The sequence below is a fragment of the Petrotoga mobilis SJ95 genome (genome assembly GCF_000018605.1).
GTDB classification, from domain to species: domain Bacteria; phylum Thermotogota; class Thermotogae; order Petrotogales; family Petrotogaceae; genus Petrotoga; species Petrotoga mobilis.
In genome coordinates this window covers 1,452,915-1,510,585 of record NC_010003.1, presented here as the reverse complement: position 1 = coordinate 1,510,585, position 57,671 = coordinate 1,452,915, and the positions used below count along the sequence as shown (strand labels likewise).

The window sequence follows — 57,671 nt, the reverse complement described above, 5'->3', positions numbered from 1 at the left end:
ATATATTGAAAAATATCCTAACATAATTTTTATTTCTCCTTCCCCACCCATAAGGATAGATACTTATAACCTTAAATCCAAAAGTTTACCTCTGTACTCATCCACTACAAGCCTTTTTACACTATTTTTGTTTTCAGTACTCTGGGATCTCTGAGAAAAACCCCCGCTGGATGATTTGTTATCAACATTTTTCTTTTCAACTTGATCTTTACTCTTTATCCTTTTTTGTAGGTTTTGAGAATATTCACTCGCTTGTTTAACTAGCAACATATTTTTAGCTGCATCATAAGAATGAGATATCGCCTGGACATTGTTTGCTACATCTATAGATTTGGTCACTAATATTTGTAACTCATGAAGTGAAGCCATATTTATTCACTTCCTTGAATCATCTTTTTTAATTTCACCAATATTACTGAGTGTAACTGGGAAACCCGTGATTCACTTATTTCTAAAACACTTCCTATTTCTTTAAAGGTTAAGCCTTCGTTATAGTATAGAGAAAGTATCAATTTTTCTCTTTCTTCCAATTTCTCGATACTTTCTGTTAATTTATCATGTAACATATCTTTATAAGCCAGTATTTCAGGGTCGTTTTCTTCTTGTATATCTTCAAGCCAGGTATCTTCTTCATTGTTTAAAAAGTACTCATCCAATTGAAGAATCTGCCTTTTGCTCAAGGAGAACTTTATTTTATCTACATCATTTTTTTCAATATGAAGTTTTTCTGCCACTGAATTATCGTCTATGTACTCATTATCTTTACATTCGTAAATCAAATCTTCGTACTTTTTTACTAAACTTCGAACGTCCTTTGGAAGCCAATCTATTCTCCTCAGATAATCATACATTGAACCTTTTATCCTTTTTAGAGCGTAGGTGTAAAAGGAAGTACCTTTTTCCGGGTTGTATCTTTTATATGATTGAAGTAATCCAATAATCCCCTCCTGAATCAAATCCTCTAATTCTATATTTTTTGGTAAAGTGGTTTTCAGATTCAAAGCTATAATCTTTATTTTTGGCAAAAACTCCATTACCAGTTGTTCTTCATTAATTTTGTATTTCATATATTTGCCACCTTAAATTACTGCGATTTCAACTTTTTCTCCCCCGCCGACCTTCTTAACTTTTAATTCTCCATTAGCGATGTTAAATTCAACACTTCTAGCTCTATTTCCTCCTGTATCTTCAGAAATTATTTTTATGTCGTTTTCTTTCAAAATTTGTCTTACGGCTTCAACGTTTTTGGCTCCAACATTCAAAGAATTATTCGAATTTTGGAACATAGCTGCCCCCCCCTGCTATCTTAGCTTCCAGATATTTAACGTTTCCACCCAAATCTATAATTCCATCTATTATTGCTTTTATCCCTGTATCTGCGTATTTACCGATCTTTTGATCTTTTTTATTATCTCTACTTTCAGGAAGCATGACGTGGACTAACCCTCCAATGAGGTTTTTCTTATCTCGCAAACAAACGGCTACACACGAGCCTAACCCTAATGTTACCAAAATAGCTGGATTTTTATCTACGATGTATTCACCAATTCCTATTATTTTTTTCTTGCTCTCAGTCATTATTCGTCCCCATTCCTAAGGATTTTAATAATTTTAAAATATTTTGTTCGTCTGATAAATATATCAAGAAGCCTTTTACGTTCCCTTCATACTCTTCCATGTTTATTTCTGTTCTAATTAAAATTACAAAATCGCTCCCTTCAGTAACCATGAGGGAAGACTCAGAAACTATAGCTGTTAACATATCTACGGTAATTTTTGGAGGCAAGGAATGTATGTTCAAACCTGTGAAATTCGAAAGCGCAGATATATAAGAGCTACACATAATATTACCAATTTCACCTATGGCTGAAGAGGTCATTTCATCAATTTGGGTTAAGTCTTGTGGTCGGGGGAGCATTAACAACTCTAAAATATTTTTCATCTCTTCAGTTCCTAGCAGAAACAAAATCGCCCCATGAAGCTCTCCACCAATTTCTACCATTGACCCGGCTGTTATATCCTCAGGATCACTAAACTCCTCCCATAACTCTGAAATCGGCAAAATTTCAGCAGAGGGAACTGTGATATCTATTTTTTTGTTCAACATGGTTGAAATAGCTGTCGCCGCATTACCTGCACCTATGTTTCCTAATTCCTTCAATGCATCCAATTTCTGTTCGTTAATCTCATCATAGATTGACATTAAACTTCCCCCTTTTTGTTATGAAAAAGGTACTGTATCAAATCTTTTTAAATGACTCCCGCTCTAATTTGAAAACGAACCTCACCAGCTCTTCTTCTTTTTCTCTTGTTAAGTTTAAAAACTTAATTCCATAAATGTATTCACCACTTGTAGTTTTTCCAATAGACCTAACAACCTCGGATTCCATGTTTTCAAGTCTGATCTCATTTTTTAATGCTAAATTTATTATTATCTTTTGTCCGACTTTCATCTCTTTAGAGGTAACGATAGCCAATCCTCCTGCACTGAAATCTTTAGTCATAAACCGATATTTTGTTGGTTGAATGTTCTCCTCACTTTCACTATTTTCTAGGTCTTCTTTGAAACAAAAGGTACCTTCTTCAGAAACAGGGATCCTGGCATGTTGCCTTCTTTGCACTCTAACAATTGTTTCAGGAATGTTTATTATAAGGTATCTGATATTTCCTTCTTTTCCACTGCTGTAAACTTTGCTTTTGAATAAATAAACAGCCCTTGAAGAGTATGCTCTTACTTTTAGATTAGTACCTCGAAAAATTTGCAGATAGGCTCCCTTAAAAATCGGCATTCCAATTTTAGCTAGATTACTGCTGAGATCATGTTCGTATAGGATACTTTTATAAACTCCTTGAATTCCTTTTTCTTGAATCTCTAAATCCAAGGGCATATTAGTGTATAAAACATTCTTTGAGCTTACTTTTTCGACAAAATCAGACATCTTAAACCCCTTTTCTATCTATTTTATAGCGTTCATCCACCCCGAACATCAATGGTCTTTTCCAAACATCTCTTTCAATCTCTGGGTAAAATTAATATGGGAAGAGGTTTCTATATTCAATATATTGGAGGTAATCTTTTTTATATCTTTTGAAAATTTACTGTTTTCTTTCAATGAAACTAATGGTATCTGCCTCTTAACACTCATATGAACGTTTTCATCGTAAGAAATTTCATGAAAGTTATTTATTTCTCTGTTTAAAAACCTTTTTGCAGTTCTACTTAAGACGGATTTAACCATCTCCACTTCATTTTTATTTTTGATCATGTTAAGAATTATCTCTATTTCCCCATTTACATTCAAAACAGATAAAGCTTTCAGCAAGGTGTAAGCGTTAACTACCGCCGTCGGTTCGGGAACAGTTATTAGAAAGATAGTATCAGAATTTAAATAAAAATTATTGAGTTTTTCAGAATAACCTGCACCTACGTCTATTATAAAAAAATCGATATCTTTCAACAAATTTAAAAATTCATCCATGATCGAATCGGTAAAATTATTTTGAAAGATCTTCCAATCTGTGAAATCAAAACCGCTACTAATTATCTTAACACCGTACTCTGTATCTTGAACACACTCGTTGAAGGTTACATTTCCCCTCATATATTCACTCAACGTAACCTTCACAGTTTTTCCCATCAAAATAGAAGCGTTCGCGAAACCGGCATCCGAATCAAACAAAAGTATTCGTTTCCCATGTGTGGCTAACTCAGTAGCTATATTCACTGATAATACCGACTTGCCGACTCCTCCCTTTCCGCTTACGATTGTTATAATTTTTGTTTGTGTATTAGAAAACTCTTCTCTTAAACCAGTTGCTTGATCACGATATATCCGGTTCATTTAAATACCTCCTCCACTGCTGCATGAGTCAGCCATTCTTTAGAAGGAAACTTCAAATCTTCAGGAACTCTTTGACCATCTGTTATCCCCAACAAAGGTAATTTAGAATATTCCAGAAAAGAAAATAATTGCCCATATGATGACGTTTCATCCATCTTTGTAAAAATTAATGCGTTGGGTTTTAGATAAGAAAAATTATCGTAAATATGCATCATATCTTCACAATTTGTGTTGGAGGATACCAGCATTATATTGTAATCAGGCTCAACTACGTCTTTGAACACTTTTAGTTCCCCCATCTGTAAATTGTTCTTATGGCTTCTTCCAGCTGTGTCTATTAGAATCACATCAAAATTCAAAAGTGATTCCAAAGCAATTTTAAGGTCAGACGGGGTATAACAAATGTGAAGCGAAACACCTAGTATATCTGCATAAGTTTTTAACTGATCTGTTGCAGCTATTCTGTACGTGTCGATTGTAATTAGTGCAATTTTTTTATTCAATTTTTTTAAGTTAGCGGCTATTTTTGCCAACGTTGTCGTTTTTCCAACTCCTGTAGGACCTATAAACATAACTTTATTCTTTATATCACCAAAATTCAAAATTTCGAAGCTTTGATAAAGTTTTTTTTCAAATCTGGTTCTTATAATTTCTTGGTTTTGCCAATTTTCTTCAACTTTTAAATCGTTCAATTGGTTTAAAAAGGATTCGATAAAAATCCTTGAATACGATTTTTCGTACAATTTATCCTTTATATCTTGAAGATAGAGATCGTTCGCTTCCATTTTTTTGTTCAACTTTTCAACCATATTCATCAGATCTTGTAATTTCAAACTATCTTTGATGTCACTTTCAGTAGGTTCCTTTTGGATGTGTTGATGATAAAATGATTCTACACTTTTGTCTATCTTAGAGGATATTTCTCTACTCGTTTTTATAAACTCTGTTAAATCGTCGTTCGAATCCTTATAATTAGGTTCTTTATCACTTTTTAAATACGAAGGTGTTGATATTTTTTCTTCTCTTTCTTTTTTTCTATAAAATTCGGGTGTATTCCTTTTTATTAGATCGTTTAGCGTATAGGTATTTTCAGATTCTTGCGGGTATTTTTTTGTTTTTTGAGGCTTGTATTGAGAATTTTTATTTTCCTCACTCAAAACAGTTACTTCAAGGTATTTTTCTCCACCGATTCCAAAGAAGCCCCCCTTTTTTACTTTTTTTGTGTCTAAAATATATGCGTCTTCTCCAAATTCTCTTCTTATCTTTTCCATCGCTTCAGAAATTGTTTTTACTGTAAGTTTTTTAATTTGCATTGGATCCCACACCTTCTATTTTCACTATTTCATTTACGTTGAGAGAGGTATCTGAAGGTATCTCTTCGTATGCTACAATACTGATGTTTTGAACAAATTTTAGTGTAAATCTGGCAAACGGGTATCGTATGTTTTTAGAACAAATCAATATAGGGTTAAATCCTTTCATCATCATATTTTCCAGAGACTTTGATATTCTTTGTACTAAAATATTTGAATATTCTGGCTCGAGTATTATAACCCTTCCCGAATCGGAATCCCTTATCGATTCAGATAATTTTTTCTCTATAGTTGGATCCAAAGCCGAGACGTGTAATTCTCCATCATCAGATTTTAAATTTTCAACTATTTGCCTTCCCAGTGACCTTCTAACATACTCTACTAAATTCTCTATATTGTTCCCATATTTATCAGCTCCCTCTATCAAACTTTCAAAAATTAAAGGGAGATTTCTTATTGAAACTCTTTCATACAATAGTTCACTCAAAACTTTTTTTAGTTCATGCATTTTTAGCATGGTTGGAATTAATGTATCTACTAGATTAGCATAATTAACTCTCAATCCGTCTATCAATATTTCTATTTCTTTGGTTCCAATAATTTCATGAGCATATTTTTTGATGGTTTCAGAAAGGTGGGTGGCGAAAACACTGGGGGCATCAACAGTAGTGTAACCTTTTTCTATAGCCTCCTCTTTTAAACTTTCGTCTATCCAGAAGGCTACCAACCCGAAGGCAGGCTCTTTTGTCTTTATACCGGGCAATTCTTCAGTCGCCATGCCTGAGTTTATAGCAAGAAGTCTATCGGGGATCAATTCAAATCTACCAACTTCAACACCTCTTAATTTAATAACGTATTCGTTCGAACTTAATAGAACGCTGTCTCTTATTCGAATGGGAGAGATGACTATACCCAATTCATATGCCAATTGTTTTCGAACAACGGTTATCCTATCTAATAGGTCTCCACCTTGATCAGGATCAGCTAAAGGTATCAATCCATAGCCAATGTCTACCTCAATTGTGTCACCTTGTAAAACTTCTGAAACTTCTTCTGGAGTTGTAAGAGGTGGTGCAAATCCGCCAGAAACCCCTCTTTTTTCAGCTTTTGGTGCAGCCGAAGTTCCCATACCTACACCAGCAGAACCTGTTGTTTCGTAAGCTAGCTGGCCTTCGTTAGCTCTATTCGCGTATGCTACGAAGAGTAAACCTGCTCCTAAAATCAACGATGGAAAAACTGGGATTGGTGTTAATAGGCCTAAAACTATTATTATTCCGCCTGCTATATTTAAAACTCTCGTGTCAGAAGTAAGTTGTCTTATTAAATCTACCCCAAAATTATCTTTTGAAGCGGCTCTTGATACTATCATACCTGCAGAGGTTGAAATTAACAACGCAGGAATTTGAGCAACGAGTCCATCCCCTACCGTGAGTAAGGCAAATACTTCCGCTGCCTCTGCGATAGTCAGTCCCTGCTGTAGCATCCCAATTATTAATCCTCCAACTAAATTTATTAGAGTTATTATTAAACCGGCTATTGCGTCCCCCCTCACAAATTTACTAGCTCCATCCATAGCTCCATAAAAGTCGGCTTCTCTTCGTATGTCTTCTCTTCTTTGCCTAGCTTCTTCTTCATTAATCAACCCTGAAGACATGTCAGCATCTATACTCATCTGTTTGCCAGGCATGGCATCCAAAGTGAACCTTGCGGCTACTTCGGATATTCTTTCTGTTCCTTTAGTAATTACAAGAAATTGTATTATAACAAGGATCAAAAAGATAATGATTCCAACAATATAATTACCACCAACAACAAAGTCGCCGAAGGCCCTTATTACTTTTCCTTCAAAATTTTTACCGTTTAGGAGTATCAAACGAGTAGACGACACGTTCAATGCCAACCTAAAGATGGTCATGACCAGTAACAAAGACGGAAAAATAGAAATATCCAATGCCCTTTTCAAATATAAGGTTGCTAACAAGATTATTATTGAAATGATTATGTTTAAAAGTTGCAAAAAGTCTAGCAAAAAGGTAGGAATAGGTATTACCATCAACACAACTATTCCAACAATAAGTATGGAAATTATTACATCTAACCCTTTTATTCTAGTAAAATTCATCGCTAACCCCCCAATCAATTAAGAACTGAGTTTGTAGACGTAAGCTAGTACCTCTGCAACCAAGGTGTACAGATCTTCTGGTATTTCTTCGTTTAATTCAACTTTCTCATAAATTTCCCTTGCCAAAGCAGGTCTTTCTAAGATAGGAATTCCGTGTTTAAAGGCAATTTCTCTTATCTTAAAAGCTACTTCATCTTTTCCTTTTGCTACAACTATGGGCGCCTGCATTTCCTCAGCTTTGTACTCTATCGCAACGGCATAATGAGTAGGGTTGGTGATAACAACATCCGCCTCTGGGACTTTTTGCATCATCCTACTTCTTGCTAAATTTCTCATCAATTCTCTTTGTCTTTGTTTAATTTCAGGGTTCCCTTCAATTTCTTTTCGTTCTTGTTTGACCTCATACTTGCTCATTTTTAGCTCTTTTTTATATTCATACCTCTGATACCAAAAATCAAACAAACTGAGAAGAAGTAGGACTATTCCTAATTGAAACAGTATATTAATAACTAAATCAAAAATCACATTAAAGGAAAAACCGGTTTCTTCCCCTGCCAACGAGAGTATCTTAAACCAATTGGACTTTATTATATTGTAAGTTAACAATCCTAATATGGTTAATTTTAAAAGGGCCTTTATAAGCTCTACAACAGATCTTAAAGAAAATAACCTTTTGAATCCTTTAATGGGGTTTATCTTGCTCAGATCCAATTTTAAAGATTTAAAAGTAAACAAAAATTTGGTTTGGATCATTCCCAAAAGGGTAGAAACTACAACGGCAACGACAAAAAACAGTATCAATTTTATGTATAAGTTCATGTGTGCTGTAATCTCATATCCAAGCAAATCTGTTGGTGAATAGTCTAAATCTAAAGATAAATAATCATAAAATACCTTAAAAATATCGTTAAGGAGTGGCTCAAATATTATCCACAAAAAAAGCGAAATTGATAAAAAACTAACCGCCATGTTAAATTCATTCGATTGAGGAATGTTTCCCTCTTCTCGAGCTTTTTCTAAACGTCTAGGTGTTGGATCCTCAGTTTTATCTGGATCCGCAAAAAGTTGAAGGTTTATTGAAATAGAAGGATCATTGAATTTTTTATCCATTCCATTAGTTGAAAGAATAGAGTAGTAAACTGATCTTCCCAAATCAATATCACTCCTAAGAAAAGTAAAAATCCTACCAGTATTTCTAGTGGGATACCCACCATAAAAACATTAACCTGTGGGATCAATCTAGAAACTATTCCCAAAGCAACTTTCAAAAGGATCATAAATGCAATAAACGGCATCGAAAGTTGAAGTCCTATAGTGAATACATCAAATAATTTTTGGGAAAAAACCATAAATCCATCAGGCGCTAGAGTAAAAACCACGGGAACCTTGTTGAAAGAATCTATAATTATTGAGTATAAAATTAAAGGTCCTTTAAAGATAAAAAAAAGCAACATACTGAATAAAAATGAAAGCTCAGAAACCAAAGAAACTTCATCGCTAGTTACTGGATCAAAAACATTCGCCATCGCAAATCCCATTTGTATACCTATCGTCTCCCCTGCAAATTGAAAGGCATAAAACAAAATATTAGCTATTAATCCTACGCTACTTCCAAAAACAAAATTCATCAACAAATAAAATATTATTACTAAAGGCGATGAATTTATAGGGAAAGTACCGTTAACCTCAAATAGCACCAAATAAGAAATAAAGAGCGTTATAAAAACTTTTATATGAACGGGGACAAAAGTAGTGCTAAAAAAAGGAATGAAAAAGGTGATTCCAGCCACTCTAGCAAAAATGAAAAAATAAACCCATAGTTGGTATGTTAAATTTTCCAACTCCAACTAAATCATCCCTAAATAATAAGTGAATAACTCGAATGAAAAATCTGATAAATTTTGCATTATCCAAGAGAACATCAAAACCAACGCTAAAAAAGTTATTATAATTTTAGGAGCAAATGTCAACGTCTGCTCGTGAAGCTGTGTAACGGCTTGAAATATACTAATAATCAACCCTACCGCCACACTTATTATTAAAATTGGAGAGACCACTTTTAGAAAAAGCATTATACCGTTTTCAAAAATCTCTATTAGTACCTCTTCGCTCATGAGATCATCCTCCCACAAAACTCCTCACTAATCCACCAATTATGAGGTCCCATCCATTTACCATTACAAAAATCATTATTTTAAAAGGTAAAGAAATCAGAATCGGAGGTATCATGATCATCCCCATAGATAACAGAATACTCGCTACCACCATATCTACTATTATAAAAGGTAAATAGAGCAATATACTCATTTTAAAGGCAATTTCTAACTCACTTATTGCAAAGGCAGGTACCAGAATTTGAAAAGGAGTTTCTTCGATATTATCTATCTCTACATTCATTGAAGATGAAAGCATATAGATATCGTCTTCATTTTTATGGGCTACAATCTCTGAAATCATGAAATCTTTGAATTGTAGCCAACTAATTTGTATAGCTTCTTCGTAACTAATTTCATTTTGATTGTACGGAATAATCGCCTCTTGATACACCCCATTAAAAACTGGGAACATTATCATTATAGTCAAAAAAAGGGCCAAAGCCAACATTACTTGATTTGGAGGTGCTTGCCTAGTGCCCATTGCCTGTCTCAAAAAACTTAACACCACAACTATTCTTGTAAATGAAGTAAATAACATTAAAAACCCTGGGGCTAAGGACAAAACAGTTACTATTAAAAGTATTGTCAACGTCGGCGTTAAAGTATTAACTTCTTCATTTGGGTTTATTTGTATATCTACCCCTGGGAGTTGAACGGTATTTTGAGAAAAAACTAAGCTAAAAGCTAGGATAAAAAGAATAAGGGTTATTATCGTCTTTACTTTTCTAATTTTTTCTCTTCCCTTCCCCTTGGAATTTTATCTTTTTTCAATATATTTGAAAAGGTTTCAAGAAATTTAGGATGTTCATTCATAATTTCTTGAACCTCTTCTTCTTCTAATTTTCTTACTATTTCACTGGAATTGGAAGTAGCCAAAATAAGGTAATATTCTTTAAAAACTTTCAATACTCCAACGTATAAATTCCTATCTAGATAGTATTTTTTTACCATCTTAACTTCTTTGCTTTTAGGGCCCTTTTTTAATGTTTTAGCCAGTATATAATAAAATACCACAAGAAGTATGATGAGTAAAATTATGGCTACAAACCAAAATGATACATTAACCAAATTATTGGTCGGCGTTGCATAGTTAGTGGGCATTTAAGCTACTCCAATTTTTGTAAGGCTTCTATAACCCTATTAGCCTGGAATGGTTTTACAATAAAATCCTTGGCACCAGCCTGAATCGATTCTATAACCATAGCTTGCTGCCCCATAGCACTGCAAACTATAATCTTAGCGTTAGGGTCTATTTTCTTTATCTCTTTTATAGCTTGAATACCATCTTTAATGGGCATAGTTATATCCATTGTCACAAAATTTGGTTTCAGCTCTTGATACTTTTCAACCGCTTCTTGACCGTTGCTAGCTTCCCCTACTACTTCATAATTTGCTTTAGTTAATATGTCTTTTAACATCATTCTCATAAAAGCAGCATCATCCACTATTAAGACAGTTTTAGCCATTAAAACACCTCCGAAGACTTTAAAATTTTTACTTTTCTAACTCAGCCTCTAAGACACTTTCTAAATCTAAATATACTATCAACCTATTTTCTATCTTTATAACGCCTTTAACTTTATCCGAATAAACTGACTCTTTTGATTGAAATTTTTCCAACTTTTCAGGATCTATGGAAAGAACGTTTTCAACTTCATCTACATACATTCCTATTTCCTCTTCGTTTATTTTTAAAACAAGGATATTTTGATAGATGTGGTCTTCTGGAACTTCAATCCCTAAAATCTTAGTTAATTCGATAACAGGAACTATTCTTCCTCGTAAATTGATTAAACCAACTACGAAGTATTTTGAATTTGGAACGGGTGTTACATCAGTCTTATCAACAACACTTTCTATATTCTCTATTGGTAAAGCATATTCTTGATCCACAATTTTGAAAGAAAGAACGTCTTCCATCAAATTTTTCCCCCTCTTTTACAACTTTTTATAATACCTTTCGAAGTTTAAAAACTTGCTTTTGCACCCCTTTGCCCCGCAGCCCGCCTCACAATAATGTCTATTAAATTTGTTATATTAGAGAAGCTACATCTAATATTAGAGCAATTCTTCCATCTCCTAAAATTGCTCCACCGCTAAATTCTTTAACATCTTTCAGCAAAGATCCCAAGGATTTGATAACTATATCGTCTTGACCTAATAATCTATCTACAACAACACCATATTTTTTGTTCCCTAATTTGACAATAATAATATACTCACTTGAAGAATCTTTTTTCTTTTCATAACCAAATAACTTTCTTAAACGTACTACAGGCATTACTTCCCCTCGCAAAAGGAAAACTTCTTGACCTTGAACAATTTTTAGCTCGCCATCACTCAGTCTTTGAGTTGTATCAATGTTAGCAATAGGTATGGCATATACTTGCTCATTTACAGTTATTAGAAGGGCTTCGATAATTGCTAAGGTAAGAGGTAACCTTATACTTATCTTTGTACCTTTTCCTTTTTTTGTTTCCAAAGAAATATTACCCTTTAAACTTTCTATTGTACTTTTAACTACATCCATTCCAACCCCTCTACCTGATAATTCCGTAGAAACTGTTTTAGTAGAAAAACCTGGTAAAAAGACAAAATTGTATATCTCCTCTTCGCTTAATTTTGATGCTTCTGATGAACTAATCAATCCCTTATTTATAGCTGTTCGGAGTATTTCATTTACATCAAACCCTTTCCCATCATCTTCGACTTCTATGATAACTCCATTTCCTTCATGTCTGGCTGATAACTTCAAAGTCCCAGTTTCAGGTTTACCTTTGGCTAATCGTTCGTGAGGACCTTCAATACCATGATCCAAAGAGTTTCTTAATAAATGAACTAAGGGTTCTCCTATTTCATCAACAACTGTTCTATCTAATTCTGTCTCTTCTCCTTGAATTACAAAGTTCACTTTTTTACCCAATTCTTTTGCAAGATCCCGTACAAGCCTTGGAAACCGATTGAAGACGAATGCGACAGGAACCATTCTAATTTTCATGACAACATTTTGAAGATCTAAGGTTATTCTTGAAAGCTGAGTTAAACTTTCATCTACTTCTTTTACATCGTACTTACTTAAAGTTTCAATAATTCTACTTCGTGCTATAACGAGTTCTGCCATTAAATTCATCAAATCATCCAATTTATTTATATCTACTCTTATACTTCTTGAAAGCTTAACTTCTTTTTTGTTATTCTCTATGCCCTCTTCTTTTGACCCTTCTTCCTCATCTTTATTCTCTTCTTTTGATCCAAAAAGGTTATTCGCTGAAAATTCATCCACATAAACTGATTCTACTTCGGCAACTTTATTAACGAGTTCTGCTATTTCTCCAATACTTTTCGAGGTAACAATCCCAAAAATTAACTCTTTATCAAAATTTTCTTTTTCTATCTCTTCGACGCTGGGGTAAGTATAAACTATCTCACAGCCATTATCTTCTAATTTGTGGTGTATTGCGTAAGCTCTTGCCTGCTTTAACTGAACGCCATCTTCTAAAATAACCTTCAAAATTAAAAAGTTCAGATTATTTTCTTTGGCTTTTTTAAAAACATTCTCTAAAAGCTCTTTAGTTTCTTCGCCCATTTTAGAATATATTTCATTATTTTGTTTGACTAGATTTTCTTCTTTTCCGGTTGCTTTATACTTGGCCGATTTAGACGAACCTGTTGACTCCACATAAGAGTTAATTTTATCCAAAAGTTTTTCCAACTTTTCTATACCGCCATTTCCACCTTGTTCTATATCTGAAATACTTTCTTCTAATGCATCCGAAGCTTTAAATAAAAAATCCATCAGATCATCAGTTAAATCAATATTTTTATTTCTTAATGAATCTAACACATTTTCCAATTTGTGGGAAAATTTAGCCAACGTGTCAAACTCCATTGTCCCTGCCATACCCTTTAAGGTATGGATTACTCTGAAAATATTATTTATTATTTCTAAGTTACTTTTATCTTTTTCAAGTTCAAGTAGAAGGTCGTTAAGTTCTTGAATATTTTCTTTAGATTCCTCTAAAAAAACATTTAAATATACATCGTAATTCGACAATTCTATCCCCTCCTATTTCAAGCTATTCTACACTATTTTCTAAAGATATCGTTTTCGAACCAAATCTAAAATATTCCAAAAAGCAAAATACGTGGCTCTTTTTCGAATTTCATCCCTATCCCCTGTAAAAACATTTTTTAGGGCAAAAAAATCTTCGTTAATGAGAAAACCATACCAAACTGTCCCAACTGGTTTTTGTTCACTTCCTAAGCTTGGCCCTGCTATGCCACTAACAGACACACAGATATCACTTTCCATGATTTTCTTCAAACCATATGCCATTTCTTTGACGGTTTCTTCGCTAACAGCTCCAAATTTTTCTATGGTTTCTTTTTTGACGTCCAATAATCTTACTTTTGATTCATTAGAATACGTCACCAATGAACCTTTAAACACATTAGAAGCACCTGGAATGGATACCAATGTATCCGAAAGCATCCCTCCAGTACATGACTCCGCAAAAGAAAGTGTTTTTGAAGACTTCATTAATACATCAAATAAAGTAATTTCTAAACTTTTAAAACCAATAAAATACCTACTAAATTGAGACAATATCTTTTCTAATATGGGTTCAAAATCGTCATTTTTTTGCATTCTAATTCTTAAACTGGGACCTATGTATTCTTCTATTTTTGTAGAGTAATCAAAATTTTTCAAGATGACTGAAACTTCTTGCATTAACTCAGCTTCTGTTAAGCCATAAAAGTAAAGTGAATATTCTACATGATCGTTTTTCATATTACTTTTTAATTCATCATATATATGCGTATCAAAGATTGCTTTCATCTCATTATAAGGTCCTGGCAGTAAATAAATAGTGTGACCGTTAAAATGAACTTTTTGTCCTGGTGCACTTCCTACAGGATTTTGTAGTATCTCAGCATTTTTTAAAACGTAGCTTTGTTTTTTTAGGATACTTAAGTATTTCCCGGTTTTGTTGTAATAATACTTTTTTATTTTCTCAAATAATTCTTCGTTAAATACAATATCTATATTACAACTTTCAGAAACAGCTTGAACTGTCAAATCGTCCTGTGTTGGTCCCAAACCACCTGTTAGAAATATTATATCACACATCTCTAACGATTCTTCTATGGATAACTTTATCAAAGATAAATCATCTTTTACATTCGTTATTTTTAAAGTATCATATCCAACAGATTTGAGCCTTTCGGCTAGGTATTTTGAGTTTTTGTCCAATATTATACCTTCTGTTAATTCATTACCCGTCGCAATTATACAAGACTTCAATTTTGTCACTCCAATATGTTTTACCTAAACTAAATCAATATATTTTACCACAATTTTTTTCTTATTTTCACAATTTGCTAATTTTAATATTTTGGTGCTATCATTACACATTGGGGGCAAGCCCCCAAACCCCCGAACCCTTTTAAATGTAAAGAAGTAATTAAAAAGCATGGTTTGGGAGACCACCAAACCCAAACCCCCAAAACCAAAGTTCATTTTAATAAAGATTTTTTGCACAAATCAGCAAAAGGTAAACCCCTTAAGATCCCCGTGCATCATTTGCTTCGCAAATGAGAATTTGGAAATTATTTCAAAGGCATTATGAACAACGCGTTTTGCATAAGCCTGCAAAATGCTGGGTAAATGAGAATATGGAAATTGTTTCTAAGGCATTATATAGAACCATTTTGCACAAAGCTGCAAAAAAACATCGTTTGCACACTGCGGCAAACTTAAAAAAGATTTTTGCACAAATCAGCAAAAGGTAAACCCCTTAAGATCCCCGTACATCATTTGCTTCGCAAATGAGAATTTGGAAAGTTATTCAAAAACATTACAAAAGAGACCATTTTGCACAGACCAGCAAAAAGCTTTTTGCACAAGGCTGCAAAACGGGTGGGGAGCGGGGCGAAGGGGCGCTAAAACAAACAAGATCCAAGCTGTCAGGCTTTTTAAAAAGTTCCCAAAAACTTTATGATAAAAGGAGTAGACATGCAGAGAGATATAAAAAAAGAAGCAGAAAAGATCATAAATATGTTTCCACGTAGTAACTCTGAAACGGATCCTTTTAAGGTTTTAATTGAAACGGTGCTTTCTCAAAGAACAAAAGATGAAAATACTGAAAAAGCTTCTAAATCACTTTTTTCTTGCTACACAAATGTTTTTGAGATTTCTAAATTGAATCCGCAGGACCTATACGATCTAATCAAGCCAGCAGGTATGTACAAACAAAAATCAGAAAGAATTATTAATATTTCTAAAATTTTAATTGAAAAGTATAATGGGAAAGTACCTGATGAATTAGAAGAGTTGATTGAGCTTCCTGGAGTGGGAAGAAAAACCGCTAATATAGTTTTGTACGTGTCTTTTGGTAAAGAAGCACTTGCAGTTGACACGCACGTACATAGAATATCTAATAGACTCGGTTGGGTGAAAACAAAGACACCTGAAGAAACTGAAGAACAATTGAAAAAAATTATCCCGTCTGAATTGTGGGGACCTCTGAATGGTTCAATGGTGAATTTTGGTCAAAAGATTTGTAAGCCAATTTCTCCAAAGTGCGACGAATGTTTTTTGAATGAAGTCTGCCCTGCAAAACAAATATATAAAAACAAAAGCCGGTAAACTGATACCGGCTCTTATTTTTTAAAATCAAACCTTAGGGCATGATTATATTTCCTCTATTCTTACCTTTTTCTTTTTGATTCTTTGCAATGCCTGCTCTTTCTAGTTGGTTCAAAAGTTCTGGGGGTGCTATACTTATATTACCTTCAGCTTCCTCTTGCTCAAGTAGCTGTTTCATTTTTTCTTGGTAATCTGCCATTCTTTCCCTTAAACTATCTAAGTCATTATCGATCCATTGTACTATTCCTTTTGAGATCTCTTCAATTCTTTCATCGCTCAAATCCATCTTATCTTCACTTAGTTCATTTAAAGCACTTAATTCTTCTTTCACAGATTCTTTCACCTTGTCTTCATCCAACAGGTCATTTTTCTTAATTAACCTCAAAGCCACATTTGTTCTAAATTTTAAATCTTCTAAAGATATCTCTAAACTTTCCAAACGTATCATTAATGCTTGTAAAAGCTGATCCAAAGAAACTTGCATTCGAATGCCTCCTTAAACTTAAAATTTAACTTTCATATTTAATTATACCATAATATCTTTCAATTAAAAAATTCAGATTTCAAATCCCTCGTCATTAATTCGTAAATAGCCGTTTTAGGATCTACACCTTCATATAATACTTGATATATTTTCGAAGCTATGGGCATTTCAATTTCTTTTTCCTTTGCGTCGTTATACACAGCTTTAGCCGTGTAAACGCCTTCCGCTACCATAACCATCTGTTCCAATATTGTTTTTAGACTCATACCTTTTGAAAGCATTTCTCCAACGTACCGATTCCTGCTATGTGAGCTAGTGCATGTTACAACAAGATCTCCAATTCCCGCTAACCCCATGAACGTTTCTTTCTTTCCTCCATAATACGTTCCATACCTAATAATTTCAACCAAAGATCGGGTAATTAGGGCAGCTTTTGTGTTATCCCATTTCCCAAATCCATCTATTATACCCGCACCTATTGCATATATATTTTTTATAGCACCACTGATTTCTACTCCTATCAAATCATTGTTAGTATACACCCTAAAAGTTTCACTGCTAAAAATTTCCTGTATATATTTGTTGACCTGATCATCTATACCACCAATTACAACTGATGTAGGTACATTTTCTGCTACTTCTTCCGCATGACTTGGACCGCTAAGAGTACAATAATTAAATCCTGATAGGTATTCCTCAAAAATTTTACTTGGTATTTTTCGGTTGTTAATTTCTATACCTTTTGATAGATTGACAAAAATAACCTCTTTATTTGTAAGAGAGCTCTTGTGAATTTTGCTTAATACCTCTGATATATGTTGAACAGGGACGGCTAAAATAACAATTTGTGCATTAGTTAAGCTTTCATTTATATCCCCTTCAACATTAATATCATTTGATGGAAGTTTTAGGGTAGGCAAATATCGGGAATTGCGTCCTTCTTTTATTTCTTGTAGGAGTTTTTTGTTCCTATCCCAAATTGTTACTTTTTGATCATTATCGACTAAATGCTTCGATATAGCGGTTCCCCAACTACCCGCACCCAAAACCGTTATATGAGGCATTAATTTTCCAGCTCCTTGGCGATTGTATTCACAGCTTCTTTAACAGAAGGGGTTCTGTAAGCTTTTGCTATATCGTCTAGTTTTACTAACCATCCTTCTCTCATTCTGATGACATTCACAAAGTAACTTTGAATATACCCCTCGTCTTCAGAATAAACCTTCACTAAATATTCCAAACCATCTATTTTAGTGTATACATCTTTTATAACTATAACCATGTTACTAATGGATTTTTTTAGTCCAACCAGAGATTGTAATTTATCAAAATCTACTTTCTTAATTTTCTCATGAGGCAAATCTAATTCCCCTTCTAGCAATCTTTTTATGTTTTTTTTGAACCTTTTTCGTGCTATTAATAAATACTTTTTTCTACCTTCACTTTCCCATTTTTTTTCATATCTAGTTTTGAAAGGCAATTGCTGAACTTCGGCAATATTTTTTACTTCAAAGCATCCGTTGCTTGTGAATTTTTCTTCAACGTCAGAAGCATAGACAAAATCGTCGGTTGTTAAAGTTAATTCACCATCTACTTCTAATACCGACGATAATGTGTCTATGAATTTTTCGTCAAAAAGACGGTTTTTTGAATGTTTGCTTTTTGGCCATGGGCATGGGAAATTAACTATTACTTTATTAACAGAGTTATCACAAAAAAATTCCCTAAGAGCGAATTTTGCATCTTCAAGAATTATTTGTATGTTGTTTAAATTATTTTGAAAGATTTTGCTTTTTATTTTGCTACAAGAAGTTAGGGATGTTTCTATTCCTATATAATTATACTTGTTGTTCTCTTTAGCTAAATTTACTAAAAACTCTCCACCACCGAATCCAATTTCAACTATTAACTTATTACTGTTTCCAAAAACCTTATTCCATTCGATAGGATAACTTTTTACATCTTTTGTATTTATTTGAGACTTTTGTAAAAAAGAATACGAATTCAAAATTTCAATACCTCCCAAAAAAGGGGGTTATAATCTTTTTGATTATAAAATTTATGGATCACTCGTTTACTGGTGAACTTTCTGGTGCCATTTCGCCTAAATATTTTTTAACCTTTAAATGTAATTTCGATTTTTTCCTTGCTGCGTAGTTTTTATGTACAGCACCATGTGATTTCGCAGTGTCAATAATTTTAAAAGACTTGCTTAATAACTGCATCAATTCTTCTCTTTCGGCATTTTCATGTATTTTCTTGTCTATTTCCTTAGAAATTTCCTTGATCCTCTTTTGATATCCACGATTTTTTTGTCTTCTTTGTTCTGATTGTCTAACCCTTTTTTCTGCTGATTTTTTATTTGGCAATTTTTTAAATACCTCCTCAACTTTTATTTTTCGTCCTGTAACCCTTTTAAAATCAAAATCTTTTGCCTTTTAGTAAATTACAAACCTAATGCTGCTTTCAATTCCTTAACTTTATCCAATCTCTCCCAGGGAAATTCTACATCTTTTCTCCCGAAATGTCCGTAAGCAGCAGTCTTTTGGTAAATAGGTTGTAAAAGATTCAAGTTACTAATTATAGCGGCAGGCCTAAAATCAAAAATCTCTTTTACAACTTTATATATCTTTTCTTCGTCCACTTTTGCAGTACCTTTTGTGTCAATATTTATTGAAACAGGTTGAGCAACACCAATGGCGTAAGACAGTTGAATTAAAACTTCATCTGCAGCACCACTTGCAACCAAATTTTTGGCTACATATCTTGCCATATAAGTAGCGGATCTATCTACTTTGGTAGGATCTTTTCCTGAAAAGGCTCCTCCACCGTGTGGTGCCCAGCCACCATATGTATCAACGATTATCTTCCTTCCTGTGAGACCTGTATCAGCTTGAGGACCTCCAATCACAAATCTTCCTGTAGGATTGACAAGAATTTTTGTGTCTTTTGTAACAAGATTTTCGGGTATCACCGGGGTTATTACATGTTCTTTTATTGCCTCTTCTAGCTCTTGTCTACTTATATCAGGAGAATGCTGAGCAGAAATAAGTACAGTTTCAACGCCCACCGGGTTATTATTTTCATCGTATTCTACCGTTACTTGGGTTTTACCATCGGGCCTTAAAAAATCCAAGGTGTTCGATTTTCGAACATCAGCCAATCTTTTTGCAAGTCTGTGAGCTAAGAGAATGGGTAAAGGCATATAAGCATCCGTTTCGTTTGTGGCATATCCGAACATAATGCCCTGGTCTCCTGCTCCAATCTTCTCAAAAGGATCTTCCTTTTCTTTTGATTTAACTTCGAAGGATCTGTCAACCCCCAGGGCTATATCAGGTGATTGCTCTTCAATAGAAGTAATTACAGCGCATGTTTCGCCATCAAATCCAAATTTAGCTCTGTTATAACCTATATCTAAAATAGTATTCCTGACAAGCGTTGGAACATCTATATATGCTGAGGTTCTAACTTCACCTGTAACTACAACTAGCCCCCTTGTCACCAAAGTTTCCACAGCACATCGGGCATTCATCTTATTTTCTTCAGGTTCTTTTTCCAGTATAGCATCAAGTATAGTATCAGAAATTTGATCACAGATTTTATCTGGGTGACCTTCAGTTACACTTTCACTGGTAAAGAGCATTTTTTTCACTTTTTAGCCTCCTTAATTTCTTCGAGTTTTTCGACGAATTACAGATTATCTTTAGAATTCCACGAGCTATATTATATCAAAAAAATCAAATTTCTCAAGTGAATAAAATTCTTACATTGTTAAATTTTAGAAATAGAATTAACATTTCCTATGGCTTTATGAATTTCAATTTATAAACTTTTTCGTTACCCCATATGTCTTCTAAAACGATTTCTCCATTTAATGTCGTAGATGTTCCATATGAAAATGCAGAAAAGTCATTGATAACTATTGGAGATAAATATTCATCAGAGTACATTTTCAACCAATATATGGAAGATGTAGAACCATATCCAAATACAGCATCGGCTTTATATATTTCGGATTCTTTGATCTGACTAAAATCCAACTTATAAGTTAAAATCCCATTGATATACATCGATACTTTTTTAGGAAGAATAGTGGAGTTATTTCCTAATTTTTCTCTTACTCTAATGTCTATCCGGGGGTAGTTACCTGTGTACTCTACAACGGTTTCTCCATTTTCTGTAACCTCAAAATACTTATTATTGGATCTAATGTTCATTAATTCCAAAGATTTATCCCTTTGTTCATGATATTCTAAAAACTCAAGGGGATCGTAATTGACGAATTCATCTCCGGTTTGTTTTAAAACCTCAAAATGTAGGTGTGGAGCAATAGCTTCCCCTGTATCTCCTGAATAGGCTATAATCTCATTTAAGTTTATTGGAATTTCATCTTTAGGAAATATAATTTCTATCTTTTGATTTCCAAACTCGTTTTGAACTAATTGGGTATATTTAGATATTTTATCAGAGAAAACACTTAAGTGGGCATAACCACTAATTAAATCGGAGTCTTCATGGTATAAAAATATTGCATTACCGTAGAGAGGATCATTTAGCCATATCTTATATAGAGAACCTTCAGCTGCCGCATAAACAGTCTCTCCCTTTCTGTTAAAAGTAGAAAAATCTACTCCTAAATGAAAATGCGGATCCACGCCAGTATCTCTGTATTCACCAAAGGAAGCTGTTATGTATGAGTTTTTTATAGGTGGCTGAAATAGTTGAGAAATGGAAAAAACAGAAAATATTAGTATATACAAAAATATCAAAAAAGTTTTTTTCAAATTAATTCCCTCCAACATTTTCATTACATTATTTTGTAAAAATACTAGAAAACTACCCCTTCTTAAATGGGGGTAGTTTTTCTTTCTACTCATCTTTAGACGGTGGTTCTTGGAAAAGTTTAATATATTTCGAAGGTACCATCATTTTTACGGCATGTTTATAAACCAGTGATTGTTCACCGTTTTTTCCCAACAAAACAGTATAATCATCAAAAGATCTCACCACTCCACTTGTTTGAAATCCCCCTTCTAAATAGATTTTTACTTCTATCTTGTTAATCCTCAAAATATTCAAAAATCGGTCTTGTAAATTGAACTTTTCTGCCATGTTATCACCCCTCGCACAAGAAATTAAATAAATTCACTTAATATTTGATCTACTACCTCTTCTTGACTTGTTTTACTCAAATTGATCCACTTTGCACCTTCTATCTTACGAAAGTATATTATCTGTCTTCTGGCATAGTTACGAGTATTTACTTTTATTTGGTGAACCATTTCATTAAAATCAATTTTTCCATATAAATATTGTACCACTTCTTTATAACCTATGGTGTTTAAAGCGTTAAGAGTTGTAGAATACCCTAAAGACAAGAGATTTCGCACCTCTTCTATCAAACCTTCATCGATCATTTGATGAACTCTTTTGTTAATCCTTTCGTGCAATTCTTGCCTTTCTCTATCCAGTACTATTATATGGTAATCAAAAGAATTTTCGTCTTGCCTATTTTCTTTTACAATTTCACCCATTTTTATACCTGTTATAACATAAATCTCTATGGCCCTAATGATCCTTTTCAAGTCGTTTGGATGAATCTTTTGAGCTCTTTGTGGATCCAAATCTACCAAAATCTTTCTTAAAACACCAGGATTATTTGTTTCTAATTTTCTTAAATAAGTCCTTAAACCATAGTCGGATTTTACATTCAAAAAACCTTTCCTCAGAGCATCAAGGTATAGGCCTGTCCCGCCGACTAAAACTGGTGTATTTCCTCTATTTAGTACTTCACCGATTTTTTTTTCTGCCAATTTTTTATAATCAAAAGCTGTAAAATGGGTCCGTGGATCTACTGAACCATACAAGTGATGTGGGACCAATTTTTTTGTTTCTTCATCAGGCGTAGCGGTACCAATTATAAGATGGCTATAAATTTGTCTCGAATCCATACAAATTATTTCACCATTAATTCTTCTGGCTATCTCAATGGATATTTCTGTTTTTCCGACAGCCGTAGGACCTGCTATAACTAAAACTTTATTCACTTTTCAATCACTCCGAAAAATACTCCACTTTTTTTACTTCCGATTTTTTTATCGAAACTGTATAAATCCCATACACTGTCGTTAGAACGTGCTTTGATTACTACTTTTTTCTTAGCAATTTTAATCATCTTTTCTAAATCTTCTCGTGTTATTTTATCGTATCGGGCAAACTTCCTTAAAGGATTGATAGAGCTTGATTTGTATTGAGGATTCTCGAACATAGGATCACAATATACAACATCGTAACTTCCTTCTTTTTGCTCGTCTAAAAAAATTTTATAATCAGAATTGATCACTTCGATTTTTTTTGAAGCTTCTTTCATCCAATTTTCTTTGTAGTCATAGTTTGTTATATTCTCTGCAACAACCGCATATATAGGAAAAGAAGCCTCTAAGCCCACTACTTTTTCACAAAAATATGACAGTAGTAAGGCATCACTTCCAAGGCCAAGGGTTAAATCAAGTATAATATCGTTTTTCTTCGGAGATACTGCGTTTATTAAATGATCGATTCCATTTTTTAAATAATTGTTTAACCTTATTTTGGAAACAGAAGGATGGAAAAATAATTTTCCATCCTCCCATTGAAAGTTCAGCGATAGCTTCTTATCTATTACAAAATAAAAATCCCCTTCGTTCATTCGGAGCTTATTTCTTTCTAAGTAAACACCACCGTATTTGTTGGCTAATTGCAACGCTTTTTCTACTTGTTTTTTATTTGGCTTATGGGAAGTTGTAAAGATCCATTTGGTGGAATTCTTCACCATCAATTATAACTCCTTTATCAGCTAATCTATTTTTTAAGTCCAAAAGGATTTGGTTTCTCTTCAAAATTTCATCATTCAGTTCTTTTTTTCTTTTTTCGATTTCATTGTATTGATCTTTTAAGTTGTAATACAAATCTATTTGTCTATATATTTGGAAGGAAACGAACCCCAATATAAATATTAAAGCGCTTAATAATAACAGTCGCAAAATGTTAGAAATATTCGGTTTTTTACGATCGAGCACCTGCTTTTTCTTATTTTTACTACTATCTAACTCAATAAATGGAATTGCTCTCACTTCCCAACTGAACCTTATGTTATCCTTTCAAACCGGTTCTTGCGATACCTTCTATGAAATATCTTTGCAAGAATATAAACAATATCACTATAGGTATCATAGTAAAAGTGGATGCCGCCATTAAAAGATTGTAAATCTCTCCCGCGTCGGTTCTAAAATTTTGTAATCCCACTGAAAGTGTTCTCATTTCAGGACTTTTAGTGACGATCAAAACCCATAAAAAGGCGTTCCAACTCCCTACAAATTTTAGTAGCGCCCCAGTTAAAATCGCAGGTCTACTAAGAGGAACCATCACGGTCCATAAAAATCGCCAACTTGAAGATCCGTCTATCTTAGCTGCGTCCCATAACTCGTTGGGTACCGTCATAAACTGCTGCCTGATCAAAAATATAGCAAAAACACTAATCACCCACGGAACGATCAGAGCATAGTAACTGTCTATCCAAGAAAATTTACTTATAGTTATATAATTGGGTACTAACAAAACCTCGCCTGGTATCATCATAGTCGCTAAAAAAGTTATAAAAATAAAATCCTTTCCCCAAAAATTAAGTTTTGAAAATGCAAAAGCAGCCATCGAGGCGAATATTATTTCTAAAACAGTGGTTACCAGAGAAACGAAAACCGTATTTATGTAGTACCGAGAAAATGGAGCTCCGTTCCATGCGTCCACATAATTTTGAAAAATATTACCTAATACCTGACTAAAAGAATATTCAACCTTTCCAGAAGGTACATCATCAAGGAACCAGATCGACGGTACATTTACTGTGTACAATTCAATATTTGAATTGTTTTTGTACAAAATTTTATCAACAAACGCCGGTGCGCTTACAATAGTTGCTTTGGAGATCGTATCAATGAAAAACCTATCGAAATCTTTTAATATTTTATCATATTCTGCCCTTTTTTCCAATATCCTCCCAAACTCTTTTTCCTTACCTTGAATGTGTTCTATTAAAAAATTGTAATCAGATTCTGAGAGTACCGTCTTAGCTTGCTCAAGATTAGCCTGTTTCTGCGATAAAGTTCTAATAATGTTTGTGTATATTGAAAGGTTTCTAGGGTCATCTATTAAAGAATTACTTACATCATTTACGAAATCGTTCTCAAGATATGAAACGACTTCTTGATTCAAATTCTCAATATTTTTCTCGTCAGCCAATGAAATCACAATTTGTTTAAATGACTCTGGATATGCTGTTTGCTGGATACCTTCGATGATATTCTGATACTTTGTTTCTTTCGTAGGAACGTCAAATATTATGTTTACATCTTCAAATGTTATATTTTGTTCCTCACCATATTTTTCGTTAAAATACATAAAGAAAGTTAAAGTGTTGATATCTTTCATAATGGGTTCGTAAATATTTCTTTGAATCAAAGTATTGGTGTTAGATAGGATTTCATCTTCAAAAGTTTGAATCTCCGATAAAAAATCGGCAAGTAAATTGATTAATTGTTCTACCTCACTTTGGCTAATTATTCTCAATTCTGCTGGATGGGAAGACAATTTTGAATTCAATTCGTCGGCTTTCAATTTTATCGTTCCCAAATAATCTGAAAATATTTCTTTACTTCTTGTAATACTTTCTATTTGACTTTCTGTCATATTTGGGTTCGTTCTAAAATACGGCAAGATGTTGATAGTTCTTTCGAGCGTTATATCTATAAAATTCTGAACTTTGCTTATACTTTGTTGTATCCTTCTTATAGTAGTGGTCTGTTTAAAATAACCATCTTCTTGGGAAAAAAGAGTAAAATAAATACTTTCAAACGTTTCAAGAGAATAATCTTCTACAGCAAATAAGCTTGATAAATCTTCTCTTAATTCAATATTTGAAATATAATCGTAGATATCAGACATCATATAATCGACACTTGCTTGATCTGTATAATTTATCTCGTTAAAAGAGAGTTGTACCCTTCCCCTGCTTACATAGTCCCCGTCTATTTCATAGACCATTTTGTAAGGGTTGTAACTCTCTTGGGCTGATAAAGTTCTAAATTCAGCTAAACTTAAGCCTGTCCGTGGGGAAGGCTTTGAAGGGGTTAATTTTAAATTTAAACCCCATTCACTCTGAAAATTTTTTGTTGTCCATGTTGGAGGCCACATGTTGATTTCACTACTTGTTTTCAAAGAGGTCATTATCATCCATGCAAAAGGCAAGAGCATAACTATGGCGCCACCCGCTAACAATAAGTAAACTATCAAAGTCCAAAGTGTTTTAATAAACTTTGAATAATTCAAGTATAATTTCCTCCTTTAGGATTCATAATGTATTCTACTTCTGCTACTTCTCATCTGAAGGATTGTAAACAATAGAATAATCCCAAAAAGTACGTAAGCAGCAGCACTAGCTCTTCCCATCCTTTGTTGAACGTAGAACATATCATACACATAGTAAACCATTGTCATCCCACTGTTGTTGTAAGGTCCAGGCATACCTACATAGAGTATGAAAATCTCATCGAAGACTTTAAATGCCCCGATCATAGCAACTATGATTACAAAGTAAGTTGTGGGAGATAATAAAGGTAAGGTAATAAACTGAAATTTTTGAAAAGGCGTGGCTCCATCAACTTCAGCAGCTTCGTAGTAAGCTTTATCAATATTTTGCAGGCCTGCCAAAAAGATGATCGCGTAATAGCCTACCATTTTCCATATAGAAATTATAGCAACAGTAGGAATCGTAAACTTCTGATCTTTAAGCCATGGAGTTTTTGAAAAACCTATTTGAGTTAAAATATAATTTAATAAACCATTGTCGTTGAAAATCCATTGCCAAACTAGAGAAATTGCCACTACACTTGTTACAAAAGGAATAAAATAAACCGTTCTAAAAAAAGTCTTGCCATATAATTTTCTATTCAACAATAAGGCTATTAACAAAGCAAACAGAATAGTAATAGGCGTGGAAAGTAGAACATAATAAGTCGTATTCCATATTGCTTTGATGAACAACGACTGTTCCTTTGCTAAGCTCAAAAACCTTATAATTTCGGGGACTCCCAACGAGTAAAAGGCTATCCATAATCCGATGAACGTGATTATTCGAAGAAAAATTTTATTGGACATTTGATCGGCAAAGTGTAAAGATAATAAAATCGTGTATACCACAACGAGAACTAAGGCGCTCACTACATTAAGATACTGTATTGAATTAATAGTTAACAAAGAAATTATTCCCAATATACTCATACAGACAATTAAATATTTTTGCCTAGGAGTTTTTATCTTTTTTAGGTCAAAGATCAAATGAATAATAAAAATAGCGGTCATAAAGATTAGAAGTGTATTGAAAAATGCTTCGTTGAATGTTATATTCACAGGTTGATTTAACTTAAATAATTCTATATAATTCTGAAACCCAATGAAAATTGGATTACCTTGATTTTGGAAATCCCACTTAAAAAAACTCAGATAGAAAGAATAAAAAATAGGCCAAAAAACAAATATCCCTAGAATCACAAAAGAAGGTAATAGATACAAATAAGCTGAAATGCTTTCTTTAACTTTCCTGTACTTAACAGGTTTTAAATATCTTTTCGAAAACATTCTGACTAAAAGCAAGGATAAGACGATCAATAAAACATAAAAAATGATGGCGTATTCCGCTTTTAACAATATTTTCTGCCTCCCGCTGTTTAGTTAAATCTAGTTGTACCTTTGGTATATTTCGACTAACTTTTTCAACGTTTGTTCAAAAGGCGCTTTTTCTTCTATTCTCTGTGTTAAAAAATTATTTATATTTTCTATTTCTTCCAAAGCAATATCTACTTTTTTATTGCTTCCCTTCTTATACGCACCAACTTCGATTAAATCCTTGGAATTCATATAACTTGCGTAAATATCTCTAATAAACATTGCTGCTTTAAGGTGTTTTTCATCTACTACTTCTTTCATCAACCTACTTACACTGGAAAGGATATCTATTGGGGGATAATGCGAAGAATCTGCGAGGCTTCTTGAAAGAACAATATGACCATCGACTATACTTCTTACAGCGTCACCAATTGGATCGTTCATATCATCGGCTTCAACCAGTACGGTGTAGATAGCGGTCATACTTCCTTTTTGTGAGTTACCAGCTCTTTCTAAAATTTTTGGCATATTTGCAAAGACGCTGGGTGTGTATCCTCTGGTGGTTGGTGGTTCACCTATGGAAAGTCCAATCTCTCTTTGAGCCATAGCCCATCTAGTGATTGAATCGACCATCATTAAAACATTGTAACCTAAATCTCTAAAATACTCTGCGATAGTGGTGGCTGTGTAAAGAGCTTTTACTCTTAGTAGAGCAGGTGAGTCTGAAGTTGAAACTATTAAAACAGATTTTTTCAATCCTTCTTCCCCAAGATCTTTTTCAATAAAATCTTTAACTTCTCTTCCCCTTTCTCCTATCAACCCAATGACGTTAATATCTGCTTCGGTATTCCTGGCTATCATTCCCAGTAAGGTACTTTTTCCTACACCGCTCCCTGCCATTATTCCAATTCTTTGACCTTTACCAAGGGTTAAAAAAGCATCGATTGCCCTCACTCCTACAGATAAAGGTTCTTTAATTCTGTTTCTTAAAAGAGGGTTGGGGGCAGATCTATATATACTTTTACTTTCGTAACTCTTTACTTTTGAACCATCCATTGATCTTCCTAAACCATCCAACACATGTCCTAAGAGATCTGAGCTAATTTTCACGTTGATTTTACTATCTACTCTTTCTACCGGTGCTCCCACATAGATTCCACTTACATCCTCTAATGGCATTAAAAGCACTTTGTTATCGGAAAAACCTACGGTTTCTGCAAAAATCTTTGAACCATCTTTCAATTTTATCCTACATAGATCCCCCAAAGCCACACTGGGACCGATTGATTCAATAGTAACACCTACTATCCTACTAATTTTACCTTCTAGTTCAAATAAAGGTCTATTTTTTAATTTATCAGTAAAATAAGCTAAAGATGAAGAAAAATCATTTATTTGCATTTATAGCTTCCTCCACCATGTTCAAAATATCTTCAAAAAATGTTTGAGGAGTTAGGTCGAATATTCCTTGATCTGTTTCCAAAACTATTTGATTATCTTGTAAAGAAGGGTCTTCAACTATATAAAAAAAATCAGAAAACCTGTCTCTTATTAAATTTGCGTATTCTTTATTGAAAGAAGGACTTAGTTTAATTTTAGAATTTTTCATTGATGAAAGCTTCTTTTCAAAATTTTGAAAAATAATTTCTACCCACTGAGGAAAATCAAACTTTTCTTTAAAATATCTTTCGACGACAGCCTTGATAGTGTTTTCACAGAAATTTAAACTCTGCTGTGACAACTCTTTGATATAAATATCATACTCTTTTGAAATCCTTTGAATTTGGGCTCTAACCTTTTTCAGTTCTTCTTCGAGCGTCTTCTTCCTCTCTTCTACGTATTTAATTTGATCTTCCTTTAATCTTTTAGCTTCTAATTCTGCATTTTCAATGATTTTTTGACTCGTAATTTTTGCGTTTTCAATTATCTTTTGAGCTTCTTTTTGGGCATCTGACTCAATAGCCTCTTTTAATTTGTCTTTTTCTCTTTTATTTTCTTCATATTGTGTTTGTTCTATTTCTTCTACGGATAATTCGAAGGTTTTATCTAAAACAACGAATTTATTATTTACGATTCTTTTATTCAATCAATTCTTCACCTGCCCCGCCACCAGCTATAATAATTTCACCAGACTCTTCAAGTTTTCTGATTACATTGATGATTCTCTGCTGTGCCTCATCTACATCCTTGACTCTAACAGGTCCCATAAAATCCAATTCTTCTTTTATAATCTGTGAAGCCCTTTTAGACATGTTTTTAAAGATGGTATTTTTAACTTCTTCGCTAGAACCTTTTAATGCAATTGTTAAATCCTTGCTATCTACCTCACGAAGTATTCTTTGTATTGATCTATCGTCCAACTTGACAATATCTTCAAAAACAAACATTCTTCTTCTAATTTCATCCGACAGTTTGGGGTCTCTTTCTGAAAGCTTTTCAAATATTTTAGAACTGACAGCCCTATCGATGTTATTCATTATTTCTGCGGTAATATCTATCCCACCAACCTGAGAAAAGGTTTGAACGGTGAAGGCAGAAAGACGATCCTTTAGCCTACTTTCTATCTCTTTTACGATATCCGGATTGGCAGAATCCATCGTAGAAATTCTTTTTATCACGTCTAGTTGTAAAGATTCTGGTAATTCAGAAATAACTTGAGAAGCTGCTTGAGGTGGAAGATAACATAATATAAGTGCTACTGTCTGTGGATGTTCATTTTGTAACACATTAACCATCTGTGAAACATCCACTTTTCTTAAAAATTCAAAAGGTTTAACCTGCAAATTAGAAACCAATCTGTCTATTATATCTATGGCTTTTTCTGGTCCAAAAGTTTTTTCCAGAAGATTTCTTGCATATTCAACGCCACCGGTGTTGATGTAATCTTTTGCTTTTATATATTCTCCAAATTCATCCATAACCGCCTGTTTTGTTTTTTCATCAATCTTGTCCAAATTTGCTATTTCTAAAGTTAACTGTTCTACTTCTTCTTCGTCTAGCTTTTTTAATATTTTACTTGCCCTTTCTGGACCTAAGAGTACCAATAATATAGCGGATTTTTTTAAGCCATCTAATTCTTTACTCTTTTCAGCCATTTAAAGCAACCCCTTTTGACAATTAACGAGTTTTAAGCCAAGATTTAATGATATCTGCAACCTCATCGGGATTATTTTCCGCTAAAGTAGCAATCTCCCTAAATCTCTCTTGTTCAGGTGAAACTTCCTCAACCTCAACACCTCTTTCTTTCATCGCCTCTTCAACTCTTGATTCTAACTCCCGCTTTCTTTCTTCAACAAGTTGTGAGGCCTTTCTAACTCTACGAGCTCTGGCAATTAGGATGACAAGCATCATAACGAATGCGATCACAATTATAGCAATTACAATATTAGTGATTCTTTGTCTTCTGAGTTGTAATTGATATTCAATATCTGCTCTCATCGCTTCCAAATCCCTATTGAACTGTATATCAACTAAAGAGATATTATCTTCAGGTGTGCCAATAGCTGTAGCAACAGCTGTTTTAATTTGAGACCTCAGCTCTTGACTGTCGCCTACTTTGCTGTTTTGGAAATCAATAAAAATTGTTATGCTTTTATTAGATATTTCTCCATTTTTATCTTCAATAGTTCTTGTATAAATCTCATTTACATCGTAGTTGGTGATCACATCCGAGCTGCTGTAATAATTTCCCGTACTCGTAGGCGTTTGATAAGTATAGGGGGGGATGTTGGAATCAACACCAGGTACACCACCAGAATTTGGAGAAGAACTACTCTGTTCAGTCTTAGTCTGTTGACTTAAAATTATTCCATTTTCATCTACAACCGGTTCGACCATTCTTTGCTCTTCTTCTATTTTTTGCCAATTTAACTCTATCTCGGGAACCACAACAACATTCCCCAAACCAAAGACTGATTGCAAACCGCTTTCTACTTTTTCTTTATAATATCTCTCAATCTCAGCTTTTAACTTAAATTTAGTATCGGCACTTCCAATATCTTCTCCCAAAGCAATCTGAGCGCTCAAATCGTTCGAAAAATTGTCCACTACTTTAATGTTCTCAGGTTGCAACCCAGCAACTGCTCCAGCAACTAAATTAATTATCCCTTTAATTTGGCTTGAAGTAACACTCGCCCCAGGATTCAACACTAACAAAACAGATGCAGAAGGTTTTGGACTTTCACCAACTTGATAGTAAGTTCTAGGAGGAATAACCAAATGAACACGAGCACTTTGTACCGAGTCCATAGAAGCTATACTCCTAGACAGCTCACCTTCCAAAGCGATCTGATAGTTGACCTGCTTATCGTAACTGGTGGCTCCAAAACCTTGATTTTGAAGAAGTTCATAACCTTGAAGATTGTAACCCAATGAACCTTCACTAGCTAATTTCATTCTCAATTCTGATACATTCTGATTCGCAACGTAAATATTCCCAAAATCATCTACTTTGTATTCTATACCCATTTCTTCCAACTTTGTTACAATATTACCCGCATTTGCTTGATCCAATCCTCCAATAAAAAACTCATAATTTTTTCTTGAAAGCAATATTGAAAAGAATACTATCAACGCAACGACAGTAATTAACAAAACTATATAGTTTCGTTTTTTTCTATCTTCTAGATTTTTCCACCAGTCTCTTATTTGTTGCATATACTTTTCCATAGGGGCATCCCTTCCTGAGGCATTTTTTAAAAGGCTAATCTAAAACCTAGATTTATAGAAGTTTGGTAAATTTCGTAACCCATAAACAGGTCTAAGTTGTAAATTGAAAAATAACTGGAAAGCAATAAAGTATCAGCATTAATTAATATTTTTGTGGTCCAATTATCAGTTAATTCGTGTTTGTAAATTAACTCAGGATTTTCAGGCCCTTTAAGAATAAAGTTTTGCCACGGCAAACCTATCCGGAAAACAACGTCGTCGGGAACGGTTTTACCTTCTATGCCAAAGCCAAAATTCGTTCTAGGCACATACAAAAAGGTATATCCGTAATCTGTTTTTATATTTGTAAAATCAGATTCTTGGATTTGTTTTAGTGGAAGTTCTAAACCAACATTTCCGTATATTTCAAATTTTCTATATGCAAGGCCGGCTTCAAAATCCGTATTTATTCTGTCTTCTTCACCTTCTGGAAAATAAAATACTCTACCTCCTATAAAATAAGGTGAATATATTTTTGAGTTAGAATAATTTTGTTGGGCTCTTTTTACCTTCTCGTAGTATGCTTCACCACCAGGAGACACTTTCCCTGCCATAACAGCGGTAGGTCCATCATGGTATGCTATAATCTGCAACCTTTCGTCATCAAAAAGCCGTCGAAGATACCCATGGTATTCTAAAGCGCCTTTTAAATTGTCATACGGATCAAATAAATTATAAACGTGTAAATCTACCCCAGTTGGATTTTTCAATTGAAGTAGCCCCATCGCTTTAGAAGATGAAATAGCATGGGTATAATTAGATGATTCTACAACCATTTGGCCACCTATCAAAGTCCGCGGCTGAGACCACACACTTTCTAGCAATTTATTAGAATCCATTATCGGATATTTGTTAATCGAATAAAACTCAATCCCAAATTCTCCGTTGGAATTAGAATTGTATTCAAAATAGGTATTCGGTTTCATAAAAAAGTAATCGTAAACTTCATAATAAGAAAAGAACAAAATTGGCAAAAATATAAAAATTGCCAACAAAACAAAAGACTTCAAAAGATCACCTTCTAAAAGATATCTACTAGGTCCATGATGATCTCAGCTATATTTTCGCCTGTTTTTTCTGCAATCTTCAAAACTTCTTCTGCACTAACTTCTTTCAATTGCTCAGGAACAGCTTTATCAGTTATAGCGGTGATACCCAAAATCTCCATACCAGCATGTTTTGCAACTATAGCCTCTGGTACAGTCGACATCCCGACCAAATCGGCGCCAAAATTTCTCATCATAGCCATTTCAGCAGGTGTTTCAAATGTAGGACCGCTTAAACCTAAATATACACCAGAATATACTCTAATATTAAGTTTTTTAGCAGATTTAAAGGCTTCTTGCACCAAAGATTTCGAGTAAACTTCCGTCATATCTGGAAATCTAGGACCCCAATCATCGAAATTTGGTCCAATCAAGGGGTTGTCACCAAAAAAGTTGATGTGATCCGTGATTATACACGGTACACCCACTTCAAAATCAGGATTTAATGTTCCTGCTGCGTTAGTCAATACAAGAGTTTCAATACCTAATTCTTGCATTACACGTATTGGAAAGGTAACCTCTTTCATAGTGTACCCTTCGTAGTAATGAAATCTTCCATTCATAAGTAACGTATCTTTACCCTTTAAACTCCCTATCATTAATTCGCCTTTATGGCCTGGAGCGGTAGAGCGGGGGAAGTTAGGAATATCAGAATAAGGGATTGCTAGGGCATCTTCTAAATTTTGTGAAATTTTCCCTAATCCAGACCCTAAAACGATCGCAATTCTGGGCTTTTTCGTGGTTTTTTCTTGAATATACTTAGCTGCTTCTCTCACTTTTGATACGTACTGTTCAATATCCATGTAATATTAGCCTCCTTATTCTATATATCCAATGTAAGGTAAATTTCTATATTTTTCATTGTAATCCAATCCGTACCCTACTATAAATTTATCTCCAATTTCAAAACCAGGAAATCTTACTTGAATTCCATGCTCGTGAATTGTTTTTAAAACAATAGATGTAATTTCTAAAGAGGAAGGATTTTGCATCTCTAAATATTTTACTATATATTTTAATGTATTCCCAGTATCCACGATGTCTTCGACTATTAAAACATGTTTATTTTCAAGGGGCTCATCAAGCCAACTTTTTACCTTTACTTTTCCCGTGGTTATATCCCCAGAATAACTAGATACCTGTATAAAATTATAATTAACGTTCAAATGTATCTTTTTTACCAAATCACTAAAGAAATTGACGGATCCTTTTAAGACACATACCGCGACAATTTCATCCGTTATATTTTTATAATAATCATCTATTTGCTTAGCCAAATCTTCGACCTTTTTTTGAATTTCCTCCTCTGAAATAAGGACTTTTAATGACATTATATACCTCCCCATAGAAATAAAAAATTACTCTCTTTATATCTTATTCTTTTAAAAACCAAAACTTCCCCCAAAAAATTCATTCTAAGAAATATTATAAGTTATTATGAGTTATTTTGTGGATCTAAGTCCAACAAATATATTGTATCATAAGTAAAGACCATTTGCTCCCTTACTTAAAGATTATAACACAATTAATTCGCCAGAGTTTATTTTTCTTATCTCACCGTTATTGTCTATTATTTCCAAATAATCTGACTGAATTTCGTTTACTGTGCCGTAAATATTTCCATTATTTTCAACTGATACTTGGACCTTATCCCCTACTTTCACATTCAAATGATTCAACCACATTTTTGTAATGGATGAAATTGCTTTAGGTTTGAAATATTTTAGATAATACCTATGATAAGCAACATGGTTTAGTTCATTTAAAAGTTTCCTCAAAGGAATTTCTTTCCCAATAACATCTTTTAAAGCAATTGAGTTGTTGGAAACTTTTTCAGGTAATTCATTGTTAACGTTTATTCCTACTCCCACTATAACGCAACTTGGTGTACCATCCTCATAAACGCTCTCTCCCAAAATTCCGCACACCTTTTTAGAATTAAGCAAAATATCGTTAGGCCATTTAATGATGGGATCCAACTTATATTTTTTTTTCAAGACATTATAAATCACCAAAGAATACATTCTCAAGTAAAAATAAGGAATCAAAGGCCTTTTACGGGGCTTGAATAACACAGAAAACCATAAACCTCCCAAAGGAGAATACCACCTTTTGTTATTCCTCCCGTAACCTTCTGTTTGTTCTAAAGCCCAAACAACAGTTTCTGATGGTAGTTCACGCCAGTGTTTTTTGATATAGTTGTTCGTTGAATCAATTTTATCTAGAAGAATCAAATTATCACCTATCATTTTAGCAGACTTTTCCTCCTCTTAAAAACTTTAATATATCAATATGATATAATATATGGTTGATCAAAGGCAAACTCTTATCAAAATTTGTAAAGGGAGATACTTTCAGTGAATTCTTTTTTTATTACAAATTTAATAGGTGAAAGAAAAGAACGTATTAAAAAAATAGAATTTATCCTCGTTATCGCTTACGTTTCATTGGCAATTTTTGGATTTTTATCTGTTAAGAGTGCTGTAATCAACAGTCCTTTAGAAGGCATAGAAAATCAACAATTAATGTGGATCATTCTAGGGATCGCTTTTTTTGCCATTAGCATTTTTATTCCAGAAAGGTTTATTAAGAAATATACCCCTATTCTATTTTATTTAGTAATTCTTGCCTTGGTTTTAGTACTATTCACCACACCAATTAGTGGGGCTAAAAGATGGATAAGGCTGGGACCTGTGGGTTTCCAACCATCTGAAATATTTAAGCTGGCATTGTTATTATATCTTAGTTATGTTCTTTCTCAAAATGATAATAAAAAGTTTTATTTTGCATCAATAATGATTTTTTTATCTGCAGGGTTGATATACCAAGAACCGGATTTTAGCACTTCTATTATAGTACTATTCACCTGGTTTGTACTAGTTTTTGTTTCAGGAAGGTTCGAAAAATTATGGCAGTATTCCTTAGGATTAGCTTTGATTGGCAGTCCTATAATTTTTTATAACCTCCAAGAATACCAAAAAGGTAGGATAATAGGGTTTCTCTTTCCTCAAACCTACTCTCTAAGTTATTATTATAACACCGCTCAAGCGATAAAAGCTATAGGTTCTGGAGGTTTGCTAGGGGAAGGATACATGAATGGATACATGAATTTGAGTGGATTCGTACCTGAAAGTCATACAGATTTTATACTTTCCGTTATTGGAGAAGAGTTTGGATTTTTGGGGGTAAGTTTTATTCTAATACTTTATTCGGCAATACTTTGGAGACTATACGAAGGATACAAAAAAAGCGATGACCTATTTTGGAAGTATTTTTATGTTGGATCTGCATTTTTGATCTTTTTCCATATTTTTCAAAATATTGGAATGAATCTAGGCATGTTGCCAGTTACAGGCATCCCTCTGCCTCTATTATCAAATGGTGGCTCTTCTTTTGTTACTTTTTCTATAATACTAGGGGTTGCAACAAAAGGTTTAATGATAGAAAAAAACATCACGAGGTGATTCAAAAATGAAAATCGTAGAAACTCTACCAAACATCAGTGAAGGGAAAAACAAAGAATTAATCAACCGAATCAAAGACCTTTCTGAGAATTTTGATAAGATTTGGTTTATTTCTTGTAAAAGTGATGAATACTTCAATAGAAGTTTCATCAGTGTTGTAGGTGAATTAAACGAAATAGAGACTTTCTTATTCGAAATGGTGAAAATATGCGTGGCAAATATAGATCTCAGAAATCATAGTGGGTATCATCCCAGAATAGGTGCCGTAGATGTCATCCCGATTGTACCGCTAATATCTACAACCTTTGATGAGGCGGATAATCTTGTAAAAAGATTAGCAAAAAAAATCTCTGAAAGTTTTGAATTGCCTATATATCTATACGAAAAATCAGCCAGAAACGATTATCGTAGAAATATTAACACCTTAAGAAAAGGTGAATTTGAATTCTTAGCAAAAAAAATGTCTTTCCCTGAATGGGAACCGGACTTTGGTCCAAATCATCCTCATCCCACTGCGGGAGCAACTATTATGGGGGTTAGAGATTTTCTAATATCTTTGGAATTCCATATTAACACCTCAGACAGATGGCTAGCAGAACAAATAAAACAAGAAATAAGTTTGAATTTACCCGCAAGTGTATTTTTAGAAAGAAAACAAAACGGTAAATTCAGTCTCACTCTAAATGCAAAAGAAGGGGATGTATCACTCTATTTGCTCTACAGCAAAGTTAAAACGATAATAGAACATTTTGGCAGCGAAATAGAAAAAGTAACTCTCCCATCTCCTTTAACGGGAAAATTGTTTTTACATTCTTTTAAAAACTTAATTGGTAACTTGGATGGAGAATTATTTACAATAGAAGAAAAATTGCTAACCGAATCACAGATCACCAAAACAAAACATATTTCAAACGAGGAAAAATGACTAGAATCATAGTCGTAGGACCTTTAAAAAGTCCCTATATAATAGATGGAGTCAAGCAATATTTAAAGTGGATAAAGAAATTTGAACGAATTGAACTAATACAACTTCCTTTGTCCGGAGATTTAAACAAGACACCACCTTCAATTTACAAAGATAAAGATTTCAAAAAGTTTGAAAAATATTTCCCGGATTCTTTCAACGTTTTATTGGATGAGAGAGGAGAACAGATGGATTCTGTAAAATTTTCTGAATTTTATGACCGCACAAAAACCTCTTCGCAAGGGAAACACATAAACTTCATTGTTGGTGGCCCTTTAGGACATTCTGATAAAATTTACAATAAAGCTGATTATATTTTATCGTTATCTAAAATGACTTTTACCCACGAATTTGCGGTTTTGATTCTTTTAGAGCAATTGTTTAGAGTTAACAAGATATTGCACAATGAAACCTATCATTATTAAAAAAATTACAATATTTTTTATCACAGGAAGGGAGGAAGGTACGGTATCATCGTACAAAAATCATGAAAAAAATGTCGATTGTAGGTGCCCAATGGGGCGATGAAGGTAAAGGTAAGGTTGTCAACTATTTTTCAGAAAAGTTTGAATGGATCGTACGTTTTTCTGGAGGGGCGAACGCAGGTCACACTATCTATTACAAAGACAAAAAATATGTGAATCATATGCTTCCTTCTATTATGCCCAATTCTCAATCTAAAGGTTTTTTAGGTGCAGGAATGGTTTTAGATTTAGAAAAACTTGTTGAGGAACTAAATATACTAGAAGCTGATTTTCCTGGAATGTCCTCTAAATTTTACATTGATTTAGAAGCCTTTTTGGTCCTCCCGTGGCATAAAGAAGAAGACGAAATTATAGAAAGTATGAGAAAAAAGCCAATTGGAACAACAAAAAGAGGAATCGGACCTGCCTATACCGATAAGGTATCAAGGGAGGGTATAAAACTCTACTACCTGTTTGATGAAAAAATGCTTAAAGAACGTTTAGAAGACATATATTACTTAAAAAGTAGTCTGTATGGGAACAAATTAAAAACTTCAAAAGATGATGTGTTTGAATACTTGATGAAAACCAAAAATGAATTGGAAAAATTGAAGATAAATTACGCTAGTGCGGTAGAGATGGGGAATGTTTTCAGAAGTACATCGGTACTGTTTGAAGGAGCTCAAGGTGTTTTGTTAGATTTAGATTTTGGCACCTATCCTTTTGTCACCTCGTCTTCGTGTATGGCTCATGGAGTTTCTTCTGTAGGATTTTCAACCTTTGAATTAGATGAGGTGTATGGGGTACTCAAAGCCTACACAACACGGGTAGGATCGGGACCTTTCCCAACAGAAATCTTTGGAGAAGAAGCTCACAAAATTAGGGAATTGGGAAAAGAATACGGTGCGACAACAGGAAGGCCAAGAAGGGTTGGTTGGTTAGATCTCCCTGCTTTGAGATACGCAAAAATAAGATCTGGTTTAACAGGGCTTGTAATCACCAAGGCGGACGTTTTAAACGGGTTAGATAAGATAAAAGTTTGTACACATTATGAGGTCAACGGAAAAACAAAAGATACTCCATCCTCCTCGTACGACTTTTTTGTTGCCAAACCTATTTACACTGAATTGAACGGTTGGAAAGATACCAACGATATTAATTTCTTAAAATATTTATCGTATATTGAAGAACAAATCGGTGTTGATATTGACTACATTTCTTACGGACCAAAAACCGAAGAAATGTGTTCAAAAAATGATTTGATCTTGAACATGGAAAACAAATAAAAAGTTTAGAGGTGAAAAAATTGAAAATACTCACTTCTTCCCAGGCAAAATTAATAGACAAATTGACTATAGAGAAAGGAATAGCCCCAGAAACGCTGATGGAGCAAGCGGCTTTTTCTGTAGCTGACATAGCGGAAACCTTTGAACCAAATTCCATTCTATGTGTAGTAGGAAAGGGTAACAACGCAGGTGATGGTATTGCAGCGGGTAGGATCCTAAAAAATAGAGGCTACAACGTTGAAATACTTATAGTAGGCGATCCAACTCAAGGGAGTCCCGGCTTTAAAAAGCAACTTGAGATCGCCAAAAAATACGAAATTAATATTTATCGTTTTGATGTTGATGAAATCAATTATTCCCAATACGATCTCATAATAGACGGGTTAATAGGTATAGGCTTGACAGGAGAAGTCAAGGGGGAGGTTGCTGAAGCGATAACACGCATAAACTCTTCAGGATCAAAGGTATTATCAGTTGACGTTCCATCGGGAATATCATCTGACACAGGTGAAGTTCTAGGAACGGCAGTTAAAGCCGATCAAGCGGTTACATTCGGCTTTTTAAAAATTGGCCATCTACTCTATCCTGCAAGAGAATATTGTGGAGAAATAAAAGTTGCTCCTCTATCTTTCGACAACTCGCTGGTAAACTCAATCAATCGAGAACTCATACTAGAAGATACCGTTAAGAACTTACTTCCAAACAGGCCTGAAGACTCCTATAAGTACAAATTTGGAACGGTTCTAATACTCGCAGGCAGTGAAAAATACCCTGGTGCCCCTATCCTTTCAGCTATTGGAGCTCAAAGAACTGGAGCTGGTATGGTTAAACTGATTACACCAGGTGATTCATCAAACGTTTTAACTCTTGAACCATCCATAATCTATAAGTCTTTAAAAAAAGAACACTTTGAAGAAAAAGACGTTGAAAATTTAAAGGAAGAAATCGAAAAATCCAACGTTATAGTTTTAGGTCCCGGTATAACTGAAAATGCAAAAGGCTTTGTTAAAAAATTAGTTGAAACCTACAAAGATAACAAATTATTCGTTTTAGATGCAGATGCTCTATCCATTTTAAAAGATAAAGATGTAAAATTAAACAGAAATTTTGTTATAACCCCTCATGTAGGAGAACTATCAAAGGTTTATAAAAATTTAAAAAACGACGTGGTCACTTTGGAAGAATACGCAAAAAAATTGAACTGTACCATTGTATTCAAATCATCAACTACCTTGGTAACAAACGGTGAAAAAACGTATTTCAACATAACAGGGAATTCAAGTCTAGCCAAGGGAGGATCGGGAGATTTACTATCAGGAGTTATCGGATCGTATATAGCTCAAGGTTTACCTACAATGCAAGCTTGCCTCATTGGAAGCTATGTAGTATATAAAACAGCAAGAGATCTATCCTTAGAGTACACAAACTACTGTTTAACTCCAAAAACAATTGCTGACAATCTATATAAGACAATCCATCAATTAAACTCATGAACCTAAAATCCAATTGGGAGGCGACCGAACTATAGTTTATATAATATCTGGAGCAGAGCCAAGAAGCTCTTTAGAATTCTATGAGAAAATGTTTCAAAAGGCATCCTTGACAATCGCCTGTGATGCTGGAATCAAAATCTTCAAAAAGTTAAACTTACCACCAAACTATTTAATAGGAGATTTTGATTCTGCTTCTATTGAAGACCTTCAGTGGGCAGAAAATAACAACACCGAGATATTGAAATATCCAAAAGAAAAAGATGAGATCGATACCGAATTGGCTTTAATATTTCTGAAAGAAAATCACTACAAAAACATTGTTTTATCAGGGGTTTTAGGCAATCGTATTGATCAAGAAATGGCAAGTATATTCCTCCTAGCCGAGTATATAGATCTAAATCCTGTTATACTTGAAGAAGACGTTAAAATTGGTATAGTAAATAAAAAAGTAGAAGAAGAAGCCCAGATCGGTGAAAGTTGGTCCATTTTAAGAATAGGAGAACCCGTTATAGGCCTTACTCTCAAAGGGTTCAAATATCCATTAAATAAAAAAGATATCTTTGATTTCAAATCCTTAGGAATCAGCAACGAAGCTAAAGAAAACAAAATAGAAATATCCGTTGAAAGTGGCATGGTCGTTTATATCAGATGGATCGACAAAAAATGGTAAGCAGGAGGCGATCTAATGTGGTTAGTATTATCCGATTCTCACGACAACATGGATAAACTCAAAAAGATTCCAGATATAATCCAAAGGTACAATGTCGATACCATTTTCCATTGTGGAGACTTTGTAGCTCCTTTTACTTTACCATATCTAATCTATGATGATATCGACTTTTATGGTGTCTTTGGTAACAACGACGGAGAAAAGTTACTACTTTATGAAAGATCAAATAAAAAGATAAAAAACGGACCAATTACCGTAGAAAAAGATGGTAAAAAAATATTTCTGATGCACGAACCTTATTCCTTAGAAGCTGCTGAAAATTCAGGGATTTATGATTATGTATTTTTTGGTCATACCCATGAAATAGGAAATAGGAAAACCGGTAAAACCGTTGTACTCAACCCAGGAGAATTTTCTGGATGGCTAACTGGGAAGGCAACTTATGGTATAATAGATCCTAACGAAGCAAAAGTTGAAATCAAAGAACTTTAGAGGAGGACCATCGACATTTTGAAAGTATACAAAGCTCAATTAATAAAAACCGTCTACAAAATTGAAGATCTCCCACCACCAGATAAAAAAGAAATCGCCTTTGCAGGAAGGTCCAATGTGGGAAAATCAAGCTTTTTGAATGCCATTTTAGGCATAAAAATAGCGAAAGTGAGTTCTACCCCAGGGAAAACCAGATCCATCAATTACTACTTGGTGAATGATAAATATTACTTTGTTGATTTGCCCGGATACGGTTTTGCAAGTGTTTCAAAACAGGAAAAAGAAAGATGGAACGTACTGATGAACGAGTACTTTAAAACCAGATTTTCTTTGAGTGCCGTTTCTTTGCTTATCGATCATAGACATATGCCTCAAAAATTGGATTATGCTATGGTCGAATGGCTCAAAGATCTAGGAACACCTTTTTTGTTTATCTTAACAAAATCTGATAAATTAACGAAATCTGAAAAAGCTAAACTTTTTGAAGATATCAAAAGAAGTTTTTCAACTTATGGTGAATATATATATATGCCTTTTTCCTCAAAAACAAAAGAAGGGTTAAAAGAGGTTTTGAAAACCATCGGCGAAATATTAGGTGATAATGATTAGTCTCAATCAGGGTGCAGAGCAAAGGGGTACTAAAAGTAAGATTTAGAAGTTATTCTTATAATAAACACTTCAAAATTAAGATTTTGATTTTAAAAGGGTCACAGGGCGGAGCCTTGTTTGCTGTACTATGCAAACTATGTTTTTAAATGATTTTTTGCTGATTTATGCAAAGAAGCTTTTGTTTCCAGAGCTGTGCAAAAAAGATCTTTTTAAAAAGAGATTTTTGTTTTTGGGGAGTTTGAGGGGAGTACCCCTCAATGTCCGGGTTTACCCCTTAACGTCCTGGGTTAGGGACCTTAGGTCCCTCCTTAAGAAGGGTGGGAAGCGGGGAAAGGGGCGCTAAAATAAAACTTCTAAAGACCGTTAAAAGGGAGGGTTAAAAAATGAGTTATGAAAGAACGGTGCTGATACCCGGGGAGGTATCTTATAGTAACATATCTCAAATACTAAACTCAAGTTATCTACTAGAAATAATTTCAGAATTAATCGAGGATGCCGAAGAGACACGCAATACGTTGTATCCTTTTTTTCAATTATTTCTAGTAGATGAAACCAAACAAAAAGTTCATGAAAGGTACGATTTAGAACAAATCCGACAACTACTCTTAGCATTATCTTTAAACAGCTTAGACCATTTGGATGAATCCTCTTACTTTAGTTTCCCAAAATTATCTTCATACAGAGAAACGTTGGCTCTCTTTGTTGAAGATACTTTCAATCTATGGCGTTCAAAACACAGATTCATGAAAAAAGCGGATCCATTTAGTCACAACTCAAGAACGAGAATTCACAAACAAATATCCTTAGTTAAAAACAACTCTGATTTAAAAAGCTTAGTCTTGGGAGTATATAGACAAATCCTTGTTAATATATCAGCCAGAAGGGTAAAAGTGCTCAGGCAACTTCCCAGTGGAGCTCAAGCTGGATTTATAGTTGATCGACCTAGAACAAAACCAGAAGCTCAAATAGCCGCCGCTGATTTTTTATACAACATGGAATATGTTTGGAGCGTAGTATTGGAACCACCTGTTATCTTTTATACATACTCAAATAAAAGAAGAGGGGTATTCAAAGTTGTCGATCGCCCTATATTAAACAAAATTAATATTGAAAATCCACAGGATTGGCTGGTGTTCCCTATATACGTTAACGACAAATTGATATTCGTTGTTGTTTACAAGGAATACTTTGCGATGGCAGCAGGTTTGGCAAATTTGTACGAGTTTGCAGATTTTGAAAGTTTAGAAAACAGAAGACCTGATGGCATATACATTTTCGGTATGAATAAAAGTTTTTTTGAGGATGAAGACGATTACAATGGTATCATCTATAAAGAAGATGATGGAACTTACGTAGGGCTTGTCGGAGATGATCCTTCTATAGACTACTTTGGTTATATGAAGAAAATGGTATTGACGATTCACAACTTAATAGTAATAGACGAAGATAGACTACCAATTCACGGGGCTTTAGCTGAAATAAAGTTAAGGGATGGAAAAAGTTTCAACGTAATGATAATGGGAGATAGTGGAGCGGGAAAATCTGAAACATTGGATGCCTTAAATAGAATAAGAAAACAAGTATCCGAAGTAAATATATTGATAGATGATATGGGATCATTAGATATTTTAGAAGATGGAACAGTGGTTGCGTATGGGACAGAAACTGGTGCTTTTGTTAGACTAGATGACTTACAACCAGGTTATGCCTACTCCGCTATGGATAGAAGTATCTTTTTGAATCCAAACATAACCAACGCCAGAGTTATAGTACCATACTCCAATTACGAAGATATCATAAGACCTACTAAAATTGATTATTTCTTTTACGCCAACAACTATGAAAAAATAGACGACAACAAACCACCAATCGAATTTTTTAATGACGTAGATAAGGCTTTAGATATATTCTCCAAAGGTGCAAGAATGGCAAAAGGTACTACTTCAGAGAAAGGTCTAACCTATAGTTACTTTGCCAATCCCTTTGGTGCAATCCAAAGAAGAGAAAAACACGAAAAAATTGCTAGAAAATACATGGAAACTCTAATGAAAAGTAACGTCAAAGTCGGGACACTTCGGACACAACTTGGTGTAGAAGGCTATGAAGACCAAGGTCCATTAATAGCCGCCCAAGAACTTTTGAAGTTTTTAAAAGGAGAAAAAGATGTCTGAAGTTGCAAAAAAATTTGCCGAATTAATTTATAATTCAAATTCCATTGCGGTCTTAAGTGGTGCGGGGATGTCTACTAACGCAGGTATCCCCGATTTCAGAGGCCCTAACGGGATCTACACGAAGGCAAATATAGAAAATCCTGAGAGAATTTTCGATTTAGATTATTTCTATCTGGATCCTTCTTTGTTCTATAAGTTTCACAAAAAATTTTTGGAGTACATAACGAAAGCAGAACCAACCTTTACTCACAAATTTTTAGTTCAACTTGAAAAGGAAGGAAAATTAAAAGGGATAGTAACTCAAAACATAGACTCTTTACACCAAAAAGCCGGTTCAAAAAAAGTCTATGAAATCCATGGAGGATGCTGGAAAAATTACTGCACAAAATGTAAAAGAAAGTATTCTCAAGAAGAAATATTAGAAAAGATGAACAATGAAGTAGTACCAAAATGTGATAACTGCGGTGGAGTAATAAAACCAGACATAGTATTTTTTGGAGAACCTGTAAAATACCTAACAGAATCTGAAATATTGATGAAAAATTCGGAACTTGTCTTGGTTTTAGGATCTTCTCTTGCGGTTATACCAGCAGCAATGTTGCCATCCTTAACTAAAGGCAAGATAATAGTTGTGAACAAAGGAGAAATATCAGAAATGTATCTCCCGCCACAAAAAGTAGCTCTCATTGTTAACGAAGAACTGGATACCTTTTTTATGCAAGTTGCCAAAGAATGGGTGGGGAGCGGGGCGAAGGGGCGCTAAAACAGAGCATTAAGGGGTTTCACCTTTTGCTGTTTTGTGCAAAAAAATTTTTTAAGTTTGCCGCAGTGTGCAAACGATGTTTTTAAATGAATTTGACCCTGAACTTGATTTGGGGTTTTTAAGGGGGGAACCCCCTTAACGTCCGGAGGTGATAGCATGATTCCAAATTGGGTATATATAAAAGACTTCAAAAAACACATCAATGAAACAGTAGAATTTCGGGGATGGGTATGGAACAAAAGAAGCAGCGGTAAAATTGCTTTCTTACAGTTAAGGGATGGAACTGGTTTCATTCAAGGAATAGCTGAAAAAAAGGATTTTGATGATGAAACCTTTGAAAACATAAGAAAAATAAAAATGGAAAGCAGCATAATCTTACAAGGAACCATAAAAAAAGACGAAAGATCTCCTGAAAACGTTGAATTACATATAACTTCTTTCAAAAAAATACAAGAACCCATTGAAGACTATCCCATTTCTAAAAAAGAGCATGGCATAGACTTTTTAATGGAAAATAGGCATTTATGGATCAGATCGAGAAGACAGTTTCATATCTTAAATATTAGAAATGAAATTTTAAAGGCAATTAGAGATTTTTATAATCAAAATAATTTTACCTTGATAGACACCCCTATATTTACTGGTTCTATAGGGGAATCTGCTGGTAACACATTCAAATTAGACTATTTCGATTATGGAGAGGTATATCTAGCACAAACAGGTCAACTTTACTTAGAAGCTGCGGCGATGTCCTTTGGAAAGGTGTACAATCTAGGCCCTACATTCAGATCCGAAAAATCAAAAACAAGAAGACATCTAATCGAATTTTGGATGAATGAAGCCGAAGTAGCTTTTTATAAACATGAAGACAACATCAAATTACAAGAAAGCTTGGTTTCTTTCATAATCAAAAGGGTATTAGAAAATGCTTCTGATGATCTAAAAGAAATTGGTAGGGATACAAATAAACTACAAAAAATTCAGCCCCCCTTTGAAAGAATGACTTACACGCAAGCAATTGATTTTCTTAAGAAAAAAGGGTTTGAAGTAGAATGGGGAGAAGATTTCGGCGCAGATGAAGAAAGTGTACTGGCTTCTCAATTTGAAAAACCACTCTTTGTGGAAAAGTATCCTAGGAAAGTTAAGGCTTTCTATATGCAACCTGATGAAAACAACCCTGATGTTGTACTCTGTGACGACTTACTTGCCCCCGAAGGTTATGGAGAAATAATAGGGGCTTCCGAAAGAATATGGGAAGAATCAGTCCTAATAGACAGATTAAAAGAATTCAATCTTCCTTTAGATCAATACCAATGGTACATAGATTTAAGAAAGTTTGGTAGCGTTCCACACAGTGGTTTCGGTTTAGGCGTTGAAAGAACGGTTGCTTGGATATGTGGTTTAGAACACATTAGGGAAGCTATTCCTTTTGCAAGAACACTTTACAGAGTTTATCCATAAGATCCTAAGGAGTTTTTAAAATGATCGAAAAAGAAAATACAAACCCAAAGAGGTTACTGGATCCCTCTTTTATTGGTGAGGATACAGGATCAAAGAAATTAAGACCAAATTACTTGAATGAATTTATAGGCCAGGACAACATAAAAAAAAAGTTAAAGGTCGCGATAGAAGCTGCTAAAATAAGAAAAGAAGCGATGGATCATGTAGTTTTAGCAGGTCCTCCTGGTTTAGGTAAAACAACCCTAGCTTATGTAATTTCAAATGAGCTAGGTGCTAATTTGCAAATTACAAGCGGTCCTGTAATCGAAAAAGCAGGAGACCTCGCTGCCATCTTAACCAACTTAGAAAATGGCGACGTACTATTCATAGACGAGATCCACAGGCTGAATAGAACCGTGGAAGAAATCTTATACTCAGCTATGGAGGATTTTCAACTTGACATTGTTATTGGGAAAGGTCCTTCTGCTCGTTCTATTAGGATTGACTTACAACCTTTCACCTTGGTAGGAGCCACTACCCGATTAGGCCTTATAGCCCCACCATTGAGAAGTAGGTTTGGCATAATTTTGGAAGTCGATTTCTACTCTCCAAAAGACCTCAACTTAATCATAAAAAGGAGTGCAGACATACTCAATATAAAAATAAAAGAAGATGCATCTCTCATTCTAGCTCAAAGATCTCGGGGAACCCCCAGGATCGCCAACAGACTCTTGAGAAGAGTTAGGGATTTTGTCCAAGTTTCTGGAAAAAACATCATAGAAGCTGAAGATGTGGACAACACAATGAAATTATTAGAAATGGATGAAGATGGCTTAGATAAAATGGATCGAAAAATTCTTAAAACAATAATAGAAAACTATGAAGGTGGGCCGGTGGGTATAAATGCCTTAGCTTCATCGATTGGGATAGAACCCGATTCAATCAGTGAGGTCTATGAACCATTTCTACTACAAGCAGGTTTCATTATCAGGACCCCTCGAGGTAGGGTGGCAACTGAAAAAGCCTACCAAAAACTAAATTACACCTATAAAACTTCCAATCACAATATCAGTTTATGGGGGGAGCTTAATGAATAATTTTCTAATAGAAAATTATCACACCCTGTTAAATGAGATACAAAAAGTTGCTGAAAAATCAGGTAGAGATCTGAACTCTATAAAATTAGTTGCTGTTTCAAAGAATTTTCCAAGTGATAACATAAAAACATTATACGAAGAAGGTCATAAAGATTTTGGAGAAAATAAGGCTCAGGAATTAAGAGAAAAATATGAAGATCTCAAAAACCTTGACATTGTATGGCATTTCATAGGCAGGATACAAACCAACAAAATAAAATACATCGTTCCTATCGCAGAATATATACATTCAGTTTGGAGAATGAAAGAAATAGAGGAAATTCAAAAAAAAGCCGAAGAAATAAATAAAACACAAAAAGTTCTTCTAGAAATAAACATATCTGGTGAACAATCAAAAGCCGGACTCATTCCAAGTGAAGTAGAGGCTTTTTTGCAAGATGCAACATCTTTTAAAAATATAAAAATAATTGGTCTAATGACGATGGCTCCTTACACTGACAACGTTGAGGTTATAAGAAACGTCTTTCGAAGCTTACGAGAACTCAGAGGCAACCTAAATAAAAAATACCCTTCAATAAAAGAACTATCTATGGGGATGACTAACGATTACAAAATAGCTATAGAAGAAGGTGCCACTCTTTTAAGAATAGGAACAAGAATCTTTGGCAACCGTTATCTTCCAGAATAGGGTATAAGGTTAATAAGCAAAACTCATATACCTTCCTTAGAAGGGTGGGGAGCGGGGCGAAGGGGCGCTGACACAAAGTTTTAGAGTTTTTAATGATAACACAAGGAGGGAACCATGTTTGTAATAGCAAATCTTTTAATAGCATTAGCAAGTATATTAAGAATAGCAATAGTATTTTTTGAATTTTGTATAATTGTATCCGCTTTATTAAGTTTCATAATGCCCTTCCAATACAACAGACTTCGAGGTTTTATTGATTCAGTTGCTAATATAATTTTGAATCCTATAAGAAGATTTATACCCACAGTTATAGGCAATATAGATCTATCTCCAATGATTGCTTTTTTGATATTGATGTTTTTAGATAGATTTTTGGTACAATCTCTATTGGAGTTAGGTTATAGGATTGGAGTGTAATTTTTATGAAGATCTTTATCTTTTACAATCCACTTAAACTTTCTAACGATGACCTTGAAGAAAACATATTAAAACCTTTTAATGAAAGCAATATAGAGGTTATTGGTTACGCTGCGGCGGGTTCTACTGTGGAGGAAAAACAAGCCCAAGTAGCCGATTTTTTCGTGATTTTTGGGGGCGATGGGACGGTATTGAAAATAGCTGAAATTGCCGCAATATTTTCAAAACCTGTAATAGCAGTTAATACTGGGAATTTAGGGTTTTTGAGTTCTTATTCCAGTTCTGAGATAAAAGAATTGATCGAAGATATACAAAAAGAAAACATTTCTTTTTCATTTCGACATCTTTTAGAATGTCATGTAGGCACCAAAAAAGTCGTTGTTTTAAACGATATCGTCTTATTGAAAAGCCAACCATTAGGTACTATGAACGTTGATGTAAAAATTGAGGAACACACTTTATTCTCATTCGCTGGAGACGGATTAATTGTATCAACGCCGACAGGATCCACTGCGTATGCCTTATCTGCTGGAGGTCCCATAATTCACCCCGAATTGAATGTTGTTCAGCTCATCCCATTAGCCGCCCATGCCCTCAACATTAGGCCTTTCATAGCTCCTCCAACGCAAAGGATAGAGATCATTTTGAAAAACATGAGCAAAGGCTTTGTATATGTAACCGGGGATGGAGATATCATTCATAGGATGGAACCAGGGATGTCAATATTTGTGACTTCCAGTGAGATGACGATAAAACTTGCCCAAAGAAATGGCAACAATTATCTCAATGCGTTGGATAAAAAATTAGGGTTTGGCAGAAGGTTTGAATAATTTTAGGAGGCATATAATTTGTTCAAAAAAGAGAATGTCAGCCAAATCAACAGCATCAGTTTAAATCGATTGACACGATATTTGAATAATGTCTTGAGAATGGGTAGAATAGTTCAAGAAATGCACTATAAATTTGGGGATGCTTATCTCGAAAGAAACGATAAATTAGCAAAAGAAATAATAAATCAAGACGACAGATTAGATTTCATCGAAGCAAGCCTAAATTATGAAAGCGTTATCTTATTGTCCTCTGGTAATTACACAGGCATTTACTTAAAAGCTTGTTTCATGAGCTCAAAATTAGTCCAAATATTTGAAAACATGGGAGACATATGCGAAAAAAATGCCAAATTGATAATTGAAATACTCAAAACCCCTTCTACTGTAAACGCTACAAATTTTGAAGACAGTTTGGAATTAACCAAAGAGAACCTTTCACTTGTTTTATCCTCACTATCAGATTTGATCAATATCAAAGCCGCCAAATTGATGACAGATCAGGTAAAAGAAAGTTTTTTTGAAAAAGCCAAGAAAAGTTGTATTCTCAACGAAGAAGTGAAAGGACTGATCGAAGCCTACAAATCGTACTTGTACAAGTCCAAAGAATCTATTAAATCCGCTTCTCTTCATATAGAAGTCTTAAACAATTTAGCAAACTTTTCAGATTTTATCACAAACATCTCTGAAAATATCATTTGGGCGTTGACAGGAGAACTGTACAAATGTAGAAATAACGATTTAGAACTCTTCTATTTCTTGGGAGAAGAAAACCCATGAAGAAGCTCTTCAAATACGTTTCAAAAGAATTCATACCGCCATTTTTTATGGGCTTAATTGCTTTTATAGTCTTTGTGAGCTTGGAGTTACTTTACCAACTATCTGAAATAATCGTTAGAAACAATGTGGGATTTTCAAAACTACTGATATTGATTTGGTATCACCTACCATATTTTATCTCCATGGGCATTCCTGTGGGAGTGCTTTTTGGTATATTTTGGGTTATTTCAAAACTCTCCTCTGCAAACGAAATAATTGCTCTACAAACGTTGGGAATACCGATGAAAAAATTAATCATACCTTTCATGACGATTTCTCTCTTGTTATCTTTTTTCACATTTGCACTCTTCAACACCATCGTACCCGTATCAAACTACAAGGCAAAAGAAGCTATGGCATTGTACGTCTATCAAAGGCCTCAAGCACAGATCGAAGAAAACCAATTTGTGGATGTTGGTGATGGAAGATACCTCTTTGTAAAACAGATAGATAGAGAAAGTGGAATTTTATACGACGTGCTCTTATACGAGGTTAAAAATGATTACACCGCTGTTTTTAACGCTCAACAAGCTCAAAAAGGTCCTGACGGTTGGTACATGAAAAACGGAAGGATGTTCAGAACCAACGAAGATGGATTTCTCGACTTAGACATAACTTTTGATCAATTGCAACTCGATATTCAAGAAGATGTCGAAGAATTTCTGAACTTCTCTAAAAGTGCTAATGAAATGACCTCAAAGGAACTAAAAGAAAAAATAACTACTTTTTCCAAACTTGGTTTGGATGTCTCCGGTCTAATAGTTTCTTACCAGTCAAAATTTGCTAACTCGTTGGCTCCCTTAGTAATTTGTATTTTAGGAATTGCCTTGTCCTTGTTTTTAAATTTAACAAGTAAATCTTGGAGTGTAATTACGACTTTTGTGCTGGTAATAATTTATCAAGGTTCTGGCGCTTGGTTGTCTGCTTTGGGAAAAGAGCATATAATAAATCCAACGATATCCGTTTGGATCCCCAACATAATATTTGGTATTATTGGTACTTTTCTATTCTTAATGCTGGATACAAGAGTATCTTACAAACTTCTCGAGCCTTTGAAAAGAATTTTCTCTGTAATATTGTTTATTCTTGTTGGTTCTTCCTTTTTTTCTGCACCTGTAAATATAACGAGTGAAGATTTTTATTTGAAAGATGATCTGTTATTTTTAGAAGGTAACGTCTATGTAGAGTATGAAGGTTCCACGATAAAAGCCGATTCAGCTCAAGGTGAATTAAACGAAGATGGAACGATTAAAGCAGCGACTTTCTTTGGAGATATAACTTATCTATATGAAGATATCTCTATACAAGCCTCAGAGATAACCGTAAACTTCGAGGAAGATTCCGCAGTCTTTGTAAATTCATATACCATACAAAAGTATAAGGCAGAGAAAGAAATAGAAGTCCGCATATGGTCTGAAAGCATGGAAAAGCCGATGCAAGAAAATATAATAGAAACAAACCAGACGAAATTAACAACATGCGAGGACTGTATAACTTATTACTTCTCAGCCAGGAAAGTCGACATATTTCCAGGATATTTTTTAATAGCCAGAGATGTGGTACTTAGTTTTTTCGGGGTCCCCGTTCTATACCTACCTTTCTATTTTCAAAGTTTATCAGAAGATGAAGAAGAACCCATGTCTCTCACGTTTGGATACGATAACAACGAATTTTCCCTACTAACAGAAATTAATTATAAGTTTGAAAACGGATCGAAAGTCCACTTATCTTACAACACGGCCAACGATCTAATCACACAAGAAACAGATCAAGAAGTGACACTAAAATACGGTGTCCCTTTTCTATATGGAAGCTTGTATCTATCTACAGGTCTGAATTCTCCAGATACCAACGATAACAACTTAGGAGTTTCTTACCAATTTTTCGAAGATAACGAAGTCAGTGAAATTGCAAAATTGGAGTTAAAAGTTCAACCAGCAACAAAAGAAAAATCCCTGTCGTTAAATATCCCAAAATTGGAAACGAATTTGGGAGACCTTAAAAACATACATTCACACATTTATTGGGATTCTAAGGGATTTGATGATATTCTATTTTTAAACGTTGAATCTCAAGCCTTTCAAAAGAAATATGGGAGATCTTTGATCTCTTTATCAAAGCTCAAGCTCAACTCTCATTCATATGGGGACATATCCAACCTTTCTATGGATCAGATATGGGATACGAAAGAAAGTGAAATAGATATTGAAGGAAAGTACAACTTCTATGAAACATTCGCCAGAATGTACGGCGATTTTGATTACGCTTACACCACCGTCGCAACAGAAACCACCAAAAATCGATTAGAAACTAAAAATACTTTCTCTTACAAAGATACCCTTTATGAGATTGATAGAAATAATTTTGATTTAAAATTCAACATGGAGGATTCAATTCACTTCAACTATAACAACGATTTTATACCCGGTGAAGAATACTCTTCTGGGAAAACGCTCTTTGATTACTCTTTAGAACCGGGCTTAGAAATTGATTTAGGTGTTTTCGAATTTGGTAACTCATTAGAATACGTAAAGGTCTTAGAAAACTCCCTCACTCCCTCTGCCACAGACGAATTGAATTACAACGATTACGTAGGGTATTCTTTCTCTCTTTTTGAAAAAAATTTTACGAACTCTGCAAAGTTAAACAGAAGTTTTGATCTAAGAAATGCTGAAAATTCCCCAGATTTGCAAGAAATGGAACTTCAAACTCAAACCAACATAAATCTATTAAACACTAAAAATACCTTACAAACACAGACCAAGTTTGATACTACTGATCCCAATACGATCCAGCCGGATACAACAAACATCAAACTAACCAACGTCATTGGCCCTTTAACCCATAGAAGTGAGTTTGATTATGGCCATCAAGAAGAGATTAAGGTAGATTATATTGAAAACAGAGAAATTTTGAGGTACAATAGAAATCGGCTACAATTGGATTATAGGTATTATATTCATGAACAAACATTCACCAAAAAGATCCCAGAGGTTTTAACGTATTTTCTTTTTTATTATGAAGGTAACAAAATTTACGGGGATTTTGACATGAAGGAAGAGTACACTGTCTACGACTTAGACCTAAATTTCTTGGAAAAAAGTTCAAATTACTCTTTTGGAATAGATACAACCTACCGCATTTCAGAGTCTCTTGAAACAGGCTTCGACATAAACAACAGGGATAAAAGCGAGTTTGCAAAAATAAACTTTGATTATAATATAGAGGATCAAAGCTGGGATTTCACAGAGTTTGAAATACAGAAAAAAATTGTGTGCTGGACGTTGAACGTACAGACTAAATTTTCCTTACTACCCCAGTTTGATTTAGCCTCGTTCAGAATATCTTTTTTTATCAATTATATACCCGATAAAAATATCTCATATGGTGATGATGGGTTTGAATTTGGATTAATGTGAGGAGGAATATTAATGTTCCTATACGGCAACGAGGAAAAACAAAAGAATATCGAAATGATCGCCAAAAGGATAGAGGTATGTGAAAAGTGTCCCTTGAATCTTACAAGAACTAATACTGTGCCAGGTTCCGGAAACGTTGATTCACCAATAATGTTTGTAGGTGAAGGTCCTGGTGCAGATGAAGACGCTTTGGGAGAGCCTTTCGTTGGAAGAGCGGGACAACTTTTAGAAAAGATGCTCAAAGAGTATGCAAAATTGGAAAGAAACGATGTCTTCATCACAAACATAGTTAAATGTCGTCCTCCTCAAAATAGGGTTCCCACACAAGAAGAGGTTAAAAGTTGTCAATCCTATCTTGATGGGCAAATAATTGTTATCAAACCAAAAATAATCGTAACCCTTGGCAATACACCGCTGTATTATTTTACGGGTGAATCTAAGATAACTCAATCGCGTGGACGTTTCTTCAACTGGTATGGAGACATTAAAATCTTTCCAACTTTTCATCCAAGTTACCTCTTAAGAAACCAAAGTTCTACTAAAGGATCTCCAAAATGGTACGCATACCTGGATATGAGGATAATCGGGATCATGTACAGAGCATTAAAACAAGGTAAGGATGTTGAAGAGGTTACTAAAACGGTTGAAGAGAAGATCAAAAGCCTCGAAAATGCTGGAGGGAGTCAAACTTGAAACTCTTATCCCTAGAGATAGAGGGTTTTAAAAGTTTTGGCAGAAGAACATATTTTAATTTAGATAAAAATATTATCGCGATAATCGGTCCAAACGGATCGGGGAAATCAAACATTGTAGACGCGATTAGATGGTTATTAGGAGAGCAATCTCAAAAACAGATGAGAATATCAGAAAAAAACGATGTATTGCACATAGGAAGCAATGGAAGTGACTCTTCCAACTATGCAAAAGTTTCGCTAGTAGTACAAAACGACAACAATGAAAAAATTAAAATCTCAAAAATATTGGAGAAAGACGAATCCAACAAGTACTATGTAAACAACAAAGTCGCCACACTTAAAGAAGTGCAAAATGTATTCAACAAAGGAACCGGGAAAAGCTTTTACTCGATTATTGGACAAGGCCAAATTGGTGAAATAGTTAACTCCTCGCCTGAAAATATTAGAGATATCGTGTTGGATGCTTCAAACATAGCCACGTACTTAGAAAAAAAAGAAATATCGATCAATCTATTGAATAAGACAACTGAAAATTTAGACAGAATCAACGATTTACTATTCGTTGTAGATAAAAGATTAAAATCTTTATCCATTAGGGCTGGTAGGGCAAAAAAATACCTTGAATATCGTAATGAAATCAAAAGAATAGGAAAGATGTACTTTGGTGCTTCTAAAATATCTTTCCTAAAAAAGATAGAAACATATCAAAAGGAGATACAAGAAAATTCTCAAAGAATGAAATCTCTGCTATCAGAGCTTTTTGAAGTAGAAAGAAGCTATAGAAATTTAAAAAGCGAAATAGAAGATACTGACAAACAACTATCCATCAACGGAGACATGGTAGAAAACTACAGGCAAAGGGTTCAAACGATAGAAAATGAAAAAAACCATTTAACAGAAGAACTGAATGAGAACAACTCTTCAATAATAAGCAAAGAGTGGGAATTAAACTCTTTAGAAGAAAAAATGAACAAGCTTGAACAACAGTTAAAAGAACTCTCTAAAAACGAAAGAGATTTTAGAGAAATAGAAGAAAAAACCCAAAACAAAACAAACCTTATAAACGAAAAAAAGAATAGTATTATACAGGAAATAGAAAAACAAGAAGAATCGCTCAAAACCTTAGAATCCGAATTATCAAAGGCATCTCAAGAAAAAGAAAGGAAAGAAACAGAACTAAAAAACCTCCAAACAACATACAGCAGTAACCAAGAAAGAATTAACTTACTAAAAGATCAAATAAATACCTTGAAAACAAAATTAGAAAACAATTTACAAAAAATGAAAGAAATAGAAGAACTACTCTCTCATACAAAAGGCACTGAAATTCAATTAGAACAAAGATTAAAAAAGAAATTCGACGAGTTAAAACACACGGAAAACTCTTACAATACCCTTTTATCAGAAATTGACTCTCTTCAACAAAATGAAAAGAATCTGTTTTACACATATCAATCTTTAACCAGGCAGATCAACGAATACGAAGGATTCTCAACAACGATAAAAGAATTTTTCAAAGTCTTTAAAGATGACGATAACGTAGTGGATGTCGTTGCCAATTTAATTAACACAGAAGAAAAATATGAAGAAGCGGTCTCGACAATAGCCAGTTCAAGAATACAAAACATAGTAATAAAAAATTCGTCAAAGGCAAAAGAGTATTTGGATCTTGTGAAAAAAGGCAATAATGGAAAAATCACCCTTCTTCCACTTGATCTATTAAGGACTGAAGTACGATTACCAAAAAACTTCTTAAAAGAACCCGGCACCATAGACTTTGTAATCAATTTAGTAAACTACACTCAAGAATATCGAAAGGTTATGGAGTACGTTTTCTCTAACTCACTGTTAGTCGATAATATCGAAACAGCTATAAAAATATCGAAAATGAAGTATCCTGGAAATATTGTCACTCTCAGCGGCGAGTTAGTCTACTCTTCTGGTGCCATAACCGGAGGAAAATCTAAATACGATCATTCTTCTACGGTTCTTAAAAGAAAAAGAGAGATCTCTGAAATAGAAGAAGATCTTAACAAAATCAGAAACGACCTTGCAAACAAACAAACCCTATACAACAAAGTAAAAGAAAAACTTAATCTTCAAAAAGAAGAATTAGAATCAACAAAAGACGAGTTAAGGCAAGCAACAGTAACAAAAAACGCACATGACCTTGACTACAAAAAAATAAAGGAAGAAATTAAAAATCTGCAAGAAAGTATAACTTTCTACAACGAAAGATTAGCAAACTATGAAGAAAAAACCAAAACCCTTGATCAAGAGATACAATCATTAAAAATGGAAATCGAAAATAACCATCAAAATACTACTCAAACGACTAAGAAAATGCAACAAATCGAAGAAACCATCAAAGAAAAAAGAACTTTACTCAATCAAATAGAAAAAGAGCTTATAGGCCAAGAAATGGAGTTAAAGAGCATAAAAGAAAAGTACGAATACTACAAAAATCAAAAGTCAGCAATTGAAAATGAATTAAAAGAAATAAAAATTAAACAGCAAAAAACTAAAGAATCCTTTGATAGCTTAAAAGAAAAGAACGATAAAATAAACCAAGCCATAAACGAACTCAATAAAGAAAAAGACTCTCTCAACAACGAAATTTCAAAATTATTTGAACTGATGAAACAAAGTAGGACAGGCAAATACGACAAGGCCAAAGACTTGGAAAATTATGAAAATCGTATAGACAAGTTAAAAACTGAAATAAATACAATAAAACAAAAAAATCAAGAGATTGAATTTGAAATAAAAGAAGCCAACCACAACATACAATTCCTAAACGAAAAAGCCCAAAACTTAGAAATTAACGAAGAAGAGTTCGAGCTAAAAGAATTGCCCGAGAAAGACATCCAGGCACT

57 protein-coding genes and 1 pseudogene (2 of these 58 cut by a window edge) are annotated in these 57,671 nt (G+C 34.0%); 20 read left to right on the top strand and 38 right to left on the bottom strand.

The window, feature by feature from the left end:
- The 18 genes and pseudogenes from PMOB_RS07210 to PMOB_RS07125 all read right to left on the bottom strand — a co-directional run.
- On the bottom strand, nucleotides 1-24 hold the start of the coding sequence (locus PMOB_RS07210; protein WP_012209208.1) for a hypothetical protein. 474 nt of this gene lie to the left of the window's left edge; only the first 24 of its 498 coding nucleotides appear in the window; its start codon is at nucleotides 22-24; its stop codon lies off the left edge, out of view.
- Nucleotides 25-63: 39 nt separating this feature from the next.
- Nucleotides 64-369, bottom strand: coding sequence for a hypothetical protein (locus PMOB_RS07205; RefSeq protein ID WP_012209207.1), 306 nt, complete (start codon nucleotides 367-369; stop codon nucleotides 64-66).
- A 2-nt stretch (nucleotides 370-371) separates the two neighbouring features.
- On the bottom strand, nucleotides 372-1,067 hold the full coding sequence (locus PMOB_RS07200; RefSeq protein WP_012209206.1) for a sigma-70 family RNA polymerase sigma factor: 696 nt from the start codon (nucleotides 1,065-1,067) through the stop codon (nucleotides 372-374).
- 12 nt (nucleotides 1,068-1,079) lie between these two features.
- Nucleotides 1,080-1,578: pseudogene (cheD, locus tag PMOB_RS11175) on the bottom strand (chemoreceptor glutamine deamidase/glutamate methylesterase CheD).
- Nucleotides 1,571-2,203 (bottom strand): CheY-P phosphatase CheC, encoded by a 633-nt coding sequence (gene cheC / locus PMOB_RS07190; protein WP_012209205.1) that lies wholly within the window; start codon nucleotides 2,201-2,203, stop codon nucleotides 1,571-1,573. Before cheC ends, cheD begins: the two are co-directional and overlap by 8 nt.
- Before the next feature lie 37 nt (nucleotides 2,204-2,240).
- Nucleotides 2,241-2,939 (bottom strand): flagellar brake protein, encoded by a 699-nt coding sequence (locus PMOB_RS07185; protein ID WP_012209204.1) that lies wholly within the window; start codon nucleotides 2,937-2,939, stop codon nucleotides 2,241-2,243.
- Nucleotides 2,940-2,987: 48 nt separating this feature from the next.
- Nucleotides 2,988-3,842 (bottom strand): P-loop NTPase, encoded by an 855-nt coding sequence (locus PMOB_RS10290; protein WP_012209203.1) that lies wholly within the window; start codon nucleotides 3,840-3,842, stop codon nucleotides 2,988-2,990.
- Entirely contained in the window at nucleotides 3,839-5,155 is a 1,317-nt protein-coding gene (gene flhF, locus PMOB_RS07175; protein WP_012209202.1) for a flagellar biosynthesis protein FlhF, read from the bottom strand. Before flhF ends, PMOB_RS10290 begins: the two co-directional genes overlap by 4 nt.
- Nucleotides 5,145-7,277: a flagellar biosynthesis protein FlhA gene (gene flhA, locus PMOB_RS07170; protein ID WP_012209201.1), complete on the bottom strand. Its 2,133-nt coding sequence runs from the start codon at nucleotides 7,275-7,277 to the stop codon at nucleotides 5,145-5,147. Before flhA ends, flhF begins: the two co-directional genes overlap by 11 nt.
- Before the next feature lie 18 nt (nucleotides 7,278-7,295).
- Complete coding sequence (gene flhB / locus PMOB_RS07165; protein WP_155811085.1) at nucleotides 7,296-8,429, bottom strand: flagellar biosynthesis protein FlhB; 1,134 nt, start codon at nucleotides 8,427-8,429, stop codon at nucleotides 7,296-7,298.
- On the bottom strand, nucleotides 8,351-9,118 hold the full coding sequence (fliR, locus tag PMOB_RS07160) for a flagellar biosynthetic protein FliR (RefSeq protein ID WP_158245378.1): 768 nt from the start codon (nucleotides 9,116-9,118) through the stop codon (nucleotides 8,351-8,353). Before fliR ends, flhB begins: the two co-directional genes overlap by 79 nt.
- Before the next feature lie 6 nt (nucleotides 9,119-9,124).
- Entirely contained in the window at nucleotides 9,125-9,391 is a 267-nt protein-coding gene (gene fliQ / locus PMOB_RS07155; protein WP_012209198.1) for a flagellar biosynthesis protein FliQ, read from the bottom strand.
- A gap of 4 nt (nucleotides 9,392-9,395) precedes the next feature.
- Nucleotides 9,396-10,163, bottom strand: coding sequence for a flagellar type III secretion system pore protein FliP (gene fliP / locus PMOB_RS07150; protein ID WP_041534114.1), 768 nt, complete (start codon nucleotides 10,161-10,163; stop codon nucleotides 9,396-9,398).
- Entirely contained in the window at nucleotides 10,151-10,534 is a 384-nt protein-coding gene (locus PMOB_RS07145) for a flagellar biosynthetic protein FliO (protein WP_012209196.1), read from the bottom strand. Before PMOB_RS07145 ends, fliP begins: the two co-directional genes overlap by 13 nt.
- 5 nt (nucleotides 10,535-10,539) lie before the next feature.
- On the bottom strand, nucleotides 10,540-10,899 hold the full coding sequence (gene cheY / locus PMOB_RS07140; protein WP_012209195.1) for a chemotaxis protein CheY: 360 nt from the start codon (nucleotides 10,897-10,899) through the stop codon (nucleotides 10,540-10,542).
- 28 nt (nucleotides 10,900-10,927) lie between these two features.
- The gene (locus PMOB_RS07135) at nucleotides 10,928-11,353 is read right to left on the bottom strand and encodes a chemotaxis protein CheW (protein WP_012209194.1); all 426 of its coding nucleotides are present in this window, start codon (nucleotides 11,351-11,353) and stop codon (nucleotides 10,928-10,930) included.
- 112 nt (nucleotides 11,354-11,465) lie between these two features.
- Nucleotides 11,466-13,487 (bottom strand): chemotaxis protein CheA, encoded by a 2,022-nt coding sequence (locus tag PMOB_RS07130; RefSeq protein ID WP_012209193.1) that lies wholly within the window; start codon nucleotides 13,485-13,487, stop codon nucleotides 11,466-11,468.
- A 39-nt stretch (nucleotides 13,488-13,526) separates the two neighbouring features.
- Nucleotides 13,527-14,738 carry a CinA family nicotinamide mononucleotide deamidase-related protein gene (locus PMOB_RS07125; RefSeq protein ID WP_012209192.1) on the bottom strand — a complete coding sequence of 404 codons (1,212 nt, stop codon included), beginning with the start codon at nucleotides 14,736-14,738 and terminating at the stop codon, nucleotides 13,527-13,529.
- 711 nt (nucleotides 14,739-15,449) lie between these two features.
- On the opposite strand from PMOB_RS07125, the gene nth reads away from it, so the two are divergent.
- Nucleotides 15,450-16,082 (top strand): endonuclease III, encoded by a 633-nt coding sequence (gene nth / locus PMOB_RS07115; RefSeq protein ID WP_012209191.1) that lies wholly within the window; start codon nucleotides 15,450-15,452, stop codon nucleotides 16,080-16,082.
- 34 nt (nucleotides 16,083-16,116) lie between these two features.
- Here the strand turns inward: nth and PMOB_RS07110 are convergent, their stop codons facing one another.
- The 20 genes from PMOB_RS07110 to PMOB_RS07015 all read right to left on the bottom strand — a co-directional run bounded on the left by PMOB_RS07110 (nucleotide 16,117) and on the right by PMOB_RS07015 (nucleotide 35,266).
- A complete protein-coding gene (locus PMOB_RS07110; RefSeq protein WP_012209190.1) occupies nucleotides 16,117-16,566 on the bottom strand; it encodes a hypothetical protein in 450 nt (149 codons plus the stop codon).
- 59 nt (nucleotides 16,567-16,625) lie between these two features.
- Complete coding sequence (locus PMOB_RS07105; protein ID WP_012209189.1) at nucleotides 16,626-17,630, bottom strand: NAD(P)H-dependent glycerol-3-phosphate dehydrogenase; 1,005 nt, start codon at nucleotides 17,628-17,630, stop codon at nucleotides 16,626-16,628.
- Nucleotides 17,630-18,574 carry a tRNA (guanosine(46)-N7)-methyltransferase TrmB gene (gene trmB / locus PMOB_RS07100; RefSeq protein ID WP_012209188.1) on the bottom strand — a complete coding sequence of 315 codons (945 nt, stop codon included), beginning with the start codon at nucleotides 18,572-18,574 and terminating at the stop codon, nucleotides 17,630-17,632. Before trmB ends, PMOB_RS07105 begins: the two co-directional genes overlap by 1 nt.
- Nucleotides 18,575-18,632: 58 nt before the next feature.
- On the bottom strand, nucleotides 18,633-18,935 hold the full coding sequence (gene rpsT / locus PMOB_RS07095; protein ID WP_012209187.1) for a 30S ribosomal protein S20: 303 nt from the start codon (nucleotides 18,933-18,935) through the stop codon (nucleotides 18,633-18,635).
- A gap of 77 nt (nucleotides 18,936-19,012) precedes the next feature.
- Nucleotides 19,013-20,209, bottom strand: a complete 1,197-nt coding sequence (gene metK, locus PMOB_RS07090) for a methionine adenosyltransferase (protein WP_041534384.1) — start codon at nucleotides 20,207-20,209, stop codon at nucleotides 19,013-19,015.
- 157 nt (nucleotides 20,210-20,366) lie between these two features.
- Entirely contained in the window at nucleotides 20,367-21,350 is a 984-nt protein-coding gene (locus tag PMOB_RS07085) for a M23 family metallopeptidase (protein WP_012209185.1), read from the bottom strand.
- An 85-nt stretch (nucleotides 21,351-21,435) separates the two neighbouring features.
- Nucleotides 21,436-21,678 carry an RNA chaperone Hfq gene (gene hfq, locus PMOB_RS07080; RefSeq protein ID WP_012209184.1) on the bottom strand — a complete coding sequence of 81 codons (243 nt, stop codon included), beginning with the start codon at nucleotides 21,676-21,678 and terminating at the stop codon, nucleotides 21,436-21,438.
- Nucleotides 21,679-21,701: 23 nt separating this feature from the next.
- A complete protein-coding gene (miaA, locus tag PMOB_RS07075) occupies nucleotides 21,702-22,613 on the bottom strand; it encodes a tRNA (adenosine(37)-N6)-dimethylallyltransferase MiaA (protein WP_012209183.1) in 912 nt (303 codons plus the stop codon).
- Entirely contained in the window at nucleotides 22,610-23,380 is a 771-nt protein-coding gene (locus PMOB_RS07070; protein WP_012209182.1) for a class I SAM-dependent methyltransferase, read from the bottom strand. Before PMOB_RS07070 ends, miaA begins: the two co-directional genes overlap by 4 nt.
- On the bottom strand, nucleotides 23,337-23,678 hold the full coding sequence (locus PMOB_RS07065; protein ID WP_041534112.1) for a hypothetical protein: 342 nt from the start codon (nucleotides 23,676-23,678) through the stop codon (nucleotides 23,337-23,339). Before PMOB_RS07065 ends, PMOB_RS07070 begins: the two co-directional genes overlap by 44 nt.
- Before the next feature lie 19 nt (nucleotides 23,679-23,697).
- On the bottom strand, nucleotides 23,698-25,929 hold the full coding sequence (locus PMOB_RS10455) for a carbohydrate ABC transporter permease (RefSeq protein WP_012209181.1): 2,232 nt from the start codon (nucleotides 25,927-25,929) through the stop codon (nucleotides 23,698-23,700).
- Nucleotides 25,930-25,944: 15 nt separating this feature from the next.
- On the bottom strand, nucleotides 25,945-27,306 hold the full coding sequence (locus PMOB_RS07055) for a carbohydrate ABC transporter permease (RefSeq protein ID WP_012209180.1): 1,362 nt from the start codon (nucleotides 27,304-27,306) through the stop codon (nucleotides 25,945-25,947).
- A gap of 30 nt (nucleotides 27,307-27,336) precedes the next feature.
- Complete coding sequence (locus PMOB_RS07050) at nucleotides 27,337-28,665, bottom strand: FliI/YscN family ATPase (protein WP_012209179.1); 1,329 nt, start codon at nucleotides 28,663-28,665, stop codon at nucleotides 27,337-27,339.
- A complete protein-coding gene (locus PMOB_RS07045) occupies nucleotides 28,652-29,350 on the bottom strand; it encodes a FliH/SctL family protein (RefSeq protein ID WP_012209178.1) in 699 nt (232 codons plus the stop codon). The genes PMOB_RS07050 and PMOB_RS07045 overlap by 14 nt, the downstream gene beginning before the upstream one ends.
- A complete protein-coding gene (fliG, locus tag PMOB_RS07040) occupies nucleotides 29,343-30,359 on the bottom strand; it encodes a flagellar motor switch protein FliG (RefSeq protein ID WP_012209177.1) in 1,017 nt (338 codons plus the stop codon). Before fliG ends, PMOB_RS07045 begins: the two co-directional genes overlap by 8 nt.
- A 22-nt stretch (nucleotides 30,360-30,381) precedes the next feature.
- On the bottom strand, nucleotides 30,382-31,932 hold the full coding sequence (gene fliF / locus PMOB_RS07035) for a flagellar basal-body MS-ring/collar protein FliF (protein ID WP_012209176.1): 1,551 nt from the start codon (nucleotides 31,930-31,932) through the stop codon (nucleotides 30,382-30,384).
- A gap of 26 nt (nucleotides 31,933-31,958) precedes the next feature.
- The gene (locus tag PMOB_RS10285) at nucleotides 31,959-32,981 is read right to left on the bottom strand and encodes a lytic transglycosylase domain-containing protein (RefSeq protein WP_012209175.1); all 1,023 of its coding nucleotides are present in this window, start codon (nucleotides 32,979-32,981) and stop codon (nucleotides 31,959-31,961) included.
- 11 nt (nucleotides 32,982-32,992) lie between these two features.
- Nucleotides 32,993-33,820 carry a purine-nucleoside phosphorylase gene (locus PMOB_RS07025; protein ID WP_012209174.1) on the bottom strand — a complete coding sequence of 276 codons (828 nt, stop codon included), beginning with the start codon at nucleotides 33,818-33,820 and terminating at the stop codon, nucleotides 32,993-32,995.
- Between the two features lie 15 nt (nucleotides 33,821-33,835).
- Nucleotides 33,836-34,348, bottom strand: a complete 513-nt coding sequence (gene hpt / locus PMOB_RS07020) for a hypoxanthine phosphoribosyltransferase (protein ID WP_012209173.1) — start codon at nucleotides 34,346-34,348, stop codon at nucleotides 33,836-33,838.
- 183 nt (nucleotides 34,349-34,531) lie between these two features.
- Complete coding sequence (locus tag PMOB_RS07015; protein ID WP_041534111.1) at nucleotides 34,532-35,266, bottom strand: biotin--[acetyl-CoA-carboxylase] ligase; 735 nt, start codon at nucleotides 35,264-35,266, stop codon at nucleotides 34,532-34,534.
- A gap of 108 nt (nucleotides 35,267-35,374) precedes the next feature.
- Between PMOB_RS07015 and PMOB_RS07010 the strand changes: the two genes are divergently transcribed.
- The 19 genes from PMOB_RS07010 to smc all read left to right on the top strand — a co-directional run.
- On the top strand, nucleotides 35,375-36,481 hold the full coding sequence (locus PMOB_RS07010; protein ID WP_012209171.1) for an FtsW/RodA/SpoVE family cell cycle protein: 1,107 nt from the start codon (nucleotides 35,375-35,377) through the stop codon (nucleotides 36,479-36,481).
- 7 nt (nucleotides 36,482-36,488) lie between these two features.
- Nucleotides 36,489-37,406 (top strand): glutamate formimidoyltransferase, encoded by a 918-nt coding sequence (locus tag PMOB_RS07005; RefSeq protein ID WP_012209170.1) that lies wholly within the window; start codon nucleotides 36,489-36,491, stop codon nucleotides 37,404-37,406.
- A complete protein-coding gene (locus PMOB_RS07000; RefSeq protein ID WP_012209169.1) occupies nucleotides 37,403-37,870 on the top strand; it encodes a 23S rRNA (pseudouridine(1915)-N(3))-methyltransferase RlmH in 468 nt (155 codons plus the stop codon). Before PMOB_RS07005 ends, PMOB_RS07000 begins: the two co-directional genes overlap by 4 nt.
- A gap of 62 nt (nucleotides 37,871-37,932) precedes the next feature.
- Nucleotides 37,933-39,195, top strand: coding sequence for an adenylosuccinate synthase (locus PMOB_RS06995; RefSeq protein ID WP_012209168.1), 1,263 nt, complete (start codon nucleotides 37,933-37,935; stop codon nucleotides 39,193-39,195).
- Between the two features lie 20 nt (nucleotides 39,196-39,215).
- On the top strand, nucleotides 39,216-40,688 hold the full coding sequence (locus tag PMOB_RS06990) for a bifunctional ADP-dependent NAD(P)H-hydrate dehydratase/NAD(P)H-hydrate epimerase (protein WP_012209167.1): 1,473 nt from the start codon (nucleotides 39,216-39,218) through the stop codon (nucleotides 40,686-40,688).
- 13 nt (nucleotides 40,689-40,701) lie between these two features.
- On the top strand, nucleotides 40,702-41,358 hold the full coding sequence (locus PMOB_RS06985; protein WP_012209166.1) for a thiamine diphosphokinase: 657 nt from the start codon (nucleotides 40,702-40,704) through the stop codon (nucleotides 41,356-41,358).
- Nucleotides 41,359-41,373: 15 nt separating this feature from the next.
- On the top strand, nucleotides 41,374-41,850 hold the full coding sequence (locus PMOB_RS06980; RefSeq protein ID WP_012209165.1) for a metallophosphoesterase: 477 nt from the start codon (nucleotides 41,374-41,376) through the stop codon (nucleotides 41,848-41,850).
- 18 nt (nucleotides 41,851-41,868) lie between these two features.
- Entirely contained in the window at nucleotides 41,869-42,459 is a 591-nt protein-coding gene (gene yihA / locus PMOB_RS06975) for a ribosome biogenesis GTP-binding protein YihA/YsxC (protein WP_012209164.1), read from the top strand.
- Between the two features lie 383 nt (nucleotides 42,460-42,842).
- On the top strand, nucleotides 42,843-44,630 hold the full coding sequence (locus PMOB_RS06970; RefSeq protein WP_012209163.1) for an ATPase: 1,788 nt from the start codon (nucleotides 42,843-42,845) through the stop codon (nucleotides 44,628-44,630).
- Nucleotides 44,623-45,393, top strand: a complete 771-nt coding sequence (locus tag PMOB_RS06965) for an SIR2 family NAD-dependent protein deacylase (RefSeq protein WP_012209162.1) — start codon at nucleotides 44,623-44,625, stop codon at nucleotides 45,391-45,393. The genes PMOB_RS06970 and PMOB_RS06965 overlap by 8 nt, the downstream gene beginning before the upstream one ends.
- 156 nt (nucleotides 45,394-45,549) lie before the next feature.
- On the top strand, nucleotides 45,550-46,854 hold the full coding sequence (gene asnS / locus PMOB_RS06960) for an asparagine--tRNA ligase (protein WP_012209161.1): 1,305 nt from the start codon (nucleotides 45,550-45,552) through the stop codon (nucleotides 46,852-46,854).
- Nucleotides 46,855-46,874: 20 nt separating this feature from the next.
- Complete coding sequence (gene ruvB / locus PMOB_RS06955) at nucleotides 46,875-47,930, top strand: Holliday junction branch migration DNA helicase RuvB (RefSeq protein ID WP_012209160.1); 1,056 nt, start codon at nucleotides 46,875-46,877, stop codon at nucleotides 47,928-47,930.
- Complete coding sequence (locus PMOB_RS06950) at nucleotides 47,923-48,618, top strand: YggS family pyridoxal phosphate-dependent enzyme (protein ID WP_012209159.1); 696 nt, start codon at nucleotides 47,923-47,925, stop codon at nucleotides 48,616-48,618. The genes ruvB and PMOB_RS06950 overlap by 8 nt, the downstream gene beginning before the upstream one ends.
- A gap of 114 nt (nucleotides 48,619-48,732) precedes the next feature.
- Nucleotides 48,733-49,035: a YggT family protein gene (locus PMOB_RS06945; RefSeq protein ID WP_012209158.1), complete on the top strand. Its 303-nt coding sequence runs from the start codon at nucleotides 48,733-48,735 to the stop codon at nucleotides 49,033-49,035.
- Nucleotides 49,036-49,040: 5 nt separating this feature from the next.
- A complete protein-coding gene (locus tag PMOB_RS06940; RefSeq protein ID WP_012209157.1) occupies nucleotides 49,041-49,865 on the top strand; it encodes an NAD(+)/NADH kinase in 825 nt (274 codons plus the stop codon).
- An 18-nt stretch (nucleotides 49,866-49,883) separates the two neighbouring features.
- Entirely contained in the window at nucleotides 49,884-50,642 is a 759-nt protein-coding gene (locus PMOB_RS06935; protein WP_012209156.1) for a phosphate signaling complex PhoU family protein, read from the top strand.
- Nucleotides 50,639-54,100 carry an LptF/LptG family permease gene (locus PMOB_RS10280; protein ID WP_012209155.1) on the top strand — a complete coding sequence of 1,154 codons (3,462 nt, stop codon included), beginning with the start codon at nucleotides 50,639-50,641 and terminating at the stop codon, nucleotides 54,098-54,100. The genes PMOB_RS06935 and PMOB_RS10280 overlap by 4 nt, the downstream gene beginning before the upstream one ends.
- A gap of 12 nt (nucleotides 54,101-54,112) precedes the next feature.
- Nucleotides 54,113-54,793 carry a uracil-DNA glycosylase gene (locus tag PMOB_RS06925; protein ID WP_012209154.1) on the top strand — a complete coding sequence of 227 codons (681 nt, stop codon included), beginning with the start codon at nucleotides 54,113-54,115 and terminating at the stop codon, nucleotides 54,791-54,793.
- Nucleotides 54,790-57,671, top strand: the 5' portion of a protein-coding gene (gene smc, locus PMOB_RS06920) for a chromosome segregation protein SMC (RefSeq protein ID WP_012209153.1). 643 nt of this gene lie beyond the right edge of the window; only the first 2,882 of its 3,525 coding nucleotides appear in the window; its start codon is at nucleotides 54,790-54,792; its stop codon lies off the right edge, out of view. Before PMOB_RS06925 ends, smc begins: the two co-directional genes overlap by 4 nt.

Excerpts from the sequence above, each read along its gene's own strand:
- cheC (WP_012209205.1), bottom strand. The coding sequence starts at position 2,203 with ATGTCAATCTATGATGAGATTAACGAACAGAAATTGGATGCATTGAAG.
- PMOB_RS07135 (WP_012209194.1), bottom strand. The coding sequence starts at position 11,353 with ATGGAAGACGTTCTTTCTTTCAAAATTGTGGATCAAGAATATGCTTTA.
- nth (WP_012209191.1), top strand. The coding sequence starts at position 15,450 with ATGCAGAGAGATATAAAAAAAGAAGCAGAAAAGATCATAAATATGTTT.
- PMOB_RS07205 (WP_012209207.1), bottom strand. The coding sequence starts at position 369 with ATGGCTTCACTTCATGAGTTACAAATATTAGTGACCAAATCTATAGAT.
- PMOB_RS07110 (WP_012209190.1), bottom strand. The coding sequence starts at position 16,566 with ATGCAAGTTTCTTTGGATCAGCTTTTACAAGCATTAATGATACGTTTG.
- PMOB_RS06980 (WP_012209165.1), top strand. The coding sequence starts at position 41,374 with ATGTGGTTAGTATTATCCGATTCTCACGACAACATGGATAAACTCAAA.
- flhA (WP_012209201.1), bottom strand. The coding sequence starts at position 7,277 with ATGAATTTTACTAGAATAAAAGGGTTAGATGTAATAATTTCCATACTT.
- PMOB_RS07070 (WP_012209182.1), bottom strand. The coding sequence starts at position 23,380 with ATGGTGAAGAATTCCACCAAATGGATCTTTACAACTTCCCATAAGCCA.
- hpt (WP_012209173.1), bottom strand. The coding sequence starts at position 34,348 with ATGTCATTAAAAGTCCTTATTTCAGAGGAGGAAATTCAAAAAAAGGTC.
- PMOB_RS06965 (WP_012209162.1), top strand. The coding sequence starts at position 44,623 with ATGTCTGAAGTTGCAAAAAAATTTGCCGAATTAATTTATAATTCAAAT.
- metK (WP_041534384.1), bottom strand. The coding sequence starts at position 20,209 with ATGCTCTTTACCAGTGAAAGTGTAACTGAAGGTCACCCAGATAAAATC.
- fliG (WP_012209177.1), bottom strand. The coding sequence starts at position 30,359 with ATGGCTGAAAAGAGTAAAGAATTAGATGGCTTAAAAAAATCCGCTATA.
- PMOB_RS07105 (WP_012209189.1), bottom strand. The coding sequence starts at position 17,630 with ATGCCTCATATAACGGTTTTGGGTGCGGGTAGTTGGGGAACCGCTATA.
- PMOB_RS07005 (WP_012209170.1), top strand. The coding sequence starts at position 36,489 with ATGAAAATCGTAGAAACTCTACCAAACATCAGTGAAGGGAAAAACAAA.
- PMOB_RS06950 (WP_012209159.1), top strand. The coding sequence starts at position 47,923 with ATGAATAATTTTCTAATAGAAAATTATCACACCCTGTTAAATGAGATA.
- fliF (WP_012209176.1), bottom strand. The coding sequence starts at position 31,932 with ATGGAAAAGTATATGCAACAAATAAGAGACTGGTGGAAAAATCTAGAA.
- PMOB_RS10280 (WP_012209155.1), top strand. The coding sequence starts at position 50,639 with ATGAAGAAGCTCTTCAAATACGTTTCAAAAGAATTCATACCGCCATTT.
- PMOB_RS06945 (WP_012209158.1), top strand. The coding sequence starts at position 48,733 with ATGTTTGTAATAGCAAATCTTTTAATAGCATTAGCAAGTATATTAAGA.
- PMOB_RS06940 (WP_012209157.1), top strand. The coding sequence starts at position 49,041 with ATGAAGATCTTTATCTTTTACAATCCACTTAAACTTTCTAACGATGAC.
- ruvB (WP_012209160.1), top strand. The coding sequence starts at position 46,875 with ATGATCGAAAAAGAAAATACAAACCCAAAGAGGTTACTGGATCCCTCT.
- asnS (WP_012209161.1), top strand. The coding sequence starts at position 45,550 with ATGATTCCAAATTGGGTATATATAAAAGACTTCAAAAAACACATCAAT.
- PMOB_RS07050 (WP_012209179.1), bottom strand. The coding sequence starts at position 28,665 with ATGCAAATAAATGATTTTTCTTCATCTTTAGCTTATTTTACTGATAAA.
- cheY (WP_012209195.1), bottom strand. The coding sequence starts at position 10,899 with ATGGCTAAAACTGTCTTAATAGTGGATGATGCTGCTTTTATGAGAATG.
- PMOB_RS06925 (WP_012209154.1), top strand. The coding sequence starts at position 54,113 with ATGTTCCTATACGGCAACGAGGAAAAACAAAAGAATATCGAAATGATC.
- fliQ (WP_012209198.1), bottom strand. The coding sequence starts at position 9,391 with ATGAGCGAAGAGGTACTAATAGAGATTTTTGAAAACGGTATAATGCTT.
- PMOB_RS06995 (WP_012209168.1), top strand. The coding sequence starts at position 37,933 with ATGAAAAAAATGTCGATTGTAGGTGCCCAATGGGGCGATGAAGGTAAA.
- PMOB_RS07025 (WP_012209174.1), bottom strand. The coding sequence starts at position 33,820 with ATGGATATTGAACAGTACGTATCAAAAGTGAGAGAAGCAGCTAAGTAT.
- PMOB_RS07015 (WP_041534111.1), bottom strand. The coding sequence starts at position 35,266 with ATGATAGGTGATAATTTGATTCTTCTAGATAAAATTGATTCAACGAAC.
- flhF (WP_012209202.1), bottom strand. The coding sequence starts at position 5,155 with ATGCAAATTAAAAAACTTACAGTAAAAACAATTTCTGAAGCGATGGAA.
- PMOB_RS07145 (WP_012209196.1), bottom strand. The coding sequence starts at position 10,534 with ATGCCCACTAACTATGCAACGCCGACCAATAATTTGGTTAATGTATCA.
- PMOB_RS07185 (WP_012209204.1), bottom strand. The coding sequence starts at position 2,939 with ATGTCTGATTTTGTCGAAAAAGTAAGCTCAAAGAATGTTTTATACACT.
- PMOB_RS07000 (WP_012209169.1), top strand. The coding sequence starts at position 37,403 with ATGACTAGAATCATAGTCGTAGGACCTTTAAAAAGTCCCTATATAATA.
- PMOB_RS06970 (WP_012209163.1), top strand. The coding sequence starts at position 42,843 with ATGAGTTATGAAAGAACGGTGCTGATACCCGGGGAGGTATCTTATAGT.
- PMOB_RS07200 (WP_012209206.1), bottom strand. The coding sequence starts at position 1,067 with ATGAAATACAAAATTAATGAAGAACAACTGGTAATGGAGTTTTTGCCA.
- hfq (WP_012209184.1), bottom strand. The coding sequence starts at position 21,678 with ATGGCAGAAAAGTTCAATTTACAAGACCGATTTTTGAATATTTTGAGG.
- PMOB_RS10290 (WP_012209203.1), bottom strand. The coding sequence starts at position 3,842 with ATGAACCGGATATATCGTGATCAAGCAACTGGTTTAAGAGAAGAGTTT.